The sequence below is a fragment of the Arthrobacter sp. 131MFCol6.1 genome (genome assembly GCF_000374925.1).
In the GTDB taxonomy this organism is placed as follows: domain Bacteria; phylum Actinomycetota; class Actinomycetes; order Actinomycetales; family Micrococcaceae; genus Arthrobacter.
On the sequence record NZ_KB895544.1, the window covers coordinates 173015 to 230685 of the forward strand.

Annotated in this window: 50 protein-coding genes, 1 tRNA gene and 1 other RNA gene (2 of these 52 running past the window's edge); 32 read left to right on the forward strand and 20 right to left on the reverse strand. The window is 67.9% G+C overall.

The genetic code is table 11. The annotated features are described in order from the left end of the window. The 7 genes from C566_RS0110725 to tgt all read left to right on the forward strand — a co-directional run. A protein-coding gene (locus C566_RS0110725; RefSeq protein ID WP_026266588.1) for an MFS transporter crosses the window boundary here: on the forward strand, positions 1-775 show its 3' portion. It extends 614 nt beyond the left edge of the window; only the last 775 of its 1389 coding nucleotides appear in the window; the start codon falls outside the window, past its left edge; its stop codon occupies positions 773-775. After that, positions 772-1230: a RidA family protein gene (locus C566_RS0110730; protein WP_018774342.1), complete on the forward strand. Its 459-nt coding sequence runs from the start codon at positions 772-774 to the stop codon at positions 1228-1230. Before C566_RS0110725 ends, C566_RS0110730 begins: the two co-directional genes overlap by 4 nt. Continuing rightward, the gene (locus tag C566_RS0110735; protein WP_018774343.1) at positions 1227-1856 is read left to right on the forward strand and encodes an RraA family protein; all 630 of its coding nucleotides are present in this window, start codon (positions 1227-1229) and stop codon (positions 1854-1856) included. Before C566_RS0110730 ends, C566_RS0110735 begins: the two co-directional genes overlap by 4 nt. 44 nt (positions 1857-1900) lie before the next feature. Next, positions 1901-2440: an NUDIX hydrolase family protein gene (locus C566_RS0110740; RefSeq protein WP_018774344.1), complete on the forward strand. Its 540-nt coding sequence runs from the start codon at positions 1901-1903 to the stop codon at positions 2438-2440. A 120-nt stretch (positions 2441-2560) separates the two neighbouring features. After that, a complete protein-coding gene (locus C566_RS0110745; protein WP_018774345.1) occupies positions 2561-3640 on the forward strand; it encodes a DUF6707 family protein in 1080 nt (359 codons plus the stop codon). Positions 3641-3692: 52 nt separating this feature from the next. Continuing rightward, the gene (locus tag C566_RS0110750; RefSeq protein ID WP_018774346.1) at positions 3693-4418 is read left to right on the forward strand and encodes a hypothetical protein; all 726 of its coding nucleotides are present in this window, start codon (positions 3693-3695) and stop codon (positions 4416-4418) included. A 33-nt stretch (positions 4419-4451) separates the two neighbouring features. Continuing rightward, the gene (gene tgt / locus C566_RS0110755) at positions 4452-5750 is read left to right on the forward strand and encodes a tRNA guanosine(34) transglycosylase Tgt (RefSeq protein ID WP_018774347.1); all 1299 of its coding nucleotides are present in this window, start codon (positions 4452-4454) and stop codon (positions 5748-5750) included. Between the two features lie 147 nt (positions 5751-5897). Here tgt and C566_RS0110760 read toward each other — a convergent pair whose 3' ends face one another. Both C566_RS0110760 and C566_RS0110765 read right to left on the reverse strand, forming a co-directional pair. Further along, entirely contained in the window at positions 5898-6917 is a 1020-nt protein-coding gene (locus tag C566_RS0110760; protein WP_018774348.1) for a sugar phosphate isomerase/epimerase family protein, read from the reverse strand. Beyond that, a complete protein-coding gene (locus tag C566_RS0110765; protein ID WP_018774349.1) occupies positions 6914-8092 on the reverse strand; it encodes a Gfo/Idh/MocA family protein in 1179 nt (392 codons plus the stop codon). The genes C566_RS0110760 and C566_RS0110765 overlap by 4 nt, the downstream gene beginning before the upstream one ends. A 154-nt stretch (positions 8093-8246) precedes the next feature. Between C566_RS0110765 and C566_RS0110770 the strand changes: the two genes are divergently transcribed. Continuing rightward, entirely contained in the window at positions 8247-9260 is a 1014-nt protein-coding gene (locus C566_RS0110770) for a LacI family DNA-binding transcriptional regulator (RefSeq protein WP_018774350.1), read from the forward strand. A 209-nt stretch (positions 9261-9469) separates the two neighbouring features. Beyond that, positions 9470-10411, forward strand: coding sequence for a type IV toxin-antitoxin system AbiEi family antitoxin domain-containing protein (locus C566_RS0110775; RefSeq protein WP_018774351.1), 942 nt, complete (start codon positions 9470-9472; stop codon positions 10409-10411). A 198-nt stretch (positions 10412-10609) separates the two neighbouring features. On the opposite strand, the gene C566_RS0110780 is transcribed toward C566_RS0110775, so the two are convergent. Then, entirely contained in the window at positions 10610-11305 is a 696-nt protein-coding gene (locus C566_RS0110780; protein ID WP_018774352.1) for a queuosine precursor transporter, read from the reverse strand. 271 nt (positions 11306-11576) lie between these two features. Next, on the reverse strand, positions 11577-12992 hold the full coding sequence (locus tag C566_RS0110785; RefSeq protein WP_018774353.1) for an MFS transporter: 1416 nt from the start codon (positions 12990-12992) through the stop codon (positions 11577-11579). Positions 12993-13149: 157 nt separating this feature from the next. Here C566_RS0110785 and C566_RS0110795 point away from each other — a divergent pair, with 157 nt between their 5' ends. After that, the gene (locus C566_RS0110795; RefSeq protein ID WP_018774354.1) at positions 13150-14034 is read left to right on the forward strand and encodes a hydroxymethylpyrimidine/phosphomethylpyrimidine kinase; all 885 of its coding nucleotides are present in this window, start codon (positions 13150-13152) and stop codon (positions 14032-14034) included. A 31-nt stretch (positions 14035-14065) separates the two neighbouring features. After that, entirely contained in the window at positions 14066-14428 is a 363-nt protein-coding gene (locus C566_RS0110800; RefSeq protein WP_018774355.1) for an iron chaperone, read from the forward strand. Between the two features lie 91 nt (positions 14429-14519). Here C566_RS0110800 and C566_RS0110805 read toward each other — a convergent pair whose 3' ends face one another. The 3 genes from C566_RS0110805 to C566_RS0110815 form a co-directional block, all read right to left on the reverse strand. After that, a complete protein-coding gene (locus C566_RS0110805) occupies positions 14520-15791 on the reverse strand; it encodes a serpin family protein (protein ID WP_026266593.1) in 1272 nt (423 codons plus the stop codon). A 115-nt stretch (positions 15792-15906) separates the two neighbouring features. Continuing rightward, positions 15907-17655, reverse strand: a complete 1749-nt coding sequence (locus C566_RS0110810) for a pyruvate dehydrogenase (RefSeq protein ID WP_018774357.1) — start codon at positions 17653-17655, stop codon at positions 15907-15909. Between the two features lie 139 nt (positions 17656-17794). Further along, positions 17795-19279 (reverse strand): helix-turn-helix transcriptional regulator, encoded by a 1485-nt coding sequence (locus C566_RS0110815; RefSeq protein ID WP_026266594.1) that lies wholly within the window; start codon positions 19277-19279, stop codon positions 17795-17797. Between the two features lie 170 nt (positions 19280-19449). On the opposite strand from C566_RS0110815, the gene aceA reads away from it, so the two are divergent. Together aceA and aceB are read left to right on the forward strand one after the other, a co-directional pair. Then, complete coding sequence (gene aceA, locus C566_RS0110820) at positions 19450-20781, forward strand: isocitrate lyase (RefSeq protein WP_018774359.1); 1332 nt, start codon at positions 19450-19452, stop codon at positions 20779-20781. Positions 20782-20987: 206 nt separating this feature from the next. Continuing rightward, positions 20988-22661 carry a malate synthase A gene (aceB, locus tag C566_RS0110825; RefSeq protein WP_018774360.1) on the forward strand — a complete coding sequence of 558 codons (1674 nt, stop codon included), beginning with the start codon at positions 20988-20990 and terminating at the stop codon, positions 22659-22661. 219 nt (positions 22662-22880) lie between these two features. Here aceB and C566_RS0110830 read toward each other — a convergent pair whose 3' ends face one another. Both C566_RS0110830 and C566_RS0110835 read right to left on the reverse strand, forming a co-directional pair. Continuing rightward, complete coding sequence (locus C566_RS0110830; protein WP_018774361.1) at positions 22881-24065, reverse strand: MFS transporter; 1185 nt, start codon at positions 24063-24065, stop codon at positions 22881-22883. A gap of 137 nt (positions 24066-24202) precedes the next feature. After that, the gene (locus C566_RS0110835) at positions 24203-25414 is read right to left on the reverse strand and encodes an ROK family transcriptional regulator (protein WP_018774362.1); all 1212 of its coding nucleotides are present in this window, start codon (positions 25412-25414) and stop codon (positions 24203-24205) included. 182 nt (positions 25415-25596) lie between these two features. Here C566_RS0110835 and C566_RS0110840 point away from each other — a divergent pair, with 182 nt between their 5' ends. The 13 genes from C566_RS0110840 (at position 25597) to C566_RS0110900 (ending at position 38885) form a co-directional block, all read left to right on the forward strand. Beyond that, on the forward strand, positions 25597-26694 hold the full coding sequence (locus C566_RS0110840; protein ID WP_026266595.1) for a Gfo/Idh/MocA family protein: 1098 nt from the start codon (positions 25597-25599) through the stop codon (positions 26692-26694). Further along, the gene (locus C566_RS0110845; protein WP_018774364.1) at positions 26691-27527 is read left to right on the forward strand and encodes a hypothetical protein; all 837 of its coding nucleotides are present in this window, start codon (positions 26691-26693) and stop codon (positions 27525-27527) included. The genes C566_RS0110840 and C566_RS0110845 overlap by 4 nt, the downstream gene beginning before the upstream one ends. A gap of 114 nt (positions 27528-27641) precedes the next feature. Next, positions 27642-28967, forward strand: coding sequence for an ABC transporter substrate-binding protein (locus C566_RS0110850; RefSeq protein WP_018774365.1), 1326 nt, complete (start codon positions 27642-27644; stop codon positions 28965-28967). A gap of 11 nt (positions 28968-28978) precedes the next feature. Beyond that, entirely contained in the window at positions 28979-29938 is a 960-nt protein-coding gene (locus tag C566_RS0110855) for a carbohydrate ABC transporter permease (RefSeq protein ID WP_018774366.1), read from the forward strand. Then, a complete protein-coding gene (locus C566_RS0110860) occupies positions 29938-30831 on the forward strand; it encodes a carbohydrate ABC transporter permease (RefSeq protein WP_018774367.1) in 894 nt (297 codons plus the stop codon). Before C566_RS0110855 ends, C566_RS0110860 begins: the two co-directional genes overlap by 1 nt. Before the next feature lie 87 nt (positions 30832-30918). Then, positions 30919-31674 carry a sugar phosphate isomerase/epimerase family protein gene (locus C566_RS0110865; RefSeq protein ID WP_018774368.1) on the forward strand — a complete coding sequence of 252 codons (756 nt, stop codon included), beginning with the start codon at positions 30919-30921 and terminating at the stop codon, positions 31672-31674. After that, complete coding sequence (locus C566_RS0110870) at positions 31671-32813, forward strand: Gfo/Idh/MocA family protein (RefSeq protein ID WP_043466687.1); 1143 nt, start codon at positions 31671-31673, stop codon at positions 32811-32813. Before C566_RS0110865 ends, C566_RS0110870 begins: the two co-directional genes overlap by 4 nt. A 9-nt stretch (positions 32814-32822) precedes the next feature. Further along, positions 32823-34016: a Gfo/Idh/MocA family protein gene (locus C566_RS0110875; protein ID WP_026266596.1), complete on the forward strand. Its 1194-nt coding sequence runs from the start codon at positions 32823-32825 to the stop codon at positions 34014-34016. Between the two features lies 1 nt (position 34017). Beyond that, positions 34018-35013, forward strand: coding sequence for a sugar phosphate isomerase/epimerase family protein (locus tag C566_RS0110880; RefSeq protein ID WP_018774371.1), 996 nt, complete (start codon positions 34018-34020; stop codon positions 35011-35013). A gap of 163 nt (positions 35014-35176) precedes the next feature. Then, positions 35177-36088, forward strand: coding sequence for a TolB family protein (locus tag C566_RS0110885; protein ID WP_018774372.1), 912 nt, complete (start codon positions 35177-35179; stop codon positions 36086-36088). 27 nt (positions 36089-36115) lie between these two features. After that, a complete protein-coding gene (locus C566_RS0110890; RefSeq protein ID WP_018774373.1) occupies positions 36116-36652 on the forward strand; it encodes a GNAT family N-acetyltransferase in 537 nt (178 codons plus the stop codon). Positions 36653-36707: 55 nt separating this feature from the next. Continuing rightward, positions 36708-37442, forward strand: a complete 735-nt coding sequence (locus C566_RS0110895; protein ID WP_018774374.1) for a DsbA family oxidoreductase — start codon at positions 36708-36710, stop codon at positions 37440-37442. A gap of 120 nt (positions 37443-37562) precedes the next feature. Further along, positions 37563-38885: a nicotinate phosphoribosyltransferase gene (locus tag C566_RS0110900; RefSeq protein ID WP_018774375.1), complete on the forward strand. Its 1323-nt coding sequence runs from the start codon at positions 37563-37565 to the stop codon at positions 38883-38885. 180 nt (positions 38886-39065) lie between these two features. Here C566_RS0110900 and C566_RS0110905 read toward each other — a convergent pair whose 3' ends face one another. From C566_RS0110905 to C566_RS0110920, 4 genes are all read right to left on the reverse strand, one after another. Further along, a complete protein-coding gene (locus tag C566_RS0110905; RefSeq protein ID WP_018774376.1) occupies positions 39066-40433 on the reverse strand; it encodes an MFS transporter in 1368 nt (455 codons plus the stop codon). 102 nt (positions 40434-40535) lie between these two features. Beyond that, positions 40536-41516: an aldo/keto reductase gene (locus tag C566_RS0110910; RefSeq protein ID WP_018774377.1), complete on the reverse strand. Its 981-nt coding sequence runs from the start codon at positions 41514-41516 to the stop codon at positions 40536-40538. A 175-nt stretch (positions 41517-41691) separates the two neighbouring features. Next, positions 41692-42555: an SDR family oxidoreductase gene (locus tag C566_RS0110915; protein ID WP_018774378.1), complete on the reverse strand. Its 864-nt coding sequence runs from the start codon at positions 42553-42555 to the stop codon at positions 41692-41694. After that, positions 42548-43510 (reverse strand): helix-turn-helix transcriptional regulator, encoded by a 963-nt coding sequence (locus tag C566_RS0110920; protein WP_081627319.1) that lies wholly within the window; start codon positions 43508-43510, stop codon positions 42548-42550. The genes C566_RS0110915 and C566_RS0110920 overlap by 8 nt, the downstream gene beginning before the upstream one ends. 169 nt (positions 43511-43679) lie before the next feature. Between C566_RS0110920 and C566_RS0110925 the strand changes: the two genes are divergently transcribed. Beyond that, positions 43680-44318 (forward strand): TetR/AcrR family transcriptional regulator, encoded by a 639-nt coding sequence (locus C566_RS0110925; RefSeq protein ID WP_018774380.1) that lies wholly within the window; start codon positions 43680-43682, stop codon positions 44316-44318. 24 nt (positions 44319-44342) lie between these two features. Here C566_RS0110925 and C566_RS0110930 read toward each other — a convergent pair whose 3' ends face one another. Both C566_RS0110930 and C566_RS0110935 read right to left on the reverse strand, forming a co-directional pair. Then, entirely contained in the window at positions 44343-45020 is a 678-nt protein-coding gene (locus C566_RS0110930) for a LytR C-terminal domain-containing protein (protein WP_018774381.1), read from the reverse strand. Next, positions 45013-45312 carry a type II toxin-antitoxin system VapB family antitoxin gene (locus C566_RS0110935; RefSeq protein ID WP_026266597.1) on the reverse strand — a complete coding sequence of 100 codons (300 nt, stop codon included), beginning with the start codon at positions 45310-45312 and terminating at the stop codon, positions 45013-45015. The genes C566_RS0110930 and C566_RS0110935 overlap by 8 nt, the downstream gene beginning before the upstream one ends. 179 nt (positions 45313-45491) lie before the next feature. Here C566_RS0110935 and C566_RS0110940 point away from each other — a divergent pair, with 179 nt between their 5' ends. Further along, on the forward strand, positions 45492-46406 hold the full coding sequence (locus C566_RS0110940; RefSeq protein ID WP_018774383.1) for a hypothetical protein: 915 nt from the start codon (positions 45492-45494) through the stop codon (positions 46404-46406). A gap of 189 nt (positions 46407-46595) precedes the next feature. Next, positions 46596-48134, forward strand: a complete 1539-nt coding sequence (locus C566_RS0110945; protein ID WP_018774384.1) for a stealth family protein — start codon at positions 46596-46598, stop codon at positions 48132-48134. Positions 48135-48177: 43 nt separating this feature from the next. On the opposite strand, the gene C566_RS0110950 is transcribed toward C566_RS0110945, so the two are convergent. The 4 genes from C566_RS0110950 to C566_RS22390 form a co-directional block, all read right to left on the reverse strand. Beyond that, a complete protein-coding gene (locus tag C566_RS0110950) occupies positions 48178-49119 on the reverse strand; it encodes a phosphodiesterase (RefSeq protein ID WP_018774385.1) in 942 nt (313 codons plus the stop codon). 243 nt (positions 49120-49362) lie between these two features. Beyond that, positions 49363-50574, reverse strand: coding sequence for a formaldehyde dehydrogenase, glutathione-independent (gene fdhA, locus C566_RS0110955; RefSeq protein ID WP_018774386.1), 1212 nt, complete (start codon positions 50572-50574; stop codon positions 49363-49365). A gap of 221 nt (positions 50575-50795) precedes the next feature. Beyond that, positions 50796-51281, reverse strand: a complete 486-nt coding sequence (locus C566_RS0110960; RefSeq protein ID WP_018774387.1) for a glutathione peroxidase — start codon at positions 51279-51281, stop codon at positions 50796-50798. 138 nt (positions 51282-51419) lie between these two features. Next, positions 51420-52850: a M23 family metallopeptidase gene (locus tag C566_RS22390; RefSeq protein WP_155846861.1), complete on the reverse strand. Its 1431-nt coding sequence runs from the start codon at positions 52848-52850 to the stop codon at positions 51420-51422. Between the two features lie 285 nt (positions 52851-53135). Between C566_RS22390 and C566_RS0110970 the strand changes: the two genes are divergently transcribed. Continuing rightward, a complete protein-coding gene (locus C566_RS0110970) occupies positions 53136-54047 on the forward strand; it encodes an oxygenase MpaB family protein (RefSeq protein WP_018774390.1) in 912 nt (303 codons plus the stop codon). 329 nt (positions 54048-54376) lie between these two features. Here the strand turns inward: C566_RS0110970 and C566_RS0110975 are convergent. Next, positions 54377-54461: transfer RNA gene (locus tag C566_RS0110975), tRNA-Ser, on the reverse strand. Positions 54462-55162: 701 nt separating this feature from the next. Between C566_RS0110975 and ffs the strand changes: the two genes are divergently transcribed. Both ffs and C566_RS0110980 read left to right on the forward strand, forming a co-directional pair. Continuing rightward, positions 55163-55259, forward strand: an RNA gene (gene ffs, locus C566_RS22395) — signal recognition particle sRNA small type. Positions 55260-55286: 27 nt separating this feature from the next. Continuing rightward, on the forward strand, positions 55287-57671 hold the 5' portion of the coding sequence (locus tag C566_RS0110980; protein ID WP_081627315.1) for a DNA polymerase III subunit gamma and tau. 744 nt of this gene lie beyond the right edge of the window; the window shows 2385 of its 3129 coding nt (coding positions 1-2385); it begins with the start codon at positions 55287-55289; its stop codon lies beyond the right edge, outside the window.

Genomic DNA, 57671 nt, shown 5'->3' on the forward strand with positions numbered 1-57671 from the left:
CGCGCTGCTCGTGGCCGTGGGCATCTACATCCGGCTGCACATCGAGGAAACCCCGTCCTTCCAGGCGGTCAAGGACGCCGGCGCCAAGGCCAAGCTGCCGTTCGCGGCCCTCATGGCCAAGTACTGGAAGCAGGTCATCCTCGGCGGCGTTGCCACCCTGTCCACCGGCAGCACCTTCACCCTGCTCGTCGCCTCCGGCGTCTCCTACGGCAAAAAGGAACTGGGCCACTCGGAGGCCCTGATGCTGTGGGTCGTGCTGGCCGCCTGCGCCCTGTGCTTTGTCCTGATCCCCTTCTTCGGCAGGCTCTCTGACAAGCACGGCCGCAAGCCGATCATCTACGCAGGTGTTGCCGCCGAGGCAGCCCTGGCGTTCCCGATGTTCTGGCTCATGGACACCAAGTCCGTGCCGCTGCTCTTCGTCGCGTACCTCGCCATGATGACGGCCTTCGCCGCGAACTACGGCCCGATCGCCACGTTCCTCGCCGAGCTCTTCGGTTCCAAGGTCCGCTACTCGGGACTGTCCGTGGCCTACATGCTCTCCGGGCTCCTCGGCAGCGCCGCCACGCCGTTCATCACCACCTGGCTGCTGGGCATGACCCACCAGAGTTCCTCCATCGCGTGGTACATCATGGCCGCCGCCCTCGTCTCGCTCGGTGCCTTGTTCGTCCTGACCGAAACCCGCCATGGCAACATTGACGCCGTCGACTCCGCCCCCACCGACGCGGCTACCGACGCGAGCACGGGCCCGTCCGCCGAAGCGGTGGCCGCCAAATGACAGCGCCGCAGGCCGTGCTCCCCACTGTCGATCCCGCGGTTCATCCCGTAACCGGGACGGTCCGCCGGATCGCGCAGATCCCGGGCGGCGCGGCCGCCGTCGGCCCCTTCTCCCAGGCGGTCGTCGCCAACGGGTTTGTGTTCACCGCCGGCCAGATCCCCGCGATCAGCGGGCTGGATGACCAGCCGGACACGTTCGAGGACCAGGTCCGCCAGACCATCATCAACCTCCGGTCCGTGCTTGAGGCGGCCGGGTCCGGCCTGGAGCACGTGGTCAAGGTCAACGGCTACCTCACGGATCCCAGCCAGCTCGAGGCTTACAACCGGGTCTACTCGGAGTTCTTTGGCGCGGCCAAGCCGGCGCGGACCACCGTCTGCGTGAGCCTGTGGGGCGTGGCGCTGGAGATCGAGTGCGTGGCCGTGGTTGCCGGTGCCACGGCGCCGGAAGCTCCGTGAACGCGGTGAACGCCGGGCTTGCCGGCGGACTCCGCGAGCGGCTCGCCGCCGTCAGCTACCCCACGATCGGGCACTTCCTGGAGGACGGATTCGTGGAGCCTGCCATCCGGTCGCTGCTCGACGGCGTCAAGGTGGCCGGCCCCGCGGTCACGGTTCGCATCGCGGAGAATGACGCCTACGCCATGAACCGTGCCCTGCTGGAGCTGTACCCCGGCGCGGTGCTGGTGGTGGACATGTCCGGTGACCACCGGCACGCGCCGGTGGGCGCAGTCACCGCCGCAGCGGCCACCGCGCAAGGCGCCGCCGGCGTCGTCGTCGACGGCGTGGCCACCGACATCCTGGAACTCCGCGCGACCGGCCTGCCGGTCTTCGCCCGCGGGACCTCGTGCCTGACCACCAAACGGGTCCGCAGCGCCGGCTCCGCCGTCAATGTCCCGGTGCGGTGCGGCGGCATCCAGGTCAATCCGGGCGACTGGGTGCTCGGTGACGACAACGGCGTGATCGTCCTGTCCGCGGAGGCGGCAGCCGATGTCCTGGGCCAGGCCCTGGCCTCGGACGCCGCCGAACCGGCGTTGCTGGCACGAATTGCCGCCGGCGAGCCGCTGGAATCGGTGCTGGCGATCTGAGTGACGGCGCGGGGAACGGGCACGGGATGGGGTAGAACTTAACCATGAATGTGCGCACCCCTGACCCGAATCCCGGCTGGCTCTCCGACGACGACCTGTTCGAAGCGCGGGGCAGGCTGCCGATGGTCTACGTCGAGGCCGTTCCGGTCCGGCTGGACCCCCTCGGATTCGTGAACGAGGTCGGCACCCTCCTGCAGGCCGACGAGGATGGCACCATGGTCCGGTCCCTGGTCTCCGGCCGCGTGCTCTACCGCGAGACCATCCGCGCCGCGCTGCTCCGCCACATGGAGAAGGACCTGGGTCCGCTCGCCTTCCCGCAGCTTCCGGTCAGTCCGGTCCCGTTCACCGTGGCTGAGTACTTCCCGTCCCCGTCCCATACCGGCTTCACGGACGACCGCCAGCACGCCGTTGCCCTGGCGTACATCATTCCTGTCACCGGCGAATGCTCCCCGCGGCAGGATGCCCTCGAGCTGACCTGGATGACCCCGCAGGAGGTCATGAGCACGGACGTGCAGCTCGAATTCAGCGGCGGCCGGGGGGCCCTGATCCGGCAGGCGCTGGCTTTCGCGGGAGTCGGCAACTAGCCGGCACCCTGGGGTCCCGGGACGTCCGGGGACGCTCGCGGCGTCCCCGGCGTCCCCGACTTCACGCACCCGATTTTGTAGACTGTTGGGCGGACCGCAAGAGAACTTTAAGGACTCCCGATGACCCACCCCCCAGCCTCCCGGAACTACAGTGAACAGCAGGCTGGATCTCTGCGGGCCGGCGACCACCTGATTCTGCCCGACGGAAACCGCTCCGCCGAGATCCATCGCGTGGATGTCGAAACCGACGATTTTGGTACTCCCGCCATGGTCTTGGCGACCCTCAGCGGCGGCGGTGTGCTGCGGATCGCGGCGGGATCACTGGTCCGCGTCACCGACGACGCCGAGCCCGGCACCCCGGCTTCCGACGGCGGCGCGCCCGGCACGCCAACGCCTTCCGCCGCGGACGCCCCCGAACCCCCTGCGTCCGGCCCGTCTCCCGAACTGGACGAGGCCGCCTCCTACGCAACCGGGTCCGACGGAATTGGGTCCGCAGAAACTGAGCCCGACAACACGGCGGCCACCGCCGTCGTCGTCCCTCCCCAGCCTGTTGCGCCGCCCGCGGTGAGCGGACCCAGCAAAGCGGACCTGGCGCTCATCCCGGCCCCCGACGGCACGCCGGAGTCTGTGGTGGAGGCCGCGGCCGAGGCCCATCCGGGCGCCGTCGGGGTGCTCCTGCTCAGTGAACGGCTCGCCAAGGGCATCAACACCAAGTCCGGGAGCTGCCTGAAGGACCTCAGCGACCTCGCACATGAACTCTTCGTCACCCTCAAGGACCCCGACAACGCCCTGGCGGTCGCGGACCTGCTCAACGTCCTGCCGTTCGACGGCAACCCCGACCGCTGGGCTTCGGTGGAGGCAGCCCTGGCGCTCTCCAGCTACATCTGCCGCCAGCTGGGGCAGGACCAGCGCGCCGGGATCTACGAGAAACTGCTCCGGGCGCCCGAGGCCATGGAAACGGACCCGTTCAAGGCCAGGATCAACGCCAAAGTGCGCCAGCGCTCGCTCAACGAGCCCAACCTGTACGACAAGGAAATCTTCCGCTCGATCGACAACGCGAACCCGGACGCGGAACGCGACTGGCGCCTGCTGCGGCTGGAGGCGCTCCTGTTCCTGCGCGCGCACGGCGGCTCCGAAACGATTGGTGCGGCCGAGCTGGAACGCCGGATCGGCAACGAACTCGAATCAGTCCGCGCCTGAGGTCTTGCGTTGGGCCCTACCCGTGGCGGGCACGGAGTTGTAGATTCACCCCATGACGAACAATCTGAGCGTTGTGATCAATTCCGACGCGCAGCAAGTTTGGACCATGCTGCGCGAACCCGCCAAAATCGCCCAATGGCACGGCTGGGTGGCCGATGACCAAGAGGCCGAAATCAACGAAATCTACTTCGGCCCCAATGTGGTCGAAGGCGCCGACCACACCTCCCTGGTGGTCGACGGCGGCGACGTCTTCACCTTGAAACCTGTCGCCACGGGCACCGAGGTCAGCGTCACCCGGGCGGCAATCGACCACAATTCCGAGTGGGCGGCTTGGGACGAGGACATCACCCAAGGCTGGCTGACGTTCCTCCACCAGTTGCGCTTCGCCCTGGAACGGCACCCGCACGGCAAGCGCCGGACCTTCTTCTTCTCCGTGCCCGGCTCCGGCGGGTCCGCGATAGAGAAACTGGGGCTCAGCGATGTCCCGTCGCCGGGGGACCCGTATTCGCTCACCCTGCCCACCGGCGAGGAAATTTCCGGCAAAGTGTGGTTCCGCAGCAACCACCAGGTGGGTCTGACGGTCCACAACTACGCCGAGCACGGGGACGGCCTGCTGATCGTGGCGGACCAGCCCGCCATCGCCGACGTCCGGCCCGACGGCGGATCCCTCGCGATCGTCTCCACCTACGACCTCGGGGCCCACCAACTGGAGGCGGTCCGCAATTATTGGGACAAGTGGCGGGCTGAGAACTACCCCACATCGGATCCCGTCCACTAAGGCAACGGCAGGGTTAGCTGGCACACTTGAACCGTGCCAGCCAATCCTGACTTCGCGTCTTCGTCCCCCGCGCCTGCCCGGCAGTCCGAGTTCTCCTTCCGCGTGGGCAAACGCCTGAGCGAGGCGTGCCCGCCGTCGGCCGGGCAGATTGCCGCCAACGGCGGTGAGTTCCTGGGCCGGACTGGCACCATCGCCACCCCGCACGGGGAGATCCAGACCCCGGCGTTCATCGCCGTCGGCACCAAGGCCACGGTCAAATCGGTGCTGCCAGAATCCATTGCCGAACTCGGCGCGCAGGCGGTGCTGGCCAACGCCTACCACCTGTACCTGCAGCCGGGCGCGGACATCCTGGACGAGGCCGGGGGCCTGGGTGCCTTCATGAACTGGCGCGGTCCCACGTTCACCGATTCCGGCGGTTTCCAGGTGATGAGCCTGGGCTCCGGGTTCAAGAAGGTCATCGACATGAAGTCGGTCGACAATTCGGGGCCGGACGACGCCGTCGCCCCCGGCAAAGAACGCCTTGCCCACGTGGACGAGGAAGGCGTGTGGTTCAAGAGCCACCTGAACGGCGACCGGCACCGCTTCAGCCCCGAGATCTCCATGAACGTCCAGCACCAAATTGGCGCGGACATCATGTTTGCGTTCGACGAGCTCACCACGCTGCAGAACTCCCGCGGCTACCAGGAGGAGTCCCTGGAGCGGACCCGGCGCTGGGCCGAACGGTGCATCACCGAACACTTCCGGCTCACGGAGGAGCGCGCGGGCAAGCCCTACCAGGCCCTGTTCGGGGTGATCCAGGGCGCCCAGTACGAGGACCTGCGCCGCAAGGCCTGCCGCGACCTCGGCGCCATGAACTTCGACGGCTTCGGCATCGGCGGAGCACTGGAGAAAGAGAACCTCGGCACGATCGTGCGCTGGTGCAACGAGGAGCTGCCGGAGAACAAGCCGCGACACCTGCTGGGCATCTCCGAACCGGACGACATCTTCACGGCCATTGAGAACGGCGCGGACACCTTCGACTGCGTCTCCCCCACCCGGGTGGCCCGGAACTCGGCGTTCTACCACCCCACCGGCCGGTACAACCTCTCCGGCGCCAAGTACAAGCGCGACTTCGGCCCGCTGCAGGAAGGCTGCGACTGCTACGCCTGCCTGAACTACTCGCGGGCCTACATCCATCACCTGTTCAAGGCCAAGGAGATGGTCTCGGCCACCCTGATCTCGATCCACAACGAACGCTTTGTGGTGAAGATGGTCGACGACGCCCGGCTCGCCATCGAGGCCGGCAACTTCTTCGAGTTCAAGGCCGAAACCCTGGCGAACTACTACTCCTAGGGCGTCCCGGCGTCGGGGCGTCCCGGCGTCGGGGCGTACCGGAACCGTGCCAGATCGCCGGAAGTTTCCGGCGATCTGGCAGCTTTCCGGCGACCTCGAGTTTCCAAGGTACGACGGCGCAGAAGTCGGTTGCCGGCCGGCGGGCCGTCAGTTGGTGAGGTGCAGCGACGCCGCGAGTGCCGAATCGGCGTCCCGCAGGACCTTGGCCGCCACCTGGAGGCCCTCGATCCGGCCCAGGGAGACGTCCTCGTGCTCGATGTTGACCAGCATGTCCGGGTCCACCTCGTAGAGCGCGCGCAGGAACTCGGTCCAGTAGGCGGTGTCGTGCCCTCGGCCCAGGGCCACAAAGTCCCAGGCGGAGTCCTTGGGCCATTCATTGGCCCACTCGTCGCCGCCGAGGTTCGTGCGGTTTTCGTCCGGGGAGAGCCGCCGGAAGCTGTTGTCGAGGACACCGTAGAGCGCTGCGTTCGCGGTGTTGACGCGGACGTCCTTCGCGGCCGCCTGGAAGACCAGCGGGCCGAGTTCGCGGACCACCGCGACCGGATCCATCTGCTGCCAGAAGAGGTGCGAGGCGTCCAGCTCGACGCCGACGTGGGTCGCGCCGGTGAGCTCGATGAGCTTGCGGACATCGGCGGTGTTGAACACGATGTTCTGCGGGTGCAGCTCGAGGGCCACCTTCACGCCATGGTCGGCGGCCAGGCGGTCGGTTTCCTTCCAGAAGTCCGCCGCGATGCCCCACTGGTAGTCGAGTACGTCCAGGGCCGCCGAGTTCCAGGCGTTGACGACCCAGTTGACCGTGGTGGCCCCGGGTTCGCCGCCGGGCAGGCCGGACATGGTCACCACACGGTCCTGTCCCAGCCGCTGCGCCAGCCGGATGGAGCGGCGGATGTCCTCGGCATGCTTCTCGCCGATCTCACGCTTGGGGTGCAGCGGGTTGCCGTTGCAGTTCAGGCCGGCAATCGAGACGCCGGTGCCCTCGAAAATCCCGAGGTAGTCATCGCGGGCCGCATCGCTTTCCAGGATCTGGTCCATGGTGGGGACGTGGACGGCCGGCAAGAACCCGCCCGTGTTGATTTCGATGCCCGTCAGTCCCAGGTTGGCGATGACCTTGAGGGCCTCGGGAAGGGGCCGGTCGTGCAGGATTGCGTTGTAGACGCCGAGTTTCATAGCGTGATTTTCTTTCCGTTGTTGAGGGCGGATTCGGTGACTGCGCCGAGCAGCTCCATGTTGCGCACGCCCTCCTCGAACGTGGCGCAGCGGGGCAGGGAGTCCGCCTCACTGAGGCCGGCAATTTCCTCGAGGAAGGCCCGGGCCTGGTAGCCGAAAGCGTCGTTCTGGCCGAAGCCGACGCTGGGCGCGTCCATGGCCAGCCCGCCCGCGATGTAGGGGTGTCCGGGGCCGAGGATGACCTGGCGGTAGCCGTTTTCGTTGGCCGGGCCGTCATTGAGGAACAGCTCGATCTCCGCGGGGCGGCGCTGGTCGAACCGGGCGGCGCCGTTCTCGCAGAAGACCTCGAAGATGAGGCTGTTGGCGTGCCCTGCCGCGACACGCGAGACCTCGAAGCCGCCGGCGCCGTTCTCGAATTCGGCGGAGAACACCGCGTAGTCGTCGTTTTCGACCGGCTCGAACGTGTCGCTGACCGCGGCATGGTCGTGGCCCATGACGGCGCCCAGCGGCAGCGGGCGCTTGCCGATCACGGTGCTGAGCCGTCCGCCGCTGATGGACTTGATGTCGCCGCAGAGGAACTCGGCGACGTACGTCAGGTGGCTGCCGACGTCGGCCAGCGCACCGGAACCGGGGCCGCCCTTGTAGCGCCAGCTCATGGGCGCCGAGGGGCTGAATCCGTAGTCGGTCCAGTAACGGCCGCTGAAGTGCAGGACGTTGCCCAGGACCCCGGTGCGGATGAGGTCGCGGATGTAGGCGATGCCCGGCGTGCGGCGGAAGGTGAACCCGATGCGGGCAATCGAGCTGGCGTTGCGGGCCGCTTCGGCCATGGCGCGGGCGTCCTCGATCGAGTCACTCAGCGGCTTCTCACACAGCACATGCTTGCCGGCGGCCAGCAGGCCTTCCACGACTTCGCGGTGGAGGGAGTTCGCGATCACGACGCTCACGACGTCGATGTCATCGGCCTCGGCGATCGCCTGCCACGAGGTGTCATTGCGTTCGTAGCCAAAACGCTTCGCGGCCAGGGAACCGAACTCGGCATTGACGTCGCCGATGGAGACCAGCCGGATAGGAGGAAGAACCGGACTGTAGAGCGCGGACGCCGTACGGTAGGCGGCCGCATGCGCTTTTCCTGCCATTCCGGCGCCGATTACGGCAACTCCCAAACTGTCAGCCATCGATTTCTCCTTTGAAATTCGGCCAGGCCGACGGCCCGACGCTAGAAAATTGGAGCGCTACAAAAACTGGCGCTGAACAAAAGCGTAGCTATGTGCATATGTCCTGTCAATGGTTGACCGGATATCCTCGGATGAGACGTGAAAGGCTCTGCAGATGTCGTTGAATACCCCTCGAACCCGCCGCCCGACGATCTACGACGTCGCCAGGAGCGCCGGCGTCTCCCCGTCGCTGGTCTCGCTCGTGCTCCAAAACCCGTCCAAGGTCAGCGAGAAGCGCCGGGAAGCCGTCCGGGCGGCCATGTCGGAGCTCGGTTACCGCCCCAGCCGGGCGGCGACCACGCTGGCCAGCAGCCAGACGAAAAGCATCGGGCTGGTCATTGACGACTTCCGGAACCCCTGGTTTGTGGACCTCCTGCGCGGCATCGAATCCGTGCTCTCACCCCACGGCTACCAGGTCACCCTGGCCGATTCCCGCCCGGGCGAGAACCGCATCACTGAGGCCGTGGACGGCCTGCTGTCCATGCACGTGGAGGGCCTGGTCATCGCCGCCGAGCCGAGCGAGTCGATGATGGCCGGGGCCTGGGTTCCCGCCGTCGTTGCTGGCTGGCGGAACGGGGTTCCCGCCGGCGCCGGGCTTATCACGAACGACGACGACGGCGGCGGCCGCATGGCGGCGGAGCACCTGATCGGGCTCGGCCACACGCGCATCGGACACCTCTCGGGCTTCGGAGGCGCCGCAGCCCACCGGCGGGAGGGCTTCCGCGGCCGCATCCTGGAGGCCGGCGTCGAGGTCCGGATCGCCGGCGAGTCCCACGGGACCTCCGAGGAGGACGGCTACGCGGCAGCCTGCTGGGTCCTTGACCACCACCCCGACACGACCGCCCTGTTCGCCGCCAACGACACCATGGCCCTGGGTGCTCTAGCCGCGGCCAAGGCCCGGGGCCTGTCCGTCCCCGCGGAGTTGTCCGTGATCGGCTACGACAACTCCCCGCTGGCCAAGTCGCGGTACCTGGACATGACCTCCGTGGACAACCGGAGCGACATTGTCGGCTCCGGCGTCGCAAGCGCCCTGCTGGCACGGATCCAGGACCCCACCCTCGAACCTGAGCGCAAGCTGATCGAGCCTGACCTCATCGTCCGCGGCACCACGGCCCGCGTTTCCGGCTGACGCGGCCGGCGGGTCCCCGTCCTGTCGTCGAAATCGCGGGAAACCACCGAGTTCGCCGTAAGTTTGCGGCGATTCCGCCGCTGTCCGGCGAAGTGGGCGCTGTCCAAGGCAGCCGTCCCCGAAAAAAGCTTAGGTGCAACGCCCTCGTGTTTTCCACATGGCGACGGCGGGGCCTCCCGCCCGCTCCTACGGGGGCCGAAGCTGGTGGCATGACGCATACCCCCCTGCTGGAGCTGCCGCCGACCGGTAACCTCTGGCGCACCGAGCAGCTCCTGGATCTCGGCTTCGGCTCGCGCGCCATCCGCTCGCTCCTCGATTCAGGCACCCTCGTCCGGCTCCGCCATGGCTGCTACATCCGCGCCAGCCTCTGGAACGCCCAATCCGCCACCGTCCGGAGCAGGCAGCTCATCTACGCGCATGCCCACGGAACACTTACGACGTCGACAGGCGCCTTCCACTACAGCCACACCTCCGCAGCGCGCCTCCGCCTCCTCTACCTGTGGGATGTGGATGACACGATCCATGTCCTCCAGAAGGTGCGCCCCTCGAACGAGCGTCACGGCAGGGACGTCCGCTGCCACACGCGTCCCTTCGCCGACCACGACGTCGCCGTGGTGAACGGTCTCCGGACCACTTCCCTGGAGCGCACGACGGCCGACTGCGCCATGCTGCTGCCCTACAGGCAGGCATTGATCCTCACCGACCACGCGCTTCGGCTCGGCGCGGACCCGGTCGCCCTGCAGGCACTGGCAGATGGTCTGGACGGCCGCCGGGGCATTCGGACTTTCCGCCGCGTCCTTGCCGCGGCCGATCCACGCTCCGAATCTCCCGGCGAGACCTTGGCCCGCGACCTGATCCTGCGGCTGCGGATCCGACCCCCTGAGCCGCAGGTGGAGGTGTCGAGCCGCGCCGGGCGCCACCGCCTGGACTTTGCATGGAAGGAGGAGAAAGTCGCCCTCGAGTTCGACGGCAAAATCAAGTACTTCGACTACAGTCCCACGGCCGAGGTGCTCTTCGAGGAACGGCGCCGGGAGAAGGCCTTGGTTGAAGAGGGCTGGCGGTTCGTCCGCGTGGAGTGGAAGGACCTCTTCCGCGAGCAGGAATTCAAGAGCCGCCTGCTTCGTGCGCTGGCCGGCCGCCGGCACGCCTGAGCGTCGAATGCGCTGCGGCGGCCGGCACCCCCGACCCCACACCCCGCACCCCGCACCCCGGACTCCCGACCCCCGCGTCGAATTCGCCGGTAAGCTGCCACGTCGTCTGAAACTTACGGCGACCCCGCAAGTTTCCGGCGAATTGGGCGGGCTGCTGCTTGGATACCGACGGCGGCCGGCGACGGCGGCGGATGAGTCCTAGGCGCCGTAGCTCGGTTCGCGCTTCTTGACCCAGCCGATGGCGAGCGTGGTAAGCGGCACGAAGGCGAACTCCACGAGGGTCTTGTAGAGGAAGCCCACGAGGACGTAGTTGACGAACATCGCGGCGTCGGTAATTCCGATCACGGATGCGGCGATGCTGCAGAAAATCAGGGTGTCCACGAACTCACCCGCCACGGAGGAGCCCATGATGCGCGCCCACAGAGACCTTTCCCCGGTCCGCGCCTTCATCTTCACGAGGATCCACGAGTTGATGGTCTGGCCGGCGAGGAAGGCCAGCAGCGATGCCAGCACAATCTGCGGGACCGGTCCCAGTGCGCCTTCCAGGGCTGCCTGCTTGGAGGAACCGTATTCGTCGTCGAACCCCGGCAGGGCGATGATGACCCAGTAGCAGAGCGATGCGAAGACGGACAGTGCAAAGCTGGTGATGATGGCCTTGCGGGCCACCTTGAAGCCGTAGACCTCGCTGATGACATCGCCCAGGATGTAGGCCAGCGGGAAGAGGAAGAAGCCGCCGTCGGTGATGACGGGGCCGATCGCCACGCCCTTGGACGCACCGATGTTGGACAGGATCAGCACCACGGCCATGACGGCGAGCATGATGCCGAAATATGGGGAGCCGATCGAGGCGAACCTCGGCGCGGCTGACGCCGGGAAGGTCTTGGCGGAAGTCATGGGCATTCCATTCATAGTGGTTCGCTCGGCGGCCCGCACCCGCAAGGGGAACACGCTGGGCGGCCGGCTGTATTAGCACTGGACGGCCCCGGTGACACAAACCGCCGGAGCCGCCTCCATTCTCGCACCCGACGGTGCGGGCGCGCTGGTCTGGGGGCAGTGTAGGCCGCGGGTTCGCCGGAAACGCGCCAAGTCGCCGTAAATATACGGCGACCCGGCGCGCTTCCGGCGAATTCGAGGACGAGGCCCTGACAGCGCCGCGGCCGAGGCCCTACCGGCGAGAGGCGTCGATGAGGTCCTTGTCCTCGTCCCTGCCGCCGTCGCCCGGACGAGCAGCCGCAGCCGCACCCGGTGCCCAGGCGTGGCCCTGCTCGTGGTCCAGGTGCGTGGACTTCTTGTTCTTCAGCGCGAAGATGTAGACCAGCAGGGAGATGCCGATGGCCACGGTAACGTAGGTGAAGAACAGCTCTTCCTGCCCGGCCTTCTGCAGGGCCGCACCGATGAGCGGGACGGTGCCGCCGAAGAGCGAGTTGGCGATCGCGTAGCCCAGGCCCACACCAAGGGCGCGGATGGACGCGGGGAAGAGCTCGGCCTTTACCAGGGCGTTGATGGAGGTGTAGCCGCCCACGATCAGCAGACCGCCCATCATGAGCAGGAACGCGGTCATCGGATCCTTGGTCCCGGCAAGGGCGGAAAGGAGCGGCCAGGTGAACAGGACGCCGGTGATGCCGAACCACAGCAGCAATGGTTTGCGGCCCACCTTGTCCGAGATGATGCCGTAGACCGGCTGGAGCAGCATGAAGATGAACAGCGCCCAGAAGTTGATCACCGACGTGTCGGTCTTGGCGATGCCCGAGGTGTCATTCATGAACTTCAGGATGAAGTTGGTGTACGTGTAGAACGCCACGGTGCCGCCCAACGTGATCCCGATGCAGATCATCAGCGGCTTCCAGTAGCTGGTGAACAGCAGCTTCATGGTTCCGGGCTGGGCCTGGCCGGGAACCGCGGGGGCCTTGGCGGCCTCGATCTGTTCGGCCGAGACCGTTTCTTCCATGGAGCGACGCAGCCACAGGACCACAAGGGCCGCGACGCCGCCGATCGCGAACGGGATCCGCCAGCCCCATTCGCCCAGGTCTGCCTTGGGCATGACGTTCTGCAGGATGACCAGGACCAGCAGGGCCAGCATCTGGCCGCCGATCAGCGTGACGTACTGGAAGCTGGAGAAGAAGCCGCGGCGCTTGGTGGTGGCAGCCTCGGACATGTAGGTGGCGCTGGTGCCGTACTCGCCGCCCACGGAGAAGCCCTGGATCACGCGGATGAGGACCAGCAGGATCATGGCCCACAGGCCGATCACGTCCTGGGTGGGCAGCACGGCGATCGCGAAGGAGCCCGCGGACATCATGGTCACGCTCAGCGTCAGCGCGGCCTTGCGGCCCTTGCGGTCGGCGTACCGGCCGAAGAACCAGGCACCGATCGGGCGCATCAGGAACGACGTCGAGAACACGGCCATCGCCTCGAGGCCGGCCTGGAGTTCGTCCTTGGAGTTGAAGAAGTGCGCCTGGAAGTAGGCCGCGAAGACGGTGTAGACGTAGAGGTCGTACCACTCGACAAGGTTGCCGGCCGAGCCTTTGAGGATGTTGCCGACGGCTTTCCGGGTCTGGGCCGCTTCGGTCAGTTGGGTGCTCATCAATGAACCTTCCTGGATCCGGCGCCGCCTGTAAGCAACACCGTCCGCCACCCTAGTCCGCGTGATCCGGAACACTCAGATTTTGTTCATACTGTTCATGGAATGCTTGTTCATGAGCACAATGCGGGCGGTTTCGACGGAATGGCAGGATGGGACCATGACTTCTACCGCATTCGATTCCGCCGCCCTGGCAGTTGCCGACCCCGCCTCCGACGCCGTCTCCTCCCCCGCCGTCGCGCTGACCATCGCAGGCTCCGAAGCGACCGGCGGCGCCGGCGCGCAGGCTGACCTGAAGACGTTCCAGGAACTCGGCGTGTTCGGGATCGCGAACCTGACCTGCATCGTGTCCTTCGACCCCAAGGACAACTGGAACCACCGTTTCGTCCCGGTGGACCAGCAGGTCATCGCGGACCAGCTGGAAGCAACGACGGCGGCTTACGGTGCCGCGTCCGGCGCGGCCGCTGTGCTGGACACCGTCAAGATCGGCATGCTGGGCAGCCCCGCGACGATTTCGACCGTGGCCGCGGCGCTGGCGGACGGGCAGTTCGCCAACGTGGTGCTGGATCCGGTGCTGATCTGCAAGGGCCAGGAGCCGGGCCACGCCCTGGACACCGACCAGGCGCTGAAGGCCCACATCCTGCCGCTGGCCACCTTCGTCACGCCGAACCACTTCGAGGCCGAGTCGCTCTCCGGGCTGGAGATCACCGACGTCGAGTCCCTCAAGGCGGCCGCGGTCCGCATCCACGAGATCAGCGGCGCCGCGGTGCTCGCCAAGGGCGGCGTACGCCTGGTTGGCCCCGACGCCGTCGACGTCTACTACGACGGCGAAACCCTGGAAGTCCTCTCAGCCCCGAAGGTGGGCGAGGTGGCCGTCTCGGGCGCCGGGTGCTCGCTGGCCGCGGCGGTGACGGCCGAGCTCGCCAAGGGTGCGACGCCGCTGGCCGCCGCCCGGACGGCGAAGGCGTTTGTGACCGCCGGCATCCGCAACCGGGTGGCCTCGGGCGCCCCGTTCGATGCCTTGTGGCAGGGCGGCCCGCGCTAACTCGTTGCTGGGATCGTTGGAGGGAAAGGCAATGGCACCGCACTTTGAGTCCGTGGAGGAATACATCGCCTCGTTTCCTGCTGACGTGCAGGAGGCGCTGCAGGAGATCCGGCGGCATTGCCATGCCGCGGTACCCGGATCAGGGGAGATGATCAGTTACGGCATCCCGACGATCACGCTCGGGGGCAAATACGTCGTGTATTTCGCCGGCTGGGCGCACCACATCTCCGTCTACCCCGTGCCCGACGGCGACGAATCGCTGAGCACGGAACTCGCCCCCTACCGTGCAGCGAAGGGCACCCTGAAGTTCCCGTTGCGGAAGCCTGTCCCGTACGAGCTGATTGGAAAAGTGGCGGCGGCCCTGGCACAAGAGCGCCGGAGCGGGACGCCCTAGGCCGCCGAGTTCGCCGGAGTCCCTCCAATTCGCCGGAATATTGCGGCGAATTGGAGGGCTTCCGGCGATCTGGGCCCCCGTGGGCCACCCGTCAGCGCGGGTCCGAGACCTTCCCCATGAAGAGCGGGAGCCCGGTCTCGAGGTGCACGATCTGGTAGTGGAACGGCCGGTCGAAGTCGATGGTCTGTTCCGGGAGCGGCGGTGCGCCGGTCACGGCACCGTTAATCTGCGTCACGGCCGCGGCCACAGTGCCCTTCTCCGCAACGGTGATGTTGGCAGCCTGCGCGGCCTGGGTGATTCTGAGCCTGCTCTGGATGGCGTCGAAGTCTTGGGTGGTGGCCAGGGTCTTGGCCAGCCCCAGCGATTCGAATACCTTCCGAAGCTCGAAGCTGCTCGCGTGGTCCCATCTGGGCAAGGAGATCGATGCGGAGACCTCCGGGGCGGTGTCCAGGGCCGCCGCAATCTCCGCCAGTTCTGCGGCTGTCAGGGTCTCCGGCCCTTCGCCGGGCGCGGGCAGCACCAGCCGCATGGCAAAACCTTCGGCATACGGCAGCTCCACCGCCCGCCAGCCGGCACCCTCCGCATAGGCCAGCTCCAGCATCTGGTGCATCGTTGGCACGCTGATTTCCTCGCCATCTGGCGTGGAGAAGGGTCCGTCCGAGGTGTTGTTCGGATCGAAGGGCGACTGCCACGCCGCGGCGAAGTACAGGGCGTTGAGCAGGCTGAACGTGTTGTCGCGATCGTACTTCGCGGGCGCCTTCTTGATCCGGCCGCCCGTGTTCCTGTCCACCCAGGCATCCAGGGCAGGCCGCGTGGCGTCCTCATCCCGGAAGGCCACGGGGTACACGCCGGTGCCATAGTGCCTGGCCAGGGTTTCCAGGTAGCCCTTCCCCGTCGTTACGTCCTTGTCCACAAACAAGCCGTTGGCCGCATGCATGACCGGCTTCCGGGGCGGATTGCTTTCGTCGACCGAGCCGGGATCGCCGTCGTACGCCGCCAGGGACTCGAGCAGGGCGTTCATGGCCGCGTCTCTGTTGCGGTCCGGGAGCCCCAGCGCCTGGTCCATTTCGACGGCGGTCTCCCCGGAGGCCCCCGCCCGCAGCATGGCGAGCGCGATCAGCAGGCTGCCGGGGGATGACACCACGTTCCCTTCGGACCCTTCGCCGCCGTCGGCCAGGAGGGCGGCGCCCAGCGTCAGGGCGGATGCCCGGAATGCCCTTAGTTCGGCAGCGTAAGCGGCGCGGTCCACCGAAACCCGCTCGACGCCGTCGGCCTTCAAGAGCCCTGGAACCGGGGGCGAACAGGCCGTGAGCGCCACGATGGTCCCCGCCGCCACGATTTTCGCCATGCGGTGATTTTTCATGGCCACTCCCTTCGCCTCATTTGGTGCGCAGTTCGCCGGAATGCCTCCAGTTCGCCGGAAATGTCCGGCGAGCTGGAGAGCTTCCGGCGACTTCGCCGGGTTTCAGCGCCAGCCCCTAGCGCCGGGGGACGTTCCGCAGGTTGCTCCGTGCCATGCTGACGGCCTCGCCGGCGCCCCGGTTCAGAACCACCTTGGACATGGCCGTGGCGAAGCCCAGGACCTGCGCGCCCTTGATCTTCGGCGGGAGGGAAAGCGCTTTAGGGTCCGTGATGAGTTCCACGAGCGACGGGCCCGGGTGGGCGAAGGCTTCCCGGTACGCGGCCTCGATGCGGGACGGATCCGTGACGCGCTCGGCGTGGAAGCCCAGGGCCCGGGCAACGTCCGCGTAGTTGGCGTCCGGGACGTCGACGCCGAAGTCGGGGAGCCCGTCCACCAGCATTTCGAGTTTCACCATGCCCAGGGTGGAGTTGTTGAAGACCACCACGTTCACGGGCAGCCGGTGCGCGGCGACCGTGATGAGTTCACCCAGCAGCATGGACAGGCCGCCGTCGCCGGAGACCGAGACCACCTGCCGGCCGGGGTAGGCCAGTTGGGCGCCGATCGCGTGCGGCAGCGCATTGGCCATGGACCCGTGCAGGTACGAGCCGATCAGCCGGCGGGTGCCCAGTGGGTTGATGTACCGGGCTGTCCAGACATTGCACATGCCGGTGTCTGCCGTGAAGATCGCGTCCCTCGCCGCCACCTGGTCCAGCAGCGAGGCCGCGTATTCCGGGTGGATCGGCTGTTTGGTCCCCACGTTCCGGGTGTACGCTCCCACGGCCTTGTTCATGAGCCGGTCGTGCTTCTTCAGCATCGCATCCAGGAAACGGCGGCTCTTCTTGGCTTTGACCAACGGCATGAGGGCGGCAAGGGTGGGGAGGACGTCGCCGTGCACGGCAACGTCGACGTCGGTCCGCCGCCCGAGTTTGTGCGCGGCCCGGTCCACCTGCGCCGTCCGGGTTCCGGGGAGGAACTGGTCGTACGGGAAGTCGGTGCCCAGCAGGATCAGCAGGTCCGCGTCCTCGATGCCCTCGGCCGCAGCGCCGTAGCCCAGCAGCCCGGTCATGCCGATGTCGTAGGCGTTGTCGTACTGCATGAAGTCTTTGCCGCGGAGACTGTGGCCGATCGGCGCCGCGATCAGCCCGGCGAGCGCAATCACCTCGTCGTGCGCGCCCTCGACGCCGGCACCGGCAAAGATGGCCACCTTGCCGGCGGCGTTGATGGCGTCGGCCAGTTCCTGCACACTCGCGGGGTCCGGCATCAGCGTCGCCGGCCGGAAGGTCGCCGGCGCCGGCGTCTCGGCCGTCGCCTCCAGGCCGGCGATGTCGCCCGGAAGGGTCACGACGGCGACGCCCCTGAGGCCGACGGCGTGCTGGATGGCACTGTGCATGACCCGGGGCGCCTGCTCCGCGGTGCTGATCAGCTCGGAGTAGACCGAGCACTCGTTGAAGAGCCGGTCCGGGTGGGTTTCCTGGAAGAAGCTGCTGCCGATCTGCTTGCTGGGGATGTGCGAGGCGATGGCCAGCACCGGCGCCCCGGAGCGGTTGGCGTCGTACAGGCCGTTGATCAGGTGCAGGTTGCCGGGCCCGCAGGAGCCGGCGCACACCGCGAGCCGGCCGGTCAGCTGGGCTTCCGCCGCCGCGGCGAACGCGGCCGCCTCCTCATGCCGGACATGGATCCAGTCAATGCCGCCCTGTTGCGAGCCGCCGGTCTTGCGGACGGCGTCGACGATCGGGTTGAGGCTGTCCCCCACAATCCCGTAGATCCGCTGCACGCCGGCAGCCTGGAGTTGTTCGATGAGCTGGGTGGCAAGTTCCTTGGCCATGGGCGCACGCTCCCGCGAGATGGATCGATGAGCTGACACTGGCCAATATAGTCCGCCCTGCGCTCAGCCACGCCCATGGAACGCCCAGGGAACGCCGCCTCAACTCCGGCTACGGATCCCGCGCGGGACCCAAGGGAGGTCAGTTCCCCGAGTGCGCCTGCAGGAAGGAGTAGACCTCGGTCTCGTCCACGCCCGGGAAAGCGCCCGGCGGCATGGCGGCCAGCAGGTGGGAGTGTGCCCGGGCGGAGGGCCAGGCGTTCCCGGCCCATTCGGCGGTCAGCGACGCCGGCGGGCGGCGGCAGCAGCTTTCGTCCGGGCAGGTGGACTTGGACCGCTCCGTCGTGTCCCGGCCGCGGAACCACTTCACATGCGCATACGGGACACCCACGGAGAGCGAGAACTCCCCGTTCGCGGAGCGTTCCGTCCGGGCCGTGCACCAGTAGGTCCCGGCCGGGGTGTCGGTGTACTGGTTGTAGGCGCTGAATTTGTCCGCGACGTCGAATACGACCCGGGACGTCCAGTTCCGGCACGAGAACTGGCCCTCGATCGCGCCGGTGTGGTCCTGCGGGAACGTCACGCCGTCGTTCTCGTAGGCCTTGTAGATGATGCCGCTCTTGTGCGTCTTCTGGAAGTGGGTGCGGATGCCCAGATGCTGCGTGGCGAGGTTGGTGAACCGGTGGGCGGCGGTCTCGTAGGACACGGCAAAGGCGTCCCGGATGTCCTCGACCGCGATTTCCTTGGCCTGCTTGGCCTCCTGCAGGAATGCCACGGTGGCCTGCTCGGGCAGCATCAGTGCCGCGGCGAAGTAGTTTGTGGCCACCCGCTGCATCAGGAAGTCCCCGTAGTTGTTGGGGGTCTGGTGGCCCAGGACGTAGTGGCCCAGCGCCTGCAGCAGCACCGAACGGGGGTCGTGGTCGCTGCGTGCGTTCTGCGTGAGATAAATTCGGCGGTTCTTAAGATCCGTCACCGAACGCGTGGAATGGGGGAGGTCCCCCACATGGTGGAGGCTGAATCCGAGGTGCCCGGCAATGTCCGAGATGACATGATGCGACAGCGGACCGCTCGTGTGGCCCACCGAGGCCAGGACCTTCTGCGCTTCAGCCTCGTACTCAGGGAAATAGTTGTTCCGCTCACGCATCATCGCCCGCAGTTCACCGTTCGCGCGGCGGGCCTCCTCCGGCGTCGCCACCTGCTCGTTGAGCCGGCGTTCGAGCTCATGCTGCAGCCCCACCATCGACTCCAGCACATCCATCGGGAGCCGCGAGCTGATGCGGATTTTCGGCAGGTTCAGGGACTCGTAGATGGGGCTGCGCTGGTACCGTTCCAGCTCGATTTCCAGTGCCGCGCGGCGGTTGGGCGGCTCGGCGCCGAGGAGCTCGTCGATGCTGACCCCAAGGGCCGCGGCGAGCTGCTGGAGCAGACCGAGCTTGGGCTCGCGCTTGCCGTTTTCGATCAGGCTCAGCTGGCTCGGGGCGGTCCCGACGGCGGCGCTCAGGTCATCGAGCGTAAGTCCTGCCGCCTTGCGCAGGTGGCGGACCCGGCGGCCCATGCTAATGACATCCACCTCCGGCGCTGCGGGCGCGGACGGCGAGAGAGCTTGGCGGTTCCAGCTGGTTGAGTGCATTTCTTGAGAATACGCGAAGAAGTGCGTTTCTTTCCATAGCTTTGGTCTAGTAACCCCTTGGAAAGTGAAGAAAAGTAGATCTCACGGAAAGATTCACCAGCCGGGAACAACCGGCCAGGCTCTGCAGAGACGCAGACTGGCCGGGCCCGGCCCCCACCAAGGAGACAAAGATGACTGCAGCATTTGAGCCCACCCAGCAGACGCCCGAGCAGCAGGCCGCCGCACTGGAGCTCGAGTGGGCCGCCAACCCGCGCTGGGAAGGTGTGACCCGGGACTACAAGGCAACGGATGTCATCCGCCTCCGCGGCCGCGTCTCCGAAGAACACACCCTCGCCCGCCGAGGCTCCGAAAAGCTGTGGAAGCAGCTCACCGAAGAGCACAAGACCGGCGGCTACACCAACGCCCTGGGCGCCCTGACCGGCAACCAGGCCGTGCAGCAGGTCAAGGCCGGCCTCCGCGCCATCTACCTCTCCGGCTGGCAGGTCGCCGCGGATGCCAACAACTCCGGCCACACCTACCCGGACCAGTCGCTCTACCCCGCCAACTCGGTCCCCACCGTGGTCCGCCGCATCAACAACGCCCTGCTTCGCGCCGACCAGATCGAGTTCTCCGAGGGCATCCAGACCGTCGAGGACTGGATGGTTCCGATCGTGGCCGACGCCGAGGCTGGCTTCGGCGGCCCGCTGAACGCCTACGAGCTGATGAAGTCCATGATCCAGGCCGGCGCCGCGGGCGTGCACTGGGAGGACCAGCTCGCTTCGGAAAAGAAGTGCGGCCACCTCGGCGGCAAGGTCCTGATCCCCACCCAGCAGCACGTCCGGACGCTGAACGCCGCCCGGCTCGCCGCCGACGTCGCAGGCACCCCGTCGGTCATCATCGCCCGCACCGACGCCGAGGCCGCCACCCTGATCACCTCCGACGTCGATGAGCGCGACCAGGAATTCATCCTCCGCGAAGGCGGCCAGCCGGTCCGCACTCCGGAAGGCTTCTACAAGGTCCGCAACGGGATCGAACCCTGCATCGCCCGCGCCAAGGCCTACGCCCCGTACTCCGACCTCATCTGGATGGAGACGGGCACGCCGGACCTGGAGCTGGCCCGCAAGTTCGCCGAATCCGTCAAGGCCGAGTTCCCGGACCAGATGCTCTCCTACAACTGCTCGCCGTCGTTCAACTGGCGCAAGCACCTGGACGACGCCACGATCGCGAAGTTCCAGCGCGAACTCGGCGCCATGGGCTTCACGTTCCAGTTCATCACCCTGGCCGGCTTCCACGCCCTGAACTACTCGATGTTCGACCTCGCCCACGGCTACGCCCGGGAAGGCATGAGCGCGTACGTCGAGCTGCAGGAGAAGGAATTCGCCTCCGAGTCCCGCGGCTACACCGCAACCAAGCACCAGCGCGAAGTCGGCACCGGCTACTTCGACGACATCGCCACCGCGCTCAACCCGAACGCATCCACCCTGGCCCTGGTGGGATCCACCGAAGAAGGCCAGTTCCACTAGAACTCCCGACGGCGGCGCTTGCCTCCGGCCTTCGGTCCGGCATTGCTCTGCCTGCTATCCCCACGCCCGCCCCATGACCTCGTAGAACTCGGTCGGGGGCGGGCACAGGGCCCCTTTACGCAGGCTGCCGCAATACCGGCACCTTCGGCCTAGCGCGCACGTCACCACCCGCCGTCGAACATTTGCTTCTCCGAGGAGAGATTGAAATGAACAGCTTCACTGACAACTTCACTATCAACGGGATCACGTTGACCGCGCAGCCGATTTGCCGGCAGGGCGAAGTCCTGACGCCGGACGCGCTGGCGTTTGTTGCCAAGCTGCACAAGGCCACGGCAGGGCGCCGTCGGGAGCTGCTGCTGGCACGCCGGGACCGGCGCCAGCAGATCTCCAAGGGCCAGGACCCGCGGTTCCTCCGCGAGACCGAGTCCGTGCGGAACGACCCGAACTGGCGCGTCGCTCCCCCGGCCCCGGGCCTGGAGGACCGCCGCGTCGAGATTACCGGGCCGGTGGACAAGAAGATGACCATCAACGCGCTGAACTCCGGCGCCAAGGTGTGGCTCGCGGACATGGAGGACTCCTCCACCCCCTCCTGGCGCAACGTCATCCAGGGCCAGCTGAACCTCACCGATGCGCTGGAGCGCAGGATCGACTTCACGTCAACCGACGGCCATAACAGCAAGGAGTACAAGCTCCGCCCGGCCGGGGAATTGCCCACGATCGTGGTCCGTCCCCGCGGCTGGCACCTGCCGGAAAAGCACATGCTCATCGACGGCACGCCAGTTGCCGGCGGGCTCGTGGACTTCGGCCTGTACTTCTTCCACAACGCCCGCCGCCTGATCGCCCAGGGCAAGGGCCCGTACTTCTACCTGCCGAAGATCGAGAGCCACCTCGAGGCGCGGCTGTGGAACGACATCTTCGTCCTGGCGCAGGACCTGCTGGGCATCCCGCAGGGCACCATCCGCGCCACGGTGCTGATCGAGACCATCACCGCGGCGTTCGAAATGGAGGAGATCCTCTACGAGCTCCGGGACCATGCCGCGGGCCTGAACGCCGGCCGCTGGGACTACATCTTCTCCCTGATCAAGAACTTCCGCACCCGGGGACCGCGCTTCGTGCTCCCGGACCGCAGCCAGGTGACCATGACCCAGCCGTTCATGCGCGCCTACACCGAACAGCTCGTCCGGGCCTGCCACAAGCGCGGCGCCATGGCGATCGGCGGCATGGCCGCGGCTGTCCCCAACCGCAAAGACCAGGCTGCCAACGCGATCGCCTTCGAGAAGGTCCGCGCGGACAAGACCCGCGAGGCCGGCGACGGCTTCGACGGCTCCTGGGTGGCGCACCCGGACCTGGTGCCGGTCTGCCGCGAGGTGTTCGACGCCGTCCTCGGGGACCGCCCGAACCAGCTGGAGCGCCTCCGCGAGGACGTCACGCCGGACGACCGCGCGCTCCTGGACATCGCCGCGACCACCGGAACCATCACCGAACAGGGCATCCGGAACAACATCGAAGTGGGGATCCGCTACATCGAGTCGTGGCTGCGCGGCAACGGCGCGGTGGCCATCCACAATCTGATGGAGGACGCCGCCACCGCGGAGATCTCCCGCTCGCAGCTGTGGCAGTGGATCTTCGCCCGGGCCATCACGGACCACGGCGATGTGGTCACCCGGGAGTGGGTGGAGGACATGCTGGACGAGGAATTCGCCAGGCTGGAGCGCTTCGAGGGGGACCGTTTCGCCGACGCGAGGGACATCTTCGAGGAAGTCACGCTTACGCCGTCGTTCCCGGCCTTCCTGACGCTGCCGGCCTACGACCGCTTCCTGCATGAGGGGCGCGACGGCGCCGACGTCGCCGCCGGGGACACCGCGCTGGTTCCGGCGTAGGACTCCGCGTCCCGGGCAACCGGGTCCGCACAGATTTCCGTTGGCTGGGCTGCCAGGCCCTTCGCAACAGGCACCCCGAAATCCGGGTGGCAGTCCGGCTACGGAATATCCCCGCGTACTCGACAACGGCGTCGAGACGACAGGTAAGGCCCATGTTCCTCGCGAACATGGGCCTCATCTGTCGTCTCGATTGAAATCACCCCGGCGCGCGACAGCGAATCAGTGTGGCTTCGGCACCCGGCGCAGGGACAGCGCGGTGCCCAGGATGAACGCGGCCACGGAGCACAGGATCATCAGCAGCGGTCCGGTCCAGGCGCCGGTGGTCCCGTGGACGTAGCCCAGCAGGGTCGGCGCCACTGCCCCGAAGGAGTATCCCGTGCCCTGGACGACGGCGGACATCCGGGCAGCCGAGGCCTGGTCCCGCGCCAGCCGGATAATGGCCAGGAAGATCAGGGTGATGCCACCGCCCTGGGCCACACCTCCGAAGGAGCACCACAGCCACCACAGCTCCGGCGCGAGCAGCAGGCCCACGGGTACGGTGAGCCACAGCAGCCCCAGGGCGAGGCCTACCGCCGTCGTACTGGCGAACCGGGCCGCCAGCGGCACGCCCAGTCCGCCCACAATGGCCAGGATCTGGAAGAGCGACGACCCTGCCCCGGCGGCCGCGGGCGCCATGCCGAGTTCGTCCGAGAGCAGGCTCGGCAGCCAGGCGGTCACTCCGTAGTAGGAGAACGCCTGCCCCGCGAACCCGAAGGTCAGCGCCGCCGTGATCCACCGGGAGGTGAGCTTGCCGGGCCGCCGCGGGTCCGCCGCGGGGACGGCGGCAGGAATGAAGGCCCGCCGGCCAACCGCGATCGCCCAGACGGCGGCGGCCGCGACCGCGAAGAGGCCACTCGCGGCAATCGCGGGCCGCCAGCCCAGGAGTTCAGCCAGCGGCGCCGACACCATGGAGGTCAGGAACGAGCCGATATTCAGCGCAGCGGTGTAGGTGCCCATTGCCGCGCCCTGCCGGGCGGGGGTGAAGTCACGCCGGATGATCAGCGGGACCACGATGTTGCCGATCGTGATGGCGACGCCGAGGATCACCGTGCCCAGCATGACCAGGGCTCCCCCGCCGGCCGAGCGGACCAGGACGCCGAAGAGCACGCCGAGCAGGGTCAGGGTGATGGCGAACTCGGGCCCCAGCTTGCGCCCGGCCAGCGAGGCCAGCGGCGCGGCCAGGGCAAAGCACAGCACCGGGATGCCGGTCAGGAATCCCAATTCCACCGGGGTGAACCCGAGATCGTCCTCCAGTTGGGCGATCACCGGGGCGACGGCCACCAACGGGCCGCGCATGTTCAGCGCGATGAGTCCGATCGCGAGCATGAGGAGCCAGCCGCGCGGTTCCCGGGCCAGACTGCTCATGGGGTGGGCCGGTGCACGGCGGGCGGGCTGAAATATGATTTCATCAGTCCCATTGCTATCACGGGCCCCTGCCGCGCCTGCGGAATGTGACGCTGCCCGGGACACCCCTGCCGGGCGCGCCGCTTCCCGCGACACCCCTAGCCCGTGGCCTGCAGGGTCGCCTCAATGACGGCGGGTGAGAGCACGTGCTGCGTGACCATCTGGCTGGCGCCGAGGATGGCGGCCTGGTCGCCGGCCCGGGACACGCCGATCCGAAGATGCGTCGTGGCCAGCGGCAGCGAGCGCCGGTATACCACTTCGCGGACGCCGGCCATCAGATGCTCGCCGGCCTGGCCGAGGCTGCCGCCGATCACAATCACCGAGGGGTTCAGGAGGTTCACTACCGTGGAGAGGACGTCGCCGAGGTCCCGGCCGGCCTGCCGCAGCGCCTGGATGGCCTGCAGGTTGCCCTCCGCGACGAGGCGCAGCACGTCGCCGCCGTCGTGCGCCGGCAGGCCCTGCTGCGTCAGCGTCTTGGCGACGGCGGGTCCGGACGCCAGGGCTTCGAGGCACCCGTAGTTCCCGCAACGGCACAGCACGTCATCGCCGCGCGGAACCCGGACGTGTCCGAGGTCGCCGGCCGTCCCGTTCGCTCCGCGCTGGAGCTGGCCGCTGCTGATGATGCCCGCCCCGATGCCGGTGGCCACCTTGATGAACAGGAAGTTTTCGTCGTCAGGCCAGTGCGCCGCGCGCTCCCCCAACGCCATAATGTTCACGTCGTTGTCCACCAGGACCGGCACCGGAAGGGACCGCTGGACATGGCGGACGACGTCGAACCCGTCCCAGCCGGGCATGATCGGCGGCTTCACCGGCATGCCGGTGGCGTGTTCCACGGGTCCGGGTAGCCCGATCCCGGCGCCGGCCAGGTCCGCGGTGCCGCGGCCGGCCCCGCCGAGCAGCTGTAGCCCTTCCTCGATGACTCGGTCCAGGACAACCACCGGGCCGTCGGCGACGTCCTGTGCCAGGCGGCGTTCCGCGAGCACTTTTCCGTTGAGATCGGTGACGGCGATGATCACATGGGTGGCGCCGACGTCGACCGCCAGGACGACGCGGGCGGCGGGGTTGAAGGCAAAGCGCGACGGCGGGCGGCCGCCGCTGGAGCTCGCCTCCCCAGCGGGGCCAACGAGTCCGGAGACCATCAGCGCGTCGATGCGGGACGCAACGGTGGACCGGGCCAGCCCGGTGGTCAGGGCCAGTTCCGCGCGGGTCCGGGCCTTGCCGTCGCGCAGGAGTTGGAAGAGGTCGCCGGCGCGGGACAGGCTGCCGCCGGCTTCGGGGGCTGGGGGTTCGGTGCCGGGGGGCGTACTCATGAGTAAGTGATAGCACGAAGACCTTCTGCATGTCACGCTTCACAAAGTTTGACACGTAGTTTCCAACTTTTGCTTGACGCCCGGCAAAAGTGTCTCTAGCTTTGGCTGTGAGCCAGATCACCGGCCTGGGCAGCCTGGCTGCCAGTGGACGGTTCCGGGACTACGAAGGGGTATGAACGAACTTGTCGAGCCAAGAACATGCGTCGCCGGCGCCGCTGGGCGTGGGGATCCTGGGTGCCGGCCCCGTCACGCAGGCGATCCACCTCCCGTCCCTCGCCAGGCTGCGGGACATCCTGGAAGTCCGTCACATCATGGACGTCGACCCGGCGGTCGCCGAATCCGTGGCCGCCCGGGTCGGGGCCCGCTTCAGTACCAGCACGGAGGAGCTTCTGGCGGATCCCGCGGTCGAAATCGTCGCGATCTGCAGCCCGCACCAGTTCCACGCCGTCCAGGTGATCGCCGCCTGCCGCGCCGGCAAGAAGGCTGTCCTGTGCGAAAAGCCCTTCGCCATGAACGGCGAGGAAGCCGCGGCCATCGCCGCCGTGTCCGCCGAAACGGGGGTGCCGATCGTCGTCGGCGCCATGCACACCTTTGACCCGGGCTGGCTAGCGGCGGAAGCGGCGTGGGGCAGCCTGCCGGAACAGGTCCACACCGTCCGGTCCTCGATCGTCCTGCCGCCCAACCCCCGCTTCGAGGACTTTGCGACCGAGATCGTGGGCCGCGGCCCCGCGGCGCCCTCCGCCGCCGGCAAGGCTTCCGGCCCTGATTCGGCCGCCGTGAAGGCCATGCTGACCGGCGGCGTCATGGGCCTGGCCATCCACGACCTGCCCCTGGTCCGCCGGTTCGCCCCGGATTTCCGGGATGTCGAGGTCCTGTACGCGCAGACCGTCCTGCCGTTCGGCTACGTCATCTCACTGCGGGCCGGCGCGGTGACCATCGAACTCCGCGCCGCGATGAACGGCATCTGGGAACCGTCCTGGACGTTCGAGGCCATCGGTGACGACGCCTCCCTGTCTATCGACTTCACTCCGTCCTACGTTCACGCCGGCTCGGCGACCGCCCGGATCCGGACCGCCGCCAGCACCACGGTCCTTGGCCCCTTCGGCCACAACGGTTACGAGGGCGAATGGCGCAAACTCGCCGAAATCGCCAACGGCACCGGAACGGCCCCCCGCCCGGAGACGCTGATCCACGATCTGGAATTCGCCCTCGCGATCGCGGACGCCGCCGCCGCTTGCGTCGATGCCGGCAACGCCGCCTACGAGGAGGCCAGCGCATGAGTACCCCGCTCCTGGTCCAGGCCGGCCCGGACGCCGAACGGGCCGGCACCGTCGGAGCCGTCATCGCATCCCTGCCGGTTTCCTTCGCCCCGGCCGACGGCGGGCCGGACGTCGTCGCCCTCGCCGGCACCGCCGGCTGGGCCGCTGCCGCCACCGAAGCGGTCCGCAGCGGAGTCCGCGGCGTCGTCGTCGTTGATCCTGTGGCGGAAGATCCCGCGGCGCTGGCCGCGGCAGCCGCCGGGGCGGGCACCGCGGTGGTCCTTGACCAGACATGGGCGTCAAACCCCATCCTCGCGGAGTCCCAGGCCGCGGTCCGGACGGCCATCGCCGATGCCCTGGCCGACGCCGTGCTGCTGGACTCCGTGGCGTGGGGCGTCCCCGGAACCGACCCGGAGGTGCTGCTCACCCGGCATCTTGGCACGGTCCTGGCCGTCGGTGTCGAGCTGAAAGACCTTCGGGTCATCCAGCGCAACTCCAACGGCTACACCGTGATCGGCAGCCTCCCGGGCGGGGCGCCGGCGGCCCTGCAGGGCATCACCACGTCCTCTCTCCCCGCGACGGCCACAGTTTCGGTCCTGACCTCGACCGGACGGGCGGACATCACCCTCCCGGACGCCTCCGCAGGCTGGCCGGCGGAGGTCCGGTCGGTCACCGCCGCCGGGGCCACCACGTTCCCCACCACCTACGAATCGGCCCACCGGCACAGCTGGAGGCGGCTCCGCGCCGCCGTCGACTCCGGCGCCCCGGAGGCCGACCTGGAACGGTTTGCCGCCTTGACGGAACTCGTCGGGCAGCTCCACGACTCACCGCGTTCACCGCACCAACCGCACTAACTGCCCCATCTGCACTGCCAGCCTCACCTGCACTGCCAGCAAGTCCTTCCGCATCAACTCACTGTCGAGAAGGCCGTCCGCGACGCCGCGGCCCGGTCATGAAAGGAAATCATCGTGACGATCAAGTCCTCTGTTACCTCCACCGCATTCTCCCGCCGGGGATTCCTGGGCTTCGCCGCAGCCGCGGCCAGCGCCCCGCTCCTCGCAGCGTGCGGCGGCGGCTCCGCATCCCAGTCCGGGGGCGGCAGCGGCGTCATCAAGTTCTGGGACATGCCGTGGGCCACGCCGGCCTACAACGACGCCGCCAAGAAGATCGCAGAGGGCTACGCACCGGCGTCGGGCAACCTCAAGGCCAGTTACCAGACCATCCAGTGGAACAACTTTTACCAGACGTTCTCCTCGGCCATCGCATCCAAGACCGGACCGGCGGTATCCACCGGCGGCGGCTTCCAGGCCTTCCAGTTTGAGCAGCAGGGCCAGATCGCCTACGCGGACAAGGTCGTGGAGGAACTGAAGAAGAACGGCATGTACGACGATTTCCTGCCGGGCGTCCTGGATCCCTTCAAGTCGGACAAGGGCTACGTGGCAGTCCCATGGCAGCTGGACATGCGCGTGTTCTGGTACCGGAAGTCGCTGTTCGAGAAGGCCGGAGTGGCCCTCCCCACCGACTGGCCGACCCTGCTGGAGGCGGGCAAGGCACTGAAGAAGATCGGCGCCTTCGGCTTCACCACCGGCTCCGGTGCCGGCAACAACTACGGCAACCACTCCATGATCATGATGATGGTGAACAACGGCGGCGGCGTGTTCAATAAGGACGGCGAACTGGACGTCATGAACGACCGCAACGTCGAGGCCATCGAGTTCGTCTCGGAACTCGTCTCCAACGGCATCGTGGACCCCGCCGCGGTCAGCTACACCACCGACAACATGTCCGCCCAGTGGAAGGACAAGAAGGCAGGCTTCGGCCTGTTCCAGGTCAACGTCCCGCAGCGCGTCGGCGACACCTCGGGAGACCTTCTTGTCGCGGACCCCATCACGGGCCCGCACGGGGACAAGGCCACGATTGTCTTCCCCAACAACATCATGATGTACACAAACACGCCCTCGCAGGCTTCGTCCGAGGCCTTCCTGGTCGCCTACCTGGGGCAGTTGAAGCAGCTGTGGCAGCAGAAGCTGATGTCTGCCCTGCCTGTGTTCAAGTCCATCACCGAGCTCCCCGAGTTTGCCAACGACCCCAACAACGTCAAGATCGTCAAAGAATGGCAGCCCATCGCCAAGACGTTCGCCTCGCAGGGCAACACGCTCAATGCCAACCTTGCCGTGCTCGACGGCGGCCAGGCCCTCAACCAGTTCACGCAGACCATCCTCACGGGCAAGACCGACGCCAAGTCCGCACTGCAGACGTTCCAGTCCGGACTGCAATCCGTCCTGAAGAAGTAAGCGGGCCTTCCATGGCATTGACCACAGCCCAGACCGGCCTGAGCCGGGCCCGCCGGGGCGTTGCCCCCGGCGGCCCCGGCAAGCCCGCAAACCGCAAGAGCAAGCTCAGCTCGCAGACCCGCAAGACCTTCTTCTGGCTCCTGCTGCCCTCCGTCATCCTGCTCGTCCTGATCCACGGCTACCCGCTCGTGTACGCCGGGGTGCAGGCCACACATGACGGGTCCCTGATCGAGACCGGCGAATTCGTCGGCCTGGAAAACTTCGCCAACGTCCTGGCCTCCGACGCCTTCTGGAAGGCGGCCCGCTTCACGCTCCTGTTCACGATCGTGGGAGTCTTCGGCTCCTGGCTCCTCGGGCTGGGCCTGGCCCTGCTGCTGCGCACCAAAATCCCGGCCGGCGGACTCTTCAAGGTCCTCCTGCTCCTGCCGTGGGTGGTCCCGATCGTGGTGTCCTCCACCGCCTGGAACTGGCTGGTGGGCACGCCCGACAGTCTCGTCCCGGGCATGTTCCGGAACCTCGGGCTGGGAACCCCGCTGTTCCTGGCGGACCCGACCCTCGCGGCCATCACCGTGATGGTGTTCAAGGTCTGGATCAGCTTCCCGTTCATGATGATGATGACCTCGGCGGCCCTGGCGTCCGTGGACACCACCGTCTACGAGGCCGCCAGCATGGACGGCGCCAGCCGCTGGCAGCAGTTCAGCCAGATCACGCTGCCCCTGATCGCCCGGTCCACGTACATCAGCTGGATCCTCATGACGATCTTCTGTGTGAACGACTTCCCCACCATCTACCTGCTCACCGGCGGCGGACCCGTGGACGCCACCACGTCCCTCGTGGTCCTGGCCTACCGGACCGTGTTCCAGGACTTCCAGACCGGACCCGGCGTCGCGATCGCCTTCCTTATGACAATTACCCTCGTGGTGGTCTCGGTCATCCTGTACCGCCAGATCCGAAAGTCGAGCGTCGAATAATGAGCGCAGTAGTCCACGCCCACCCCCAGTCCGGCCCTGTCCTCGGCGTCGCCGATACCGGCAAGCCCAACCGCTCCCTGTCCGACGCCGGCCTGCGCGGCCGCTGGTGGCGTTTCGCCCTGATCCTGGCCATCACCGCCGTCGTACTCGTTCCCATCATGGTCACCGTCGTACTCGCCTTCACCCCCGGACCCACCAGCACAGCCACGGGCTTCACGCTGGAGAACTTCGGCTCCGTGTTCTCCGAGACGCTCGCGTCGACCTGGCTGCAGAACAGCCTCATCACCACGCTCAGCACGGTGGTGGTCGCGGTGGCGGTCGCCGCCCCTGCAGGCTATGTCCTCTCCCGCGGCCGTAGCAAGGCAGTCTCCGGCTACTCGCTGCTCCTGTTCGTCATGCAGTCGCTGCCCATCATCACCTCGGTGGTGCCGCTGTTCATCCTGTTCGCCGGGATGGGCCTGGTGGACAACCTGATGGGCCTGACCATCATCTACGTCGGTTCGACCATGACCGTGGCCACGTGGATGATGGCCGCCTACTTCGATTCCATCCCCATCAGCCTGGAGGAAGCCTCCTGGATCGACGGCTGCTCGGTGTTCGGCAGCTTCACGAAGGTGGTGCTGCGGAACTCGCTCCCGGGCGTTCTGTCCACCGCGATCTTCGCCTTCCTGCTGGCCTGGAACGACTACCTGGTTGCCATCGTGTTCCTGCGCTCCACAGAAATCTTCACCCTGCCCATGGGCGTGCAGTCCTTCTTCCAGCAGAATCAAACTGACTGGACATCCGTCATGGCCCTGGCTGTGATCATGATGCTCCCGCCCATCATCGTCTTCGCCGCCCTGAACAAGTACTTCAGCGTCGGCGGCATCGGCGGATCCCTCGCCGGCCGCTAGGCACTGAACCCCATCCCCGACGCCGGCCGGCTAACCGCCGGGCGGCCCACCTCCTTGAGAACTACTGACTCCCCGCAAAGGAACGAAATGTCCTACTCAATCCAGCTGTACACCCTCCGCAACGCCCTCCAGGAAGACCTGCCCGGCACCATCAGGCGAGTTGCCGAGCTCGGCTTCACCCAGGTTGAGCCCTACAACTTCGTGGCCACGGCCGCCGAGCTCGGCGCCGCGCTGAAGGAGAACGGCCTGACCGCGCCGTCCGGCCACGCCCCGCTGCTGAGCCAGGACCAGGACGAAATCTTCGCCGCGGCCAAGGAACTCGGCATCAGCACGGTGATCGACCCCTACCTCCCGGCCGAGCACTGGCAGTCCGCCGAGGACATCCAGGCCACCGCCGCGAAACTCAACGCCGCCGCCAAGAAGGGCGCCGGGTACGGCATCCGCGTCGGCTACCACAACCACGCCTGGGAGCTGGAGTCCAGCATTGAGGGACAGACCGCCCTGGAGTACTTCGAAGGACTGCTGGACCCGGAACTGGTCCTGGAAGTGGACACCTACTGGGCCGCCGTCGGCGGCCAGGACCCGGTGCAGCTGCTGCAGCGCCTGGGCGACCGGGTCAGGTTCATCCACATCAAGGATGGCCCCGTCTCCACGGACACCAAGGCGCAGCAGCCGGCCGGGCAGGGCAAGATCGCCGTGTGGGACGTCATCGCCGCGGCGCAGTCCCTCGAAGTCGGCGTAGTGGAATTCGACGACTACTCCGGCGACATCTTCGAGGGCATCGCCCAGTCCCTGGGCTACCTGCAGAGCGGTTCCGCCAACGCGCAGGGCGTGAACGCATGAGCGCCGCAGCGAACCGTGGACCGGCAACCCGTGTGACCGGCCGCGGCCCGGTGGGCGTCGCCGTCATCGGCGCCGGCAACATCAGCAAGCAGTACCTGGACAACCTGACCGTCTTCCCCGACCTCAAGGTCCACGTGATCGCCGATCTCTTCGAAGAGGCCGCCGAGGCGCGGGCCAAGGAATACGGCATCCCGGAGTGGGGCGGGGTGGACGCCGCCCTGAACCACCCCGACGTCGAAATCATCGTCAACCTGACCATCCCGGCCGCGCACGTGGAAGTGGCCACGGCCGCCGTCAATGCAGGCAAACACGTCTGGACGGAAAAGCCGTTCTCGCTGGACCGCGAATCGGGCCTTGGCCTGCTGAAAACGGCCGACGCCGCCGGACTGCGGCTCGGCTGCGCCCCGGACACGTTCCTGGGCGCCGGGCTGCAGACCGCCCGCCGGCTGATCGAACGCGGCGACATCGGCACCCCGCTGACGGCCATGACCACGTTCCAGACGCCCGGGCCGGAATCCTGGCACCCCAACCCCGCGTTCCTCTTCCAGCACGGCGCCGGGCCCCTGTTCGACATGGGCCCGTACTACCTCACGGCCCTGGTGCAGACGTTCGGCTCCGTGCGCCGCGTGGCCGCGACCGGTTCCAAGGCCAAGGCGGTCCGGGGCATCGGTTCCGGGCCCAAGGCCGGCGAGGAATTCACGGTCGAGGTCCCCACCCACGTCTCCGCCATGGCTCAGTTCGAGTCCGGCGCGTCCTCCCACAGCGTGTTCAGCTTCGAGTCCCCGCGGCTGCGGATGGGCTTCGTGGAGATCACCGGGACCGAGGCCACCATTTCGCTGCCGGATCCGAACTACTTCGACGGCGACATCAGGCTCTGGCGCGCCGGCGACGAGGAATGGACCGTCATCCCGGCCACAGGCCCCAGCCAGGGCCGCGGCATGGGCGTGCTGGACATGGCCCGCTCCATCCGCGCCGGCGTCCCGCACCGCGCCACCGGCAACCTCGCCTACCACGTCCTGGACACCATGGTCTCGATCTCCGAGTCGGTCGATTCCGGCACGTTCATCGATGTGGAAAGCTCCGCCCCCACCTCCGCAGCCCTCCCCGAGGACTGGGACCCCACCGCTTCCACACTCTAGGAACCAGCAATGAACTCCCAAGAAACCAGCCCCGGCCCTCCCCCTTTGGGTGTGGCCATGATCGGGTACGCGTTCATGGGCAAGGCCCACTCCAACGCCTGGCGGAATGTTGCCAGCTACTTCGATGTCCCGGCCTTCGAACGGCGCGTCCTGGTCGGCCGCGATCCCGAGGGGGTCGCCGAGGCGGCCGCAAAGTACGGCTGGGCCGAGTCCGCCACGGACTGGCGCGCGGTGATCGCCCGCGATGACATCCACATCGTCGACATCTGCGCGCCGGGGTTCATGCACGCGGAAATCGCCATCGCCGCGCTCGAGGCCGGCAAGCACGTCCTGGTCGAGAAGCCGCTGGCCAACACCCTGGCCGAGGCGGAGGCCATGGCGGAGGCAGCCCGTGTTGCACGGGACCGCGGGGCGCAGTCCATGATCGGCTTCAACTACCGCCGGGTCCCGGCCCTGGCTCTGGCCCGTGAGCTGATCACGGAGGGCCGGCTCGGCACCGTCCGGCACGTCCGCGCGGCCTACCTGCAGGACTGGCTCGTGGACCCGGACTCGCCCATGACCTGGCGGCTGAACAAGGAAACCGCCGGCTCCGGGGCCCTCGGGGACATCGCCTCCCACGCGATCGATCAGGTGCTGTTCCTCCTGGGCGAGCAGGTCACCGAGGTCTCCGGCCGGCTGCACACCTTCACCCCGCAGCGTCCCGGCGCTGCCGGGCTGGAGGACGTGACGGTCGACGACGCCGCCTGGGCCACGCTGACCCTCGCCTCCGGGGCCATCGCCTCCGTCGAGGTCTCCCGGGTGGCCACCGGGCGGAAGAACTCGCTCACACTGGAAATCTACGGCGACAAGGGAGCCCTGCTGTTCGACCTGGAGGACCTGAACGAGCTCGGCTTCCTCGACGCCACACTGCCGGTCCGCGAACAGGGCTTCCGCCGGATCCTGGTCAACGAACCCGAGCACCCCTACCTGGAAGCATGGTGGCCGCAGGGCCACGTGCTCGGCTGGGAGCACACGTTCACGCACGAGATCCGCGACTTCCTCGTCGCGGTCGGCACCGGAACCCAGCCTTCGCCGTCGTTCGAGGACGGCCTGAACGTCCAGCGGATCCTCGCCGCCGTGGAAGAAAGCGCCGCGGCCAAGAGTTCGCTCATCCAGCTCACCCCGTCCGCACCAACGACCCAAACAGCTACCGAAAGGGCCTGACATGCCCCGCCCCTACACCCTGTTCACCGGCCAGTGGGCCGACCTGCCCTTCGAGGAAGTCGCGCGCCTGGCCTCCGGCTGGGGCTACGACGGCCTGGAAATCGCCGTCTCCGGCGACCACCTGGACGCCTGGCGCTGGGACGAACCCGGCTACGTCGAATCCAAGCTGGCCGTGCTGGAGAAGTACAACCTCAAGGTCTGGGCCATCTCCAACCACCTCAAGGGCCAGGCCGTGTGCGATGACCCGATCGACTTCCGGCACGAGGCGATCGTCGGGGCCAGGGTCTGGGGCGACGGCGAGCCCGAAGGCGTCCGCCAACGCGCCGCCGAGGAAATGAAACACACCGCCCGGCTCGCGAAGGCCCTCGGCGTGGACACCGTGGTCGGGTTCACCGGATCCTCCATCTGGCAGTACGTCGCGATGTTCCCGCCCGTCCCGGAGAAGGTCATCGAGGCCGGCTACCAGGACTTCGCCGACCGCTGGAACCCCATCCTGGACGTCTTCGACGAGAACGGTGTCCGCTTCGCGCACGAGGTCCACCCCTCCGAGATCGCCTACGACTACTGGACCACCGTCCGCACCCTCGAGGCGATCGGGCACCGCGAGGCCTTCGGGCTGAACTGGGACCCGTCCCACTTCATGTGGCAGGGCATCGACCCGGTCTCCTTCATCTGGGACTTCAAGGACCGGATCTACCACGTGGACTGCAAGGACACGAAGCTCCGCCCCACCGGCCGCAACACCGTTCTGGGCTCGCACCTGCCCTGGGGCGACCCGCGCCGCGGCTGGGACTTCGTCTCCGCCGGCCGCGGCGACGTGCCCTGGGAATCGTCCTTCCGCGCCCTGACCGCGATCGGCTACGAGGGCCCCATCAGCATCGAATGGGAGGACGCGGGCATGGACCGGCTCCACGGCGCCCCCGAAGCCCTCGCCGCGCTGAAGAAGTTCGACTTCCCGGCCTCGAACACCTCCTTCGACGCCGCCTTCAAGCAGTAGCGGGGCGCCGCAGGTCCGGATCCGCTACGTTTCAGGACAGCCGCGGCGCAACCGGTCCGGCGCACCGCGGATCCGCGCTGCGCCGGACCGATTGCGTGGCCCTGGTCCGATGTCGTAGCGAAAACCCAACCGTCCACAAAGTTGTCATCGTTAGGAGCTTCGAGTGCCGAAAATCCCGGAAAACACCATGACGCCGCGGGAACTGCAGCCGGGCCAGCGCTGCGAGGTCTGGGTCGCATCCGTCACAGGTGAGCGCGAGCTCGTGTTCACCACCCGGGACGTGCTCCTGGAGGCGCCGAACTGGACACGTGACGGCGCCGCATTCATCCTGAACGGCGCCGGGAAGCTGTGGCGCTTCGAGGTCGGGAGCCGGGCGATCAGTCAGGTGCCCCTCACCGGGGTCCCTGACCTGAACAACGACCACGTGCTGGCGCCGGACGGCACCGGCATCTACCTCTCGGCGAACGACGGCCACATTTACCGTGCGGCGCTTGGCGGCGGCGCGGCAACCCGCCTTACCGACGACGACGGGTACTTCCACTTCCTCCACGGTGTGAGCCCGGACGGCGACGAGCTGGCCTACGTGGGCATCGAGGCCGGCGATTTCACGCAGCCAGGCAGGCTCATGACCATCCCGGCCGGCGGTGGCGCCGCCACCCTGCTGAACGTGGACGGCCACTGTGACGGGCCGGAGTACTCTCCGGACGGCGACTGGCTCTACTTCAACACCGAAGCCTTCACCAGTTCATCCGGCCACGCCCAACTTGCCAGGCTCCGCACCTCCGACGGAGGCGCCCCGGACCAACCCGCGCTGGAACAGCTACTGACGAGCGACACGGTCGACTGGTTCCCGCACCTCTCCCCGGACGGGCGTTGGGCCAGCTACATCCGGTTCCCCCGCGGCACGGTGGGCCACCCCGCGGACCTGGCGGTCGACGTCGTGCTGGTCTCAACCGGAGACTGGACAACACCGGTGCACTGCTGGCCCCTCTTTGGCGGCCAGGGCACCCTCAACGTCAACAGCTGGTCACCGGACTCCACCCGGTTCGCCTACGTCGCCTACCCCGTCGGCTGACCCGGCCGTCGGGGCTAGGGTTTAGTTATGACCCACATACTCCGGACAGCCACCGCGGACGACGCCGGGAGGCTGGCTGCGCTCGCGGCCGTCACCTTCCCGCTGGCGTGCCCGCCGGAGTCCCGGCCGGAGGACATCGCGGCCCACCTGGCCAGCACCCTGAGCGAGGCCAATTTCCGGGCCTATCTGGCCGATCCCGAGGTAACCGTGCTGGTGATCGACGCCGACGGCGAGCTCCGCGGCTACAGCCTGCTGGTGGCCCGCCCCGCCCAGGACCCGGAGGTGGCCGCTGTCCTGAGCGAACTGCCGTGCACCGAGCTCAGCAAGTGCTACGTCCACCCGGAGCACCACGGGCTCGGCGCCTCGGCCGAACTGATGCACGCCAGCATCGGCTCGGCAGCAGCGGCCGGCGCCCGCGGGATCTGGCTCGGCGTGAACAGCCAAAACGCCCGGGCCATCCGGTTCTACGAGAAGTCCGGTTTCCGCAAGGTCGGCACCAAGTCCTTCCGGCTGGGCGACACCGTGGAACATGACTTCGTGATGGAGCGCCCGGTCACACCGTGACGAAGCCGACAGACCGTTGGGGAATGGACCCGGCGGCGGCGCGGTTGTGGCGGGCATGAAGATTGAGATCTGGTCCGACGTCGCCTGCCCCTGGTGCTACATCGGCAAACGCCGATTCGAAACCGCCCTCGCGGCCTTCCCGCACCGCGATTCCGTGGAGGTGCAGTGGCGCAGCTACCAGCTGGACCCCACGCTCCCGGAGCACTACGACGGCACCGAACTGGACTACCTCAGCACCCGCAAGGGCATGGCTCCGGCGCAGGTATCGCAGATGTTCGAGCACGTGGCGGCCCAGGCCAAGGGCGAGGGGCTGAACTACCGGTTCGACGCCGTCGTGGTGGCCAACAGCTTCACGGCTCACCGGCTGATCCACCTCGCCGCCGCCCACGGCCAGCAGGACGCCGCGAAGGAACGCCTGCTCAGCGACCACTTCGAGCACGGCCAAGACATCGGCAGCCAGGACTACCTGACCGCCCTGGGCCTGGACCTCGGACTCGACGCCGACGACCTGGCGGAACTGTTCAGCACCGACGCCTACGCCGACGACGTCCGCCACGACATCGCCGAGGCCCGCGCCCTGGGCATCAGCGGCGTCCCGTTTTTCGTGATTGACCGGAAGTTCGGGCTCTCCGGAGCCCAGCCCGCGGAGACCTTCAGCGCGGCCCTCGAACAGGCGTGGCAGGACAGCCACCCGCTGGTCATGGTGAGCGCCGCCGCGGGATCCGATGCGGGCGCCGCCGGAACGGATAGTGCCGCGGGCGCCTGCGGCCCGGACGGCTGCCCCGTCTGAGCCCGGCATCGTCGAAGTCGCCGGAAACTCCCGGATTCGCCGGAAATTTCCGGCGATTCCGGCGAACTCCCGGCACTGGCGGCATCCTGCGGCTTCGGACGGCCCGGCCTAGAGTGAATCATGAACACTTCGGCCGGACCGGACGGGCCCCGGACCTCCCTGTTTACGGACCACTATGAGCTGACGATGTTCCAGGCGGCGCTGCACTCCGGTGCGGCACACCGCCGGTCCGTCTTCCAGGCCTTCGCCCGGGGGCTGCCGGGCGGGCGGCGGTACGGGATCGTGGCGGGTACCGGCCGGCTCCTGGAGGGGATCGCGGGCTTCCGTTTCGAGGCGGACGACCTCGATTTTCTGGCCGGGGCCGGGGTAGTCCATGAGGACACGCTGGAGCACCTGGCCGCGTTCCGGTTCTCCGGCAACATCTGGGGCTATCCGGAAGGGGAAGCCTATTTCCCGCACTCCCCCGTCCTGATCGTGGAATCGACGTTCGCCGAGGCCTGCGTCCTGGAGACCTACGTCCTGTCGGTGCTGAACCATGACAGCGCCATCGCCTCGGCCGCTTCCCGGATGATCAGTGCCGCCGGCGGCAGACCCTGCATTGAGATGGGCTCCCGCCGCACGCATGAGGAAGCGGCCGCCGCGGCGGCCCGCGCGGCCGTGATCGCCGGCTTTTCCGGCACGTCCAACCTGGCCGCCGGGCGGCGCTACGGCCTGCGGACCATCGGCACCGCGGCCCACTCCTTTACGCTGGTCCACGATTCCGAGCGCGAGGCCTTCGCGGCGCAACTGGCCTCCCTCGGGCCCGGCACCACGCTGCTCGTGGACACGTACGACGTCGAAGCGGCGGTCCGCACCGCCGTCGACCTCGCCGGAGACAAACTCGGCGCCATCCGGCTGGACTCCGGAGACCTCGTGGCCCAGGCGCGGTGGGTCCGCGAACTCCTGGACAGCCTCGGCAACGTACACACCAGGATCGTGGTGACCTCGGACCTGGACGAATTCTCCGTCGCCGCGCTCCGCTCTGCCCCGGCCGACTCCTATGGCATCGGCACGTCGCTGGTGACCGGATCCGGGGCGCCCACGGCCGGGATGGTCTACAAGCTGGTGAGCCGGGCCGGGGACTCCGGTGAGCTGACTGCCGTGGCGAAGACCTCGAAGGACAAGATCAACGTGGGCGGGCGCAAGTTCGCCGTGCGCCGCCTCGACGACCGGGGCACCGCCACCCACGAGGTCCTCGGCGTGGGCCACCCGCCGGCCGCCGGAAGAAACGGACGTCCCCTCCTGCAGCAGTTCATGAAAGACGGCGAAATCCTGCCCGGCTGGACCGGCCCGGACGCGGTGGGGCGGGCGCGGGACCGGCACACGGCTTCCATGGCGGAGCTGCCCCGGGTGGTGGACAGACTGCAGCCCGGCGAGCCGGCCATCCCCACCATCTACGAATAGAGCCCGCCAAGGCGACGCAAGACCCAAATCCCGTTCCGCAAGGACCGGGACCTAGTCTGACGTCCGAGCGCCTACCGCCTGCTGGCCTGGGGCACCATGCCCCTCGGTGCAGCAGCCGGCGGCCTGCTGGCCCAATGGCTCGGCCTGCAGGTCATGTTCGGCATCATGGGAGTGCTGACCCTAGCGCTGCTGGGGATGATGCCCGTCCTCACGGACAAGGCAATTGCCGCGGCCGACGTCGAATCCTGAGTTGCTGCCTTCCGGAGAGGTCTGGGGCAGGACGGTTCCTGCGCCAGCAGCTTGTGAAGGCGAGTTGCGGATGGTGTTTCGAAGGGTCGTTGCGATGATGATCGACCCGGCGACGAAGGCGAGGCCGACCAGGGGGATGGTGGCGACGCCGAAGGAGTCAAGGGTGACGCCTCCGACCGTGGCGCCGGCGGCGAAGCCGGCCTGGGCGAGGAGCACGCCGATGCTGGTTGCTGTCTCGGGTGCCCGGCGCCCGGTGAGCAGGATGGCTTGTTGGTAGACGACGACTGCGGCCGCGATTCCGAGCCCCCACAGTGCGACGGCGAGGAGAACGATGGCGAGGTTCCCGCCGCTGAGGAACAGCACGGTGAACCCGACGGCGACGGTGATGGGCGCCGCGAGGAGGGCGGCGTACACCGAACGGGAGGAGAGCCGGCCGATCAGGATCGTCCCGACGAGTCCGCTGGCCCCGATCAGGAACAGGGTGACGCTGGTGACGTACTTCGGGACGCCCAGGTCCTCGAGATAGGCGTCGATGTAGGTCAGGACGACGAAGTGGGCGAGCATGACCAGCGCCCACCCGATCGCGACGCGCATTACTCCAGGGAGCCGGGCTGTCTGAATCAACGACAGGCCCTTCTGCCCGCGTTCCCGCACCGCGGGAACGGTAAAGGACATCAGCACGCCGGCGATCAGGGCCAGCGCGGCCGCCGCGACGAACGTGACCCGCCAGCCGAACGCGTTTCCCGCCAACGACGCGAGGGGTGCACCGAGCGCTATGCCCAGGCTGGTGGCGGCGAAGACGACGGTGATCGCTTTCCCGGTGTGCCGCGGGCCGGCGATGCGAACGGCGACCGCCGGGAAGAGGGTGCAGATCAGTGCGTAGCAGGCGCCGCCTAGGAACCGGCCCGCGTCGGCGACGACCAGGGTCGGCGCGTCGGCGACGATGAGGTTGCTGGTGACGAACGCGGCCATGACGACATTGAGTGCGCTGCGCCGCGAGAAACGCAGGGCCAGCGCGGTCAGCGGGAGCACCAGGATCGCGTTGCCAAGCGCATAGAACGTGGTGAGTGTTCCGGCGGCCGCGGTGCTGATGTTCAAGTCGGCAGCGATGCCGCCGAGCAGCCCGGCAGGACTGAGTTCGATGGCGACGGCCAGAAACCAGGCAAATCCGAGGACGAGGATCGGCGCCCACGGGAACCCCGTCGGCGCCGCCGGTTCCGTGGGCCCCGCCGCTTCCGGGAGCGGAGCGGCGGGGTCTGTGAGGCCGGGTTCGGTAAGGGGTGCGGCGGACTTGGTCATGGTCTTCCTGACTCTTGGGAAGGTGCGGGACTACGGCCCGGAGGCGGACGGGGAGGGGCGCGGGTCGGGCATCCGCGCCCCTTGCTCGGTCTTGAGTCGCTGTCAGCTGTCGATCGATGCCATGTTGGCCTCGTCGTGGCGCTCCCCCGCAGCGGGCCGGAGCGAGTCCAGCCGCTCCAGCTGGTCACGGGTGAGTTCGATGCCGTCGGCCGCGGTGTTTTCCTCGACCCGGGAGACCCGCCGGGTGCCGGGGATCGGGGCGATGTCGATCCCGCGGGTCAGCAGCCACGCGAGGGCGGTCTGCGCGGGGGTCGCGCCGATCTCGGCGCCGATGGCCTTTACCTCATCGACGATCGCGAGGTTGCGGCGGAAGTTCTCGCCCGTGAACCGCGGGTTGGTCTTGCGCCAGTCGTCATCGGCGAAGTCGTCGACGGAGCGGATCTGGCCGGTCAGCAGCCCGTGTCCGAGCGGCGAATACGGAACGAAACCAATTCCGAGATCGCGCAGCAGCGGCAGGATCTCCGCCTCCACGTCCCGGGTCCACAGCGAGTACTCCGTCTGCAATGCCGAGACCGGCTGCACGGCGTGTGCCCGGCGGATGGTCTCCGGCGAGGCCTCGGACAGCCCGAAGTGCAGCACCTTGCCCTCGGCGATCAGGTCTGCAACCGCGCCGGCAGTCTCCTCGATCGGGGTGTTCCGGTCGATCCGGTGCTGGTAATACAGGTCGATGTGGTCCGTGCCGAGGCGCCTGAGGGAGCCCTCGACGGCGGCCTTCACGTTCGCCGCGCTGCTGTCGACCACGCCGGGGCCGCCGCCGGCATGGGAGACCAGGCCGAACTTTGTTGCGATCCTGACCTGATCGCGGCGTCCCTTGACGGCCTGGCCGACGATCTCCTCGCTCAGGAACGGCCCGTAGATCTCCGCGGTGTCGATGTGGGTGACCCCGAGGTCGAGGGCCCGGTGGATGGTGCGGATCGACTCCGCGTTATCCAGGCCGCCCTCGCTGGTGTAGGTGCCGGCCATGGTCATGGCGCCGAGTCCGATGCGGGAGACTTCCAGGCCTCCGAGGCGTGCGTTCTTCATGTTGTGCTTCCTTTGGGTGTGGTTCCCGGGCCTGGGACGTGGGCATGGCCCGCAGCCCGGCAAGGGGTTTTGGGCAGCCGGCAGCCATTGGCGTCCAGCGGGTATGTGCGGACCTGGCGGACGACGGCGGGAGGCTCCCGCCGTCGTCCGCTGGCGTAGGTGTCAGGCGTCGGTGTCAGGCGTCGTCGTGGGCGAGGTTGCCGGAGAGGTCGCGGTGGGCGTCGGCTTGGGCCTGGAGGTCCTTGGCCCGGGTCTCGAAGAGTCCGACGGCGTCGGCTCCGGCGGCGAAGCGCAGCGGCGGTTCATCCAGTTCGGCCAGTTGAATGAGGGCGTTGGCGAGTTTGGCCGGGTCTCCGCCCTGCTGGCCGTTCATGCCCTTCCACGCGGTGACCGTCTGCTCGGTGCGCTCGGCGTAGTCCTCGATGGTGGACGCCGCGTAACTGGTGGATTCCGGGGTGAGCAGCTCGGTGCGGAAGAATCCCGGTTCCACGATCATGGTGCGGATGCCGAACGGGGCGACTTCGGGGGCCAGGGACTCGGCCCAGCCTTCGACGCCGAACTTCGAGGCGGCGTAGGCAGAAAGGAACTCCCCGCCGGCGATGCCGGCGGTCGAGGAGATCGTGACCAGCAGCCCCGAGCGCTGAGTCCGCAGGACGGGAAGGGCCGCGCGGGTGACGTTCATGGGCCCGAACATGGTCGTTTCGATCTGTTTCCGGAAGTCTTCCGGGGTGATTTCTTCGAAGAACCCGGCGTAGAAGCTGCCGGCGTTGTTCACGAGGACGTCGATCCGGCCGAACCGGTCGACGGCGGCCTGGATGGCTGCGGTGGCGTCGGCGGGGTCGGTGACGTCGAGTTTCACGGCCAGCAGATCCTCGCTGTCGCCGACGGCCCGGATCACCTTGTCGGGGTTGCGGCCGGTGGCGACCACCGCGTGGCCTGCGGCCAGAGCCGCCTTGGCGATGTCGGTGCCCATACCGCGGCCTGCCCCGGTGATGAACCAGACCTTCTGCTCGGTTTTGGCGTCGTTTTGCTCAGTCATGTTCTGTCTTTCCAGGGTTAGGGGTTCCGGGCCGCGCGTGGGAGCGCAGATCCGGGATGGAAGAGTCGCTGGTGGCGGTTGGGGGCGATGCCGCCCAGCTGGCAAGGAACGCCAGCGCGTTTTCGGACGCGGAGCCGGGCTCCGCGGTGAAGGTGAAGAGGGTCTGTCCCTCATCGCCGGGAAGGTGAAGCGTCTCGAACTGCAGCGACACGTCCCCTGCGACCGGATGGTGGAAGCGCTTGGTTCCCGTGGTGTGGATCCGTACGTCATGGCCGGCCCACAATGCGGCGAAGTGCCCGCTGCGTGTGGTCAGCTCACCGACCAGCTCGTTCAATTCGCGGTCATGGGGATTCCGGCCCGCTTCCGAGCGAAGCATTGCCACTGTGGTCGCGGCGATTGCGCGCCAATCGGGGTAAAAGTCCCCGGCGCCCGGATCGAGGAAGAGATAACGTGCCTGGTTCGGCAACTGGCCCGGGACCTCCGGACGGGCGGCTGCTGTGGACGCGAACACCGGCCCGTACAGCGCGCGGCCCAGGGCATTGGCGGCCAGCACGTCCGAGCGTCCGTTTTGCACCAGGGCGACCGCGCCGGTCATCCCGTCCAGCAAACGCAGAACTCCCGGACGGACCCGCTGCTGCGGTGGCCGGCGCGCCGGACGCCGCGATGATGGCGTGTTGGCCGTCCTCGCCAGGTCCATCAGATGCGTCCGCTCTGCCTCATCCAGCTGAAGGGCGGAGGCCACAGCGTCGAGGACCGAGTCCGAGACGCCGCGGATGCTGCCGCGTTCCAGCCGCGTGTAGTAGTCCGTGCTTACCCCGGCGAGCTGTGCCACTTCCTCCCGACGCAGCCCCGGCACGCGGCGCAGCTCGCCGTAGTTGGGCAGGCCGGCCCGCTCTGGGGTGATCTTCGCTCGTCGCGAGATCAGGAAGTCTCGGATTTCGTCTTTTCTTTCCACATCCACCACGCTACGCAGGCCGGACGGGCGGTGGCAGTGTCTGTCAGACACCCCCAGTAAAGGTGATGGATACAGACGTGGCCCCTCAGAACGGGTCGATATTTATGGCCGGCCGTGTCATAGTCCGCCACCCGGCTGCTTTGGTGACAGATCGCGCTAAAGTGTCCGTATGCCTAGGATTTCGGCCGCGAGCAACGCCGCCCAACGTGCCGAGACCCAGCGCCGCATTCTGACCGCATTCGGGGAACTCCTCTTCACCCACGGGCTCCCCGGCCTGACCATGACGGACGTCGCGCGCCACGCCCAGATCGGCCGGACCGCCGTCTACAACTACTATGCAGACATCGAAGAGCTCCTCATCGCCTACGCCCTGGATGAGACCGAGCGGTTCCTGCTCGATCTGCGCGAATCCCTCGATGCACTGGAGAACCCGGTGGAGCGCCTGGCCGTCTACGTCCGTGCCCAGGTGGAGGACCTGAGCCGGCGCCACCTGCCGCCGGGGCCGGCCATGGCGGCGGTACTCTCGCCGTCGTCGTTCGCCAAACTCGCCGACCACGTGGGTGAGCTCAGCGTGCTCCTGCGGGGCATCCTGCGCGACGGCATGGCCCAGGGGTACCTGCCCGAGTCGGACATTGCCCAGCTGGCCCAGCTCATCCACGGCACGCTCTCCTCCAGCGCTGCGCGTGGCGACGGTGCGGGCCAGGACGCCGAAGCCGAGGCTCGGCTCGCCCGGACGGTGCGGTTTGTCCAGCTGGGAGCCGGGGCCAGGTTCGACGACGCGGGCCGGCCGGTCCGCACCATCCGCTAGGCTGCCGTCGCTTGGAGTGCGTGCCTAGCCCATGCCGGGCGTCGCCGTCGGTACGGCGGGCAACGTGGCCTCATCCACGATGCGCCGGTTCTCGCGGGGGCAGCTGAGCTGGCCCGGCGTCTGGTCCACGAGTTCCGGCTTGGCCAGTTCCTTGAAGTCGCCCGTGATGATCACGTCCACACTCGGGTCCGCGCGGCCGTCCTGGACATAGTCCGAACCGGGCACGTGGCGCTGGACGCTGAAGGCGGCCGACTGGCCGGCAGCGCCGGAGACCACCAGCGCCACGCCGCGGTAGCTCGACGTCGTGTTCCCCACGGCACCCACCAGGAACTTCCGGGCGGCAAGCTGGTCGGCCACGCTCCGGGCCAGTCCCGGCCGGCTCGTGGAGTTGTAGATGTTGACGTGGACCTTCTCCGGCGGCGCGTAGTCGTAGGTGGCTGCCGGGCACACCGACACGGCCGCCTTGCTCCGCTCCGCCCCGGGGATCTTGATCTGGCCATTCATGATGGCCAGGGCCACCACGATCGCGGCCACGATCAGGCCGACAAGCATCACCAGGACAACGCCGTGCAGGATCCTGCGCCGCAGCCGAATGGGGTTCTCTGCCGTATTGTCCTGCTCCACGAACGTGGCCCGCAGCTCGGAGCCACTGATGACGCGGTGCCCGTGCAGGACTTTGACGTCTGGCGGCTTCCTAGCCATTTATCACGAGGACCCGCGCGTGGATTGCGGTGCGCTGGTGCAACGCGGTGCGGACTGCCCGGTGCAGGCCGTCTTCAAGGTAGAGGACGCCACGGTATTCCACGACGTGCGGAAAGAGGTCACCGAAAAACGTGGAGTCCTCGGCCAGCAGGGCTTCAAGGTCCAGTGTGCGCTTCGTGGTCACCAGCTCATCAAGCCGCACAGGACGCGGCGGCAGGGCCGCCCAGTCCTTGGGCGTGGTGTAACCATGGTCGGGGTAAGGGCGTCCCTCGCCCACAGCTTTGAATATCACCATGCCAGCCTAGGGAACTTCGACGCCCGAAGGAATGAATGTCCCCGGGCGGCGTGAGGTTGTGGCCAAACGGTAACCATTTGTCACACGACGCCCTGCCGCCTGTCACATCCGGCGCCGGGCCGTGGATCTGCCGCACGGTTCACCCAAACGTCCCGTGCGGCTGACAGAATGGCCGTATGACTTCACCCGAGACTGTCCCTGTTCCGTCGTCGTCGGCCCCCGTGCTGGCGCTGCTGCTCGACGTCGACGGTCCGGTCGCGAGCCCGGTCACCCGCGAGGTGCAGCCCGGCATCATCGCCGACCTGGTGGCCCTGGCCGCCGCCGGCGTGCCGGTCATCTTCAACACCGGCCGGTCGGACGCGTTCATCCGCGAGCAGGTCATGGAACCGATGATCGCCGCGGGGATGCCCGCCGGCACCCTGATCCACGCCATTTGCGAGAAGGGCGCCGTCTGGTTCAGCTACACCGCGGAAGGCCCCGGCCCCGTCCACGTGGACCACGAGCTCGCCATTCCGCGCGCCTTCGGCGACGACGTCCGCCGCCTGGTGGCCGAGGACTACTCCGCCCACATGTTCTACGACGAAACCAAGCGGGCCATGGTCTCCGTGGAGCAGCACATTGCCGTCGCCAACCCGGACTACCGGGCCGAGCAGGAACTCTTCGACGCCGACGCCATGGGCATCATGGCCCGGCACGGGCTCGGCGTGGTGCGGCTGGACCACCATGTCCCCGATTCGGATGACCAGGTCGACTTCCGCGTCGATCCGACCATCATTTCCACCGATATCGAATCGGTCCGGTTGGGCAAGGACCTGGGCGCGAGCCGGGCCGTGGAGTTCCTGGCCGCGCAGGGCATCACGCCGCAGGCCTGGCGCACGGTGGGCGATTCCCGCACGGACTACGCCATGGCCGACTGGCTGCACCACAACGACCACGCCGTGAAGCACGTCGACGTCCGGCCCGCGGACGGCATCCCGGTCAAACCCTACGAGGTTCTCACCGCCGCCGATCTGGGGCTCGGCGAAGACGTGATCCACGACGACGCCGGTGCCGCCTTCCTGCACCACTGGCTGGCCGTCGTCACCGGCTGAGGCCTCCTGCCGCCGTTTTTGCCCGTGGCGGTTCGCCGGCACGTCCGCCGCGTGGCGGCCGGTTTTCCGCGGCAATTTTGAGGCCCGCGTTATCATGCAAGTAGACACCAACGCACTGATAGAAGCGGGAGCTCAGACATTACCGAAGCAGCGATCCAAGACGAGATTTACTATGGCAGCCAGGCATCTGTGGACGCCCACGCCGAGGTCACGTCGGCGGCCGCGGTCGCCAGATTCCGGACCCGCTCCGACGTTGTCCGCCACCGCGGCCGCTATGCGCTGATCAACGAAAACCGCACGCCGTACCAGGCCATGGTCGAGGACCTGATGTTCCTGCGTTCCGTCCTGGCCGGCGCCGGCATCGGCTACCTGCTGGTCCGCGGCAACAACCACCGCCCCGTGGTCGCCGTCGACTGGAAAGACCGCAAGGAACTCCGCGACGCCCTCGTGGAGGCGTGCCGCGACGAGCCGTTGTATTCCATGAGCGTGGACGCCAAGAAGAAGTCCTCCGTGCTGGTGGCCGACGGCGAGCTGTCGCCGAACCGCCAGGCCCGGATCTTCCGGCTCTACCGGCCCCGGGTGGAACCCGAAGGCGGATTTGAATTCGGGGCGTCCGCCGGCGTCCAGCTGGAGCTGTGGAGCTTCGAAGGCGATCAGCTGATCCTGCCGATCGAGAACTCCCTGACGCGCCGCACCATGCTGGCCCAGGACGCAGTGCGCGGCACCGTGGAACGCTACGGCCACACGTGGCCCACCATTGAGAACATGTTCGCCGACCACGCCAGCGACATCAGCTTCGACATCGACCTGGTGTTCTCATGGGTGGACGGCAGCTCCCCCGAGTACATCGCGGCCCGCCGCGCCCGCATGGCCGGCGTGGTGGTGGGCGAGGGGGATGACCACGAGGCCCGCTTCCGCCAGATCGATGAGCTCAAGTACGCCCTGCGCTCGGTGTACATGTTTGCGCCGTGGGTCCGCCGGATCTTCATCGCCACGGACTCCCCCGCACCGTCATGGCTGGCCGACCACCCGAGTGTGACGATCGTCCGGAGCGAAGAGTTTTTCGCCGACACGTCGGTTCTGCCCACGCACAATTCGCAGGCCGTGGAGTGTCAGCTGCACCACATCGAGGGGCTCTCCGAGCACTTCCTCTATTCGAACGACGACATGTTCTTCGGCCGTGCCGTGGGCCCGGACATGTTCTTCACCCCGGGCGGCATCACGAAGTTCATCGAGGCCGAGACCCGGATCGGGCTGGGCGACAACGACGCCGAACGCAGCGGCTTTGAGAACGCCGCCCGGGTGAACCGCAAGCTGCTCTGGAACCGCTTCGGCCGCATCACCACCCGTCACCTGGAGCACACGGCGGCCCCGCTGCGCCGCAGCGTGGTCGAGCAGATGGAGCAGGAGTTCCCGGCCGAGTTTGCCAAGACCGCCGCGAGCACCTTCCGGGCAGCGGACAACATCTCCGTGACCAACTCGTTCTACCACTACTACGCGCTGCTCACTGGCCGGGCCGTGACCCAGACGGCCGCCAAGGTGAGATATGTGGACACAACGGCGCGGGCCGGCCTGAACTACCTGCCCAAGCTCCTGGCCAAGCGGAACATGGACTTCTTCTGCCTCAACGACGGCAGCTTCCCCGAGGTCCCGGCGGAAGAGCGGGCCGAACTGGTCACGGACTTCCTGGAGAAGTACTACCCCATCAAGGCGCCCTGGGAGAAGTAACGAACCGTGACCAAAGCGGGCGCCGCGTCAGCCAGGGAGTGAATCAGTTCAGGGTGGTGTACCTGCGGTGCGCCGGCGTCCGGGACGGGGCCTCGAGCTTGGCCTTCTCAGGAATATGGATCCCTGCGGCCGCGAGCCGGCGCTGGACTTCCTCGGGAGAGACCAGCTCCCCCACCGCCGGCGTGTCCCCGAGCAGCACCACAGAATGCACGATCGTGTGTTCGTAGACGTGGACCAGGTTGAACGCCTGCCCGCCGTCGCGGCCTCGGGTGCCGCCGACAGGAACGTTCAGATCCTGGGTGTAGCAGGTGGCTGAAGCCACGGACACGGGGATGCCCGCGAACGTTGCCGTGGTCGAATAGTGCAGGTGGCCGCCCAGGATGGCGCGGACATCGGAGTTGCGCAAGACGCCGGCAAGCGCCGACTGGCCCCGGAGCTCCACGAGCACGGCAAGATCCAGCACGGACGGTACCGGCGGGTGGTGCAGGGCCAGGATGGTCCCGTCCGGGGCCGGTGTGGCCAGCTCAGCAGCGAGCCAGTCCAGCTGGTCGTGGCTCAATTCGCCATGGTGGAAGCCGGGCACCGAGGTGTCCAGGGTGATGATGCGCAGCCCGTTGACGAAGTAGCTGTGGTCCAGTGGGGCGTCATTGTCGGCCTGGTCCAGGAGCCCGGCCCGGAAATTGGCCCGGTCGTCGTGGTTGCCCATCGCCCAGATGACCTTGGCCCCTAAGGCCTCGCACGCCGGATCCACGATGGCGCGGAGCTTGGCATACGCTTCGGGTTCCCCCAGGTCAGCCAGGTCGCCCGTGAAGATCACGGCTTCGGGGCGTGCCCCCGAGGCGTGGACCTCCTCGAAGAGTTGCCTGAGCAGGGCTTCGCTGTCCACGACGCCGTGCAGGGGTTGCGGACCCCCCAGCAAGTGGGGGTCGCTCAGGTGAAGTAGGAAATGACGTGGCCGGGGGTGCTCGGCCTCGATGCGCTCCATTGCTGCCTTCTTGGTTGGGTGGAAGCGGTGCCTCCAGTGTCCCTCTCAGTAACAACTATCCAACCAGACATTAGGCAAACAATGTAAAAACTGCGACAGGCATATTGGAAAAGTGGGCGTTAACAGGTGGCCCACCCTCACATGCACTTGCCGGCATATACAAACCGCGGCCGCCCGGCGGCACTCCCCATTCCCCGGGTCAACGGGGCGGGACGGACAGTGCCGCCGGGTTCACCGTTTCCGCTAGCTCAGGTACCCGTTGGGGTTAAGCACGAACTTCGTCGCCGCGCCGGCGTCGAATTCCGCGTAGCCCTTCGGCGCGTCCTCCAGGGAAATCGCCTTCGCGTTGACGTTTTTGGCGATATGCACCCTGTCATGCAGGATCGCCATCATCAGCTGCCGGTTGTATTTCATGACCGGACACTGTCCCGTAGTGAAGCTGAGCGACTTCGCCCAGCCCGTTCCGAGGCTGAGCGAGAGCGAGCCCTTCTTCGCGGCCTCGTCCACGCCGCCCGGGTCCCCGGTGACATAGAGCCCGGGGATGCCCAGGGCACCGCCGGCGGCCGTTACTTCCATCAGCGAGTTCAGGACGGTGGCGGGGGCTTCGTGGGCTCCGGCCCCGTGGCCCTTGGCCTCAAATCCCACCGCATCCACGCCGCAATCGACTTCCGGGACGCCGAGGAGCTGCTCAATTTGCTCGGCAGGGCCGCCCTTACTCAGGTCGATGGTCTCGCAACCGAAGCTGCGTGCCTGCGCCAGGCGGTCCGCGTTCATGTCACCCACAATCACGACGGCGGCACCCAGGAGTTGGGCGCTGGTCGCCGCGGCCAGGCCCACAGGCCCTGCGCCTGCCACGTAGACGGTGGACCCGACGCCGACGCCTGCGGTGACCGCACCATGGAATCCGGTCGGGAAGATGTCCGAGAGCATCGTCAGGTCCATCATCTTTTCGAGGGCCTGGTCTTTGTCCGGGAACTTCAACAGGTTCCAGTCGGCATACGGCACAAGGACGTAGTTGGCCTGGCCGCCTACCCAGCCGCCCATGTCCACATAGCCGTAGGCGCTGCCTGGCCGGTCGGGGTTGACGTTCAGGCAGATGCCGGTCTTGCGCTCCTTGCAGTTCCGGCAGCGCCCGCAGGCGATATTGAAGGGGACCGAACAGATGTCCCCCACTTTGATGAATTCAACATCCGGGCCCACTTCGACCACCTCGCCGGTGATCTCGTGGCCGAGCACCAGGTCGGCGGGAGCCGTGGTGCGCCCCCGGACCATGTGCTGGTCCGAGCCGCAAATATTCGTGGCCACGGTTTTGAGGATTACGCCGTGGCGCACCTGCCGGCCCACGTTGGCGGGGTTGACCCCCGGACCGTCCTTGAGTTCGAAGGTGGGGTAGTCAATGTCGATCAGTTCGACCTTGCCCGGCCCCTTGTAGGCAACGGCTTTGTTCCCTGTCATCTATTTCCTCCTGCTTTCACGGGCCCCGCGGTGGGCGCCCTAGTGTGATTCACGAAGTTCTTTGATGCGCCCTCCGCAGGAACACCCGGCCACACTGCCGACGGCGGCCAGAGTTGATTGCGCCGTGGGGATGCCCGGAATGTTTGGAGGGTCCGGCCAGTCTAGGCGCTAAGCATGCTTAGGGATAGGGCTGAGTTCCTCTGGACCCCGGGCCGGTCGGGTCAGTCGAGGGCGGACTGAACAGCTTCGATGATCTCCGGCGCGTCCGGCTCAACGGTGGGCGCAAAGCGGGCGATGACCTCGCCGTCGCGGTTCACGAGGAACTTCTCGAAGTTCCACTTCACGAGGCCGGGCAGGATGCCGGTCTTGAACTTGGTGAGCTCGGCGTAGAGCGGGTGCTGGTTCTTTCCCCGAACGTTGGCCTTGACCGTCAGCGGGAAGGTCACACCGAAATTGCGCTGGCAGAACTCGGCAATCTCGGCGTCGCCGCCGGGCTCCTGCCCGGCGAACTGGTTGCAGGGGACGCCGAGGACCTGGAAGCCTTGGCCCCGGAACTTGTTGTGCAGTGCCTCAAGTCCAGCGTACTGGGGTGTGAAACCGCACTCGGACGCCACGTTGACCACCAGGACCACCTCGCCCTTGAAGCGGCCAAAATCGGTCTCGGTCCCATCGATGAGGGTCAGGGGAATGGAGTGCAGAGCTGTCATGGGGCGCGTCCTTGCGGTGTCGATGGTCCGGAGCAGGGAATCTGAACTGGTCACTCCATTATTCGGCACCGGGGCGTGCGGGTATGGGTGTGCCTCCCGGACAGGGCGCCGGGGCGGCGGCCTGGGGCGCGGCGGTGGCTAGCCGCTGGGCGTCGCTGAGGGTTTTGTTGTCACTGCGGTGGTGGCCGACTGCGTGGCCGTCTTTGGCTTCGGCGTTTGGGTGGGCGCGGTGACCGGGTCCGGCTCCACAGTGATCGGGGCCGGCACCGGGGTGGCCGTCTTGGCGGCAGCCTCCGTCGCGGTTGCGGAGGCCGACGCAGGCGCGGAGGGCGGCGGTGCCACCGGCGGCGGGACCGACAACGGTGCTGATGGCTTGGCGGAGGCTGTTCCCGTCGGCGTCGGGGTCGGGGTGGCCGTCGGCGTCGGGGTGGCGGTTGCCGACGGCGTCGGCGTGGCGGTTGCCGACGGCGTCGGGGCGGGTGCGGCGGGTGTCGTCGGTGTGCTCCCGGTCGGCGGGGCAGGTGCCGTCGTCGTCGCAGTCCCGGTCGGCGTCGGAGTTGGGGTTGCAGTCGCCGACGGCGTCGGCGTCGGGGTCGCGGACGCACTCCCGGTCGGCGTCGGGGTGGCGGAAGGAGTCGCCGACGGTTTGTCGGCGGCGGCTTCGGTAGCCGCAGGTGAGGCACTCGCCGGTGGCTTGGCGGCCACCGCGGCAGGCTGTTCCTGAACGCCGCCGGCCACCACGTGGGTCAGGTCTTCCCGGACAGGAATCGCCCAGCCAATCCCCGCATTGGTGGCCTTATCGGCGTCGGGTGAGTAGCTGGTCATTTCTATGGGGCCGAGTTGATCCACCTGCTTGATGGGGAGCAATGTCCAATCGCGCGGATCAGTGTGGGAGCCGTTGAGGATGGTTTCGAAGTGAAGGTGGCAGCCGGTGGAAGATCCGGTGGTACCTACCCGGGCAATAACTTCCCCCACCCGTACTGAGTCGCCCTTCTTGACCGCGATCGCCTCCAGATGGTTGTACGTGGTGATGAGACCGTTGCCGTGATCGATTTCCACCCGGTTTCCGCCGCCCCACGGGTGCCACCCAACGGCCCGCACCACACCGGCGTCGGCGGAGTACACGCGGGTGCCGCAGGGAGCCGCAAAGTCCTGGCCCCAGTGGAATTCGCCCGCGAATCCCGTCAGGGGGCTGGTGCGCAACCCGAACGGGGACGATGGCACCAGCGATTCCAGCGGAGCCATGAGGAAACCCGGCGCGGGCCGACTCAGGGCGGCCGAGGCCACATTGAGCTCGCCACGCACCCCTTCCCGGGTGGCCGTGTCCACCGTGCTCCGGCTGAAGGCCACGAGCGCCTGGGCGTCGGCGGTGACGGTGCCGGGAGTCCCCGCGGGCGCGGTCACCGCAGAGTGGGCCAGGGGGTCCAGGGCTTCCGGTCCCACGTCCCCGACGGGCGGCATGGCGGCCGTCGGGACGGCGGTGGGCGCGCCGTAGGACGCAAAGGCGCTCAGTCCCTGAAAGCCACCGAATGCCAGCACGGCCAGGGACAGGCACAGGCCTCCGGACACGCAGCGCACGGCAATGGTCCGTGCCCTCGCTGACTGCTCACTCGATGAGTTTCCCCAGTGTTTTCCCACGACGTGACTCCCGCAATATGTCCGCCAGACCCCAATCTTCACGGACTTACCTCCCTATGTGACCACAGACGGCCGGGTCTGTGAACCGTCAGCGCGTTCCTTTTGCGGGACCAATCGGCGATCCGCGGATGTCCCCAGTAGCTTGCCGGTGGCGGCCCAGTAGTTCTCCGCACCGTTGCAGGTGCCGCGCGCCCCCGGGCCGGGTAAGAATAGAGGATGTGCAATGTCCTCAGGGAATGGCAGGCCGAACTCAAACAAACGTTCACGGGGACGCGCGATTCCGTGCCCGAGTGGGTGCCAAGCCTCGCCGAGGGGGACGACGCCGGTTACCACTTGCCCGGCTCGGCCGTGTGGGCCGTGCACGGGGACATGCCCACCATTGTGGCGGGAATCCGGGCACTGCTGATGCAGGCGCTCCATCCCGGCGCGCTGGCCGGAGTCCACGATCATTCCCGTTTCCGCGAAGACCCGCTGGGCCGGCTGGCTGGCACGATCCGTTGGATCTTCACCGTGACCTATGGCTCCACCGATACGGCCAAGGCGGCGTCGGACTGGGTCCTTCGGCTGCACCGGACGGTGCGGGGAGAATTCGTGGACGGCCACGGCATCAGGCGCAGTTACGCGGCCAACGATCCCGAACTGCTCCGGTGGGTTCACATTGCCTTCACAGACGCGTTCCTCTCTGCCCACAAGCTGTGGGGACGGCCGATTCCTGGCGGACCGGATGCCTACGTCCGTGAGTGGGCCCAGGCCGGCCGGCTGATGGGCGTCGAGGCCCCGCCGCTAAGCGAAGCGGAAATGCGGCAGCAGTTGGACCGCTGGTACGACGACGGCGATCTCCGCTGTGACGAACGGGTCACCGAGACGGTGGCGTTCATTCGAGACCCACCCCTGCACCCAGCGCTCAAGCCTGGCTACCGGGTGCTGTTCGCGGCCGCCGTGGCAAGCCTCGAGCCCAAGTACCGCGAGCTTCTGGGCCTGCGGACCGCGCGGCTGGGCCCAATACCGCTGCCGGTAACCTTGGCCACCCGGGTCACGCTCGGGGTGGTGCATGTGGCGCTGGGCCGGACGGGTCCGAGCGAGCAAGCTGCCCGTGCCCGGCTCCGACGGCTGGGCTACCGGGCCTGAGCCAGCGGCGGGAAACGACTCCGGTGGTCCGGTAGCGCGGGGCGGCAGGTGCGCCGGGCGGCAGGCGCGCGGGGCGGTAGGTGCACTGGGCGGGGGGTGCACTGGGCGGGCTCCAAAGCCGACTTATCGGGCCGGGCCGGGGCATGGCTGGGCTGGCGCGAGGGCCAGGGCTGCCGCGAGGGGCCTGCCGCGAAGACCGGAGCCGGCGCGAGGGCCAGGGCTGCCGCGAGGACGCACCCCCTGGCCAACCTCACGAGGAAACAAATGCAGGGGGAAACGAAAGGCCCGGGAACGCAAAAAGGCCCCGGTCCGAGGACCGGGGCCAACCGCGGAGAATGGGGGATTTGAACCCCCGAGGGCGTTAACCCAACACGCGTTCCAGGCGTGCGCCATAGGCCGCTAGGCGAATTCTCCAGTTGCTTCTGAATCAAAAGCAGATACTAGAATACCTGAACTTTCCAGCTTCGCCCAATTGAGCCTCCCCGCCCCGGCCTGCGGCTCCTCCGCGGGACATGCCCCACGGCCCGTTCGAGGGCTGGACATAGCGCCAAATAGCCCACTCCTGCCCGCCAAAAATGGGCATGCCCCGCGCCGCCCCCTCCCGCCACTGGACATGCCCCACAGCCCCCTCGAGGGCTGGACATGGCCCCAACCAGCCCACGCCTGCCCGCGATGCCCTGCCCCATCCCCGTTCCTTCCCGCCAAAGATGGGCATGCCCCGCGCTGCCCCCTCCTAACCACCTGACATGCCCCACAGCGCCCTCGAGGGCTGGACATGGCCCCAGCCAGCCCACACCTGCCCGCGACGCCCTGTCCCACCTCCACTCCTGCCCGCCAAAAATGGGCATGCCCCTCGCTGCCCTCCCACCACCGGACATGTCCCACAGCCCCCTCGAGGGCTGGACATAGCCCCAACCAGCCCACTCCTGGCCGCCAAAAATGGGCATGCCCCTCGCTGCTCCCTCCCACCACCGGACATGTCCCCCGCCAGCCCGAGCGCTGGACATAGCCCCAACCAGCCCACTCCTGCCCGCGAAAATTGGGCATGTCCCACCGGGGATGAGGGGCCAAACCGGGCCAATTCGAGGCACACCCAATCGTCAGGTAATATTGCTGACGGCCCCTCATGTGGCGTCATCCTGTTGAACTCCCCCAGGACCGGAAGGTAGCAAGGGTAAACGGGCTCTGGCGGGTGCATGAGGGGTCTTTTATGTCTGTGCCGATTGGTAGGGTTTATCTGTGACTGTTACTACCGCCCTCTACCGTCGATACCGCCCCGATTCGTTCGCGGACGTTATCGGGCAGGAGCACGTCACTGACCCCCTCATGACGGCCCTGCGCAAGAACCGCGTCAACCACGCCTACCTCTTTTCCGGCCCCCGCGGCTGTGGCAAAACCACCTCGGCCCGCATCCTGGCCCGCTGCCTGAACTGCGCCGAGGGCCCCACGGACACCCCCTGCGGCAAGTGCCCCAGCTGCGTGGAACTCGCCCGCGGCGGCTCGGGCTCGCTGGACGTCATCGAGATCGACGCCGCCAGCCACGGCGGCGTGGACGACGCCCGCGATCTCCGGGAACGGGCCACCTACGCCCCCGTCCGGGACCGCTACAAGATCTTCATCATTGACGAAGCCCACATGGTCACGTCGGCCGGATTCAACGCCCTGCTCAAGATCGTCGAAGAACCGCCGGAACACATCAAGTTCATTTTCGCCACCACGGAGCCGGACAAGGTCATCGGCACCATCCGCTCCCGCACGCACCACTACCCCTTCCGGCTGGTGCCGCCGGAGCCACTCATGGCATATCTGGAGCTGCTCTGCACCCAGGAGAACGTCCCCGTGGCGCCCGGCGTGCTCTCGCTCGTCATCCGCGCGGGCGGCGGTTCGGTTCGCGACTCCCTCTCCGTGCTGGACCAGCTCATGGCCGGCGCCGGACCAAATGGACTGGACTACGAACTTGCCGTCGCCCTCCTCGGCTACACGCACGCGTCCTTGCTGGATGACGTCGTGGAGGCCGTCGCCGCGTCGGATTCCGCCACGGTGTTCCGCGCCGTGGACCGCGTCATCCAGACCGGGCACGATCCGCGGCGCTTCGTCGAGGACCTGCTGGAACGCTTCCGCGACCTCATCATCGTCCAGGCCATGCCCGAGAGCGCCCAGTCCATCCTCCGCGGCATGCCCGCGGACCAGATCGCCCGGCTGCAGAACCAGGCGCACAACCTCGGGGCGGCCGAACTCTCCCGCGCCGCGGACGTCACCAATACAGCTCTCACTGACATGACCGGGGCCACCTCGCCGCGCCTGCACCTGGAACTGCTGTGCGCCCGCATCCTGCTGCCCAGCTCCGAACAGACCGAGCGTGGCATCGCGGCCCGGATCGACCGCGTCGAGCGTCGTTTGAACTACGCCGGGAACGACGTCGGAGCTCCCCTCGCCGGCGCCCCCGCACCTGCCGCCGTTTCGCCTGCACCCACGGAGCAGGCAGCCGCGCCACAGCTGGCGGCAGCGCACGCGGCCGCCGTGCCGTCACACGCGGCACCGGCTGCTGCAACCACCACCGCCGCACCCGCCCCGCCCCGGGGCGAGCAGACGCCGGCCGCGGCCACCGCGCCCGCTCGGCGGGACGAGCCCGTCCGTGAACCGCTGACGGCACCACGGGTCAGCACCAGCGACTGGCCGGTGGACGAACCCGCGGCGGCCAGCCGGCTCGCCCCCGCTGCAGGTCCCGCAGCCGCAGCTCCGTCCCTGCCCGCGTCAGGAACTGCACCGGTGGCTGCCGCCCCGGCAGCCGAACCCGCACGCATGGCTACACCGGAGGCGGCCCCGTCCGCCGCAGCACCTTCCGCCGCCCCGGCATCTACCCCCACGCCCGCCGTCCCTGCGCGGCCCGAACCTGCCGAGCCGGGCAGGGCGCCTGCCGCTGCTCCCGGCCCTGCCGCCGGCCCCGGAGCCGACGTGGAGGTTTTGCGCCGCGCCTGGCCCGAAATCCTGCAAACGCTCACCAAGATCAAACGAAGCACCTGGGCGCTGGTGGAACCCAACGCCCAGGTGGGCCATTTCGAAGACCACGTCCTGACCCTCGCGTTCACCACCACGGGGCTGGCGGGTGCCTTCGGCCGGGCCGACCACGCTGAGAACCTCCGGCAGGCGATCCACAAGACGATCGGCATCGATTGCCAGATCCGGGCCGTGGCCGGCGGCAGCAACAGCCCAGCGAGCTCTGAGCCAAACCCAAAAGCGCCGGCTAGCCCGGAGACCCCGGCATCGTCTGCGACGCAGGCAACATCGGCCGACGTCGCGTGGGGCCTGAGCCCGGCTCCCCAGCAGCCGGCAGCGCCGGCCAACGAAACTGCTGAAGCCGTCCCCTCGGGGGTAGCCCAGGCCCCCGTTCCCGCCGCCCCGACGCCATCGGCGCAACCCACTCCGGCCCCCACGGGAGCCGCGCCGGCAGCGGAACCGCACGCGCCCGCCCCCGCGGCCCAGGTCCGCGCAGCCGAACCGCAGGCGCCCGCCCCCGCGGTCCAGGTCCGCGCTGCCGCGCCGGCAGCCGAATCGGACGGCCCTTCGGAGCCTTCCGGGTCCTATGCCGACCCTGACGACGACTGGGGACCGCCCCGGGACGAG

Excerpts from the sequence above, each read along its gene's own strand:
- C566_RS0110730 (WP_018774342.1), top strand. The coding sequence starts at position 772 with ATGACAGCGCCGCAGGCCGTGCTCCCCACTGTCGATCCCGCGGTTCAT.
- C566_RS0110740 (WP_018774344.1), top strand. The coding sequence starts at position 1,901 with ATGAATGTGCGCACCCCTGACCCGAATCCCGGCTGGCTCTCCGACGAC.
- C566_RS0110745 (WP_018774345.1), top strand. The coding sequence starts at position 2,561 with ATGACCCACCCCCCAGCCTCCCGGAACTACAGTGAACAGCAGGCTGGA.
- C566_RS0110750 (WP_018774346.1), top strand. The coding sequence starts at position 3,693 with ATGACGAACAATCTGAGCGTTGTGATCAATTCCGACGCGCAGCAAGTT.
- C566_RS0110760 (WP_018774348.1), bottom strand. The coding sequence starts at position 6,917 with ATGAAACTCGGCGTCTACAACGCAATCCTGCACGACCGGCCCCTTCCC.
- C566_RS0110765 (WP_018774349.1), bottom strand. The coding sequence starts at position 8,092 with ATGGCTGACAGTTTGGGAGTTGCCGTAATCGGCGCCGGAATGGCAGGA.
- C566_RS0110770 (WP_018774350.1), top strand. The coding sequence starts at position 8,247 with ATGTCGTTGAATACCCCTCGAACCCGCCGCCCGACGATCTACGACGTC.
- C566_RS0110775 (WP_018774351.1), top strand. The coding sequence starts at position 9,470 with ATGACGCATACCCCCCTGCTGGAGCTGCCGCCGACCGGTAACCTCTGG.
- C566_RS0110780 (WP_018774352.1), bottom strand. The coding sequence starts at position 11,305 with ATGACTTCCGCCAAGACCTTCCCGGCGTCAGCCGCGCCGAGGTTCGCC.
- C566_RS0110785 (WP_018774353.1), bottom strand. The coding sequence starts at position 12,992 with ATGAGCACCCAACTGACCGAAGCGGCCCAGACCCGGAAAGCCGTCGGC.
- C566_RS0110795 (WP_018774354.1), top strand. The coding sequence starts at position 13,150 with ATGACTTCTACCGCATTCGATTCCGCCGCCCTGGCAGTTGCCGACCCC.
- C566_RS0110800 (WP_018774355.1), top strand. The coding sequence starts at position 14,066 with ATGGCACCGCACTTTGAGTCCGTGGAGGAATACATCGCCTCGTTTCCT.
- C566_RS0110805 (WP_026266593.1), bottom strand. The coding sequence starts at position 15,791 with ATGAAAAATCACCGCATGGCGAAAATCGTGGCGGCGGGGACCATCGTG.
- C566_RS0110810 (WP_018774357.1), bottom strand. The coding sequence starts at position 17,655 with ATGGCCAAGGAACTTGCCACCCAGCTCATCGAACAACTCCAGGCTGCC.
- C566_RS0110815 (WP_026266594.1), bottom strand. The coding sequence starts at position 19,279 with ATGCACTCAACCAGCTGGAACCGCCAAGCTCTCTCGCCGTCCGCGCCC.
- aceA (WP_018774359.1), top strand. The coding sequence starts at position 19,450 with ATGACTGCAGCATTTGAGCCCACCCAGCAGACGCCCGAGCAGCAGGCC.
- aceB (WP_018774360.1), top strand. The coding sequence starts at position 20,988 with ATGAACAGCTTCACTGACAACTTCACTATCAACGGGATCACGTTGACC.
- C566_RS0110830 (WP_018774361.1), bottom strand. The coding sequence starts at position 24,065 with ATGAGCAGTCTGGCCCGGGAACCGCGCGGCTGGCTCCTCATGCTCGCG.
- C566_RS0110835 (WP_018774362.1), bottom strand. The coding sequence starts at position 25,414 with ATGAGTACGCCCCCCGGCACCGAACCCCCAGCCCCCGAAGCCGGCGGC.
- C566_RS0110845 (WP_018774364.1), top strand. The coding sequence starts at position 26,691 with ATGAGTACCCCGCTCCTGGTCCAGGCCGGCCCGGACGCCGAACGGGCC.
- C566_RS0110855 (WP_018774366.1), top strand. The coding sequence starts at position 28,979 with ATGGCATTGACCACAGCCCAGACCGGCCTGAGCCGGGCCCGCCGGGGC.
- C566_RS0110860 (WP_018774367.1), top strand. The coding sequence starts at position 29,938 with ATGAGCGCAGTAGTCCACGCCCACCCCCAGTCCGGCCCTGTCCTCGGC.
- C566_RS0110865 (WP_018774368.1), top strand. The coding sequence starts at position 30,919 with ATGTCCTACTCAATCCAGCTGTACACCCTCCGCAACGCCCTCCAGGAA.
- C566_RS0110870 (WP_043466687.1), top strand. The coding sequence starts at position 31,671 with ATGAGCGCCGCAGCGAACCGTGGACCGGCAACCCGTGTGACCGGCCGC.
- C566_RS0110875 (WP_026266596.1), top strand. The coding sequence starts at position 32,823 with ATGAACTCCCAAGAAACCAGCCCCGGCCCTCCCCCTTTGGGTGTGGCC.
- C566_RS0110880 (WP_018774371.1), top strand. The coding sequence starts at position 34,018 with ATGCCCCGCCCCTACACCCTGTTCACCGGCCAGTGGGCCGACCTGCCC.
- C566_RS0110890 (WP_018774373.1), top strand. The coding sequence starts at position 36,116 with ATGACCCACATACTCCGGACAGCCACCGCGGACGACGCCGGGAGGCTG.
- C566_RS0110895 (WP_018774374.1), top strand. The coding sequence starts at position 36,708 with ATGAAGATTGAGATCTGGTCCGACGTCGCCTGCCCCTGGTGCTACATC.
- C566_RS0110900 (WP_018774375.1), top strand. The coding sequence starts at position 37,563 with ATGAACACTTCGGCCGGACCGGACGGGCCCCGGACCTCCCTGTTTACG.
- C566_RS0110905 (WP_018774376.1), bottom strand. The coding sequence starts at position 40,433 with ATGACCAAGTCCGCCGCACCCCTTACCGAACCCGGCCTCACAGACCCC.
- C566_RS0110910 (WP_018774377.1), bottom strand. The coding sequence starts at position 41,516 with ATGAAGAACGCACGCCTCGGAGGCCTGGAAGTCTCCCGCATCGGACTC.
- C566_RS0110915 (WP_018774378.1), bottom strand. The coding sequence starts at position 42,555 with ATGACTGAGCAAAACGACGCCAAAACCGAGCAGAAGGTCTGGTTCATC.
- C566_RS0110925 (WP_018774380.1), top strand. The coding sequence starts at position 43,680 with ATGCCTAGGATTTCGGCCGCGAGCAACGCCGCCCAACGTGCCGAGACC.
- C566_RS0110930 (WP_018774381.1), bottom strand. The coding sequence starts at position 45,020 with ATGGCTAGGAAGCCGCCAGACGTCAAAGTCCTGCACGGGCACCGCGTC.
- C566_RS0110940 (WP_018774383.1), top strand. The coding sequence starts at position 45,492 with ATGACTTCACCCGAGACTGTCCCTGTTCCGTCGTCGTCGGCCCCCGTG.
- C566_RS0110950 (WP_018774385.1), bottom strand. The coding sequence starts at position 49,119 with ATGGAGCGCATCGAGGCCGAGCACCCCCGGCCACGTCATTTCCTACTT.
- fdhA (WP_018774386.1), bottom strand. The coding sequence starts at position 50,574 with ATGACAGGGAACAAAGCCGTTGCCTACAAGGGGCCGGGCAAGGTCGAA.
- C566_RS0110960 (WP_018774387.1), bottom strand. The coding sequence starts at position 51,281 with ATGACAGCTCTGCACTCCATTCCCCTGACCCTCATCGATGGGACCGAG.
- C566_RS0110970 (WP_018774390.1), top strand. The coding sequence starts at position 53,136 with ATGTGCAATGTCCTCAGGGAATGGCAGGCCGAACTCAAACAAACGTTC.